The organism is Klebsiella sp. 1SOBk5mer (genome assembly GCF_046603115.1).
In the GTDB taxonomy this organism is placed as follows: domain Bacteria; phylum Pseudomonadota; class Gammaproteobacteria; order Enterobacterales; family Enterobacteriaceae; genus Klebsiella; species Klebsiella quasipneumoniae.
This window is the reverse complement of record NZ_JBKIUU010000010.1, coordinates 57,672-114,586: the sequence shown is the minus strand read 5'-3', so window position 1 is coordinate 114,586 and position 56,915 is coordinate 57,672. Positions and strand designations below refer to the sequence as shown.

50 protein-coding genes and 7 tRNA genes (2 of these 57 cut by a window edge) are annotated in these 56,915 nt (G+C 58.7%); 38 read left to right on the top strand and 19 right to left on the bottom strand.

The window, feature by feature from the left end; all coding sequences use genetic code 11:
* The 3 genes in view from sdhA to sdhC are tightly spaced (each overlapping or abutting the next) and all read right to left on the bottom strand, a layout consistent with a single transcriptional unit that may run on beyond the window.
* Positions 1-1,456 carry the 5' portion of a succinate dehydrogenase flavoprotein subunit gene (gene sdhA / locus ACLH1U_RS20510; protein WP_004179067.1) on the bottom strand. Its footprint begins 311 nt before the window's first position, so 1,456 of the gene's 1,767 nt are visible here — the first part of the coding sequence; it begins with the start codon at positions 1,454-1,456; its stop codon lies beyond the left edge, outside the window.
* Positions 1,456-1,803 carry a succinate dehydrogenase membrane anchor subunit gene (sdhD, locus tag ACLH1U_RS20505; protein ID WP_002894949.1) on the bottom strand — a complete coding sequence of 116 codons (348 nt, stop codon included), beginning with the start codon at positions 1,801-1,803 and terminating at the stop codon, positions 1,456-1,458. Before sdhD ends, sdhA begins: the two co-directional genes overlap by 1 nt.
* Complete coding sequence (sdhC, locus tag ACLH1U_RS20500) at positions 1,797-2,201, bottom strand: succinate dehydrogenase cytochrome b556 subunit (RefSeq protein ID WP_004142216.1); 405 nt, start codon at positions 2,199-2,201, stop codon at positions 1,797-1,799. The genes sdhD and sdhC overlap by 7 nt, the downstream gene beginning before the upstream one ends.
* Before the next feature lie 640 nt (positions 2,202-2,841).
* Here sdhC and gltA point away from each other — a divergent pair.
* The gene (gene gltA / locus ACLH1U_RS20495) at positions 2,842-4,125 is read left to right on the top strand and encodes a citrate synthase (protein WP_023288873.1); all 1,284 of its coding nucleotides are present in this window, start codon (positions 2,842-2,844) and stop codon (positions 4,123-4,125) included.
* An 85-nt stretch (positions 4,126-4,210) separates the two neighbouring features.
* Here gltA and nei read toward each other — a convergent pair whose 3' ends face one another.
* The 6 genes from nei to ACLH1U_RS20465 are packed head-to-tail and all read right to left on the bottom strand — an operon-like array spanning position 4,211 to position 8,774.
* Complete coding sequence (nei, locus tag ACLH1U_RS20490; RefSeq protein ID WP_411299428.1) at positions 4,211-5,002, bottom strand: endonuclease VIII; 792 nt, start codon at positions 5,000-5,002, stop codon at positions 4,211-4,213.
* 15 nt (positions 5,003-5,017) lie between these two features.
* Positions 5,018-5,662 carry a pyroglutamyl-peptidase I gene (gene pcp / locus ACLH1U_RS20485; RefSeq protein WP_048334976.1) on the bottom strand — a complete coding sequence of 215 codons (645 nt, stop codon included), beginning with the start codon at positions 5,660-5,662 and terminating at the stop codon, positions 5,018-5,020.
* 29 nt (positions 5,663-5,691) lie between these two features.
* Complete coding sequence (gene pxpA, locus ACLH1U_RS20480; RefSeq protein ID WP_105490809.1) at positions 5,692-6,444, bottom strand: 5-oxoprolinase subunit PxpA; 753 nt, start codon at positions 6,442-6,444, stop codon at positions 5,692-5,694.
* Positions 6,434-7,366 carry a 5-oxoprolinase subunit PxpC gene (gene pxpC / locus ACLH1U_RS20475; RefSeq protein ID WP_023288869.1) on the bottom strand — a complete coding sequence of 311 codons (933 nt, stop codon included), beginning with the start codon at positions 7,364-7,366 and terminating at the stop codon, positions 6,434-6,436. Before pxpC ends, pxpA begins: the two co-directional genes overlap by 11 nt.
* Positions 7,360-8,016 (bottom strand): 5-oxoprolinase subunit PxpB, encoded by a 657-nt coding sequence (gene pxpB / locus ACLH1U_RS20470; RefSeq protein WP_044521671.1) that lies wholly within the window; start codon positions 8,014-8,016, stop codon positions 7,360-7,362. Before pxpB ends, pxpC begins: the two co-directional genes overlap by 7 nt.
* Positions 8,017-8,030: 14 nt before the next feature.
* Entirely contained in the window at positions 8,031-8,774 is a 744-nt protein-coding gene (locus ACLH1U_RS20465; protein WP_004885970.1) for a type 2 GTP cyclohydrolase I, read from the bottom strand.
* Positions 8,775-9,041: 267 nt separating this feature from the next.
* On the opposite strand from ACLH1U_RS20465, the gene ACLH1U_RS20460 reads away from it, so the two are divergent.
* A complete protein-coding gene (locus ACLH1U_RS20460) occupies positions 9,042-10,520 on the top strand; it encodes an MFS transporter (RefSeq protein ID WP_032455154.1) in 1,479 nt (492 codons plus the stop codon).
* On the opposite strand, the gene phrB is transcribed toward ACLH1U_RS20460, so the two are convergent.
* Together phrB and ACLH1U_RS20450 are read right to left on the bottom strand one after the other, a co-directional pair.
* Positions 10,492-11,934, bottom strand: coding sequence for a deoxyribodipyrimidine photo-lyase (gene phrB / locus ACLH1U_RS20455; RefSeq protein WP_105490811.1), 1,443 nt, complete (start codon positions 11,932-11,934; stop codon positions 10,492-10,494). The two genes, ACLH1U_RS20460 and phrB, sit on opposite strands and share 29 nt — an antisense overlap.
* 182 nt (positions 11,935-12,116) lie before the next feature.
* Positions 12,117-12,326, bottom strand: coding sequence for a DUF2517 family protein (locus ACLH1U_RS20450; protein ID WP_004142243.1), 210 nt, complete (start codon positions 12,324-12,326; stop codon positions 12,117-12,119).
* Positions 12,327-12,633: 307 nt separating this feature from the next.
* On the opposite strand from ACLH1U_RS20450, the gene kdpF reads away from it, so the two are divergent.
* Genes kdpF through kdpE form a run of 6 tightly spaced genes read left to right on the top strand, consistent with a single transcriptional unit; the run spans position 12,634 to position 20,419 of the window.
* On the top strand, positions 12,634-12,723 hold the full coding sequence (gene kdpF, locus ACLH1U_RS20445) for a K(+)-transporting ATPase subunit F (RefSeq protein WP_020323459.1): 90 nt from the start codon (positions 12,634-12,636) through the stop codon (positions 12,721-12,723).
* Positions 12,723-14,402, top strand: a complete 1,680-nt coding sequence (kdpA, locus tag ACLH1U_RS20440; RefSeq protein WP_102003780.1) for a potassium-transporting ATPase subunit KdpA — start codon at positions 12,723-12,725, stop codon at positions 14,400-14,402. The genes kdpF and kdpA overlap by 1 nt, the downstream gene beginning before the upstream one ends.
* 20 nt (positions 14,403-14,422) lie before the next feature.
* Entirely contained in the window at positions 14,423-16,471 is a 2,049-nt protein-coding gene (gene kdpB, locus ACLH1U_RS20435; protein ID WP_072421300.1) for a potassium-transporting ATPase subunit KdpB, read from the top strand.
* Positions 16,472-16,481: 10 nt separating this feature from the next.
* Positions 16,482-17,057: a potassium-transporting ATPase subunit KdpC gene (gene kdpC / locus ACLH1U_RS20430; protein WP_050532980.1), complete on the top strand. Its 576-nt coding sequence runs from the start codon at positions 16,482-16,484 to the stop codon at positions 17,055-17,057.
* The gene (gene kdpD, locus ACLH1U_RS20425) at positions 17,058-19,745 is read left to right on the top strand and encodes a two-component system sensor histidine kinase KdpD (protein WP_032455149.1); all 2,688 of its coding nucleotides are present in this window, start codon (positions 17,058-17,060) and stop codon (positions 19,743-19,745) included. It begins immediately after the preceding gene.
* A complete protein-coding gene (gene kdpE, locus ACLH1U_RS20420) occupies positions 19,742-20,419 on the top strand; it encodes a two-component system response regulator KdpE (protein WP_065804705.1) in 678 nt (225 codons plus the stop codon). Before kdpD ends, kdpE begins: the two co-directional genes overlap by 4 nt.
* Here kdpE and ACLH1U_RS20415 read toward each other — a convergent pair.
* From ACLH1U_RS20415 to seqA, 3 genes are read right to left on the bottom strand one after another with little or no spacing between them, the layout of a single operon-like run.
* On the bottom strand, positions 20,401-20,838 hold the full coding sequence (locus tag ACLH1U_RS20415; RefSeq protein ID WP_048334415.1) for a hypothetical protein: 438 nt from the start codon (positions 20,836-20,838) through the stop codon (positions 20,401-20,403). The two genes, kdpE and ACLH1U_RS20415, sit on opposite strands and share 19 nt — an antisense overlap.
* Before the next feature lie 54 nt (positions 20,839-20,892).
* On the bottom strand, positions 20,893-22,533 hold the full coding sequence (gene pgm / locus ACLH1U_RS20410) for a phosphoglucomutase (alpha-D-glucose-1,6-bisphosphate-dependent) (RefSeq protein ID WP_023288859.1): 1,641 nt from the start codon (positions 22,531-22,533) through the stop codon (positions 20,893-20,895).
* A gap of 32 nt (positions 22,534-22,565) precedes the next feature.
* Entirely contained in the window at positions 22,566-23,114 is a 549-nt protein-coding gene (gene seqA / locus ACLH1U_RS20405; RefSeq protein ID WP_101861818.1) for a replication initiation negative regulator SeqA, read from the bottom strand.
* A gap of 183 nt (positions 23,115-23,297) precedes the next feature.
* Here seqA and ybfF point away from each other — a divergent pair, with 183 nt between their 5' ends.
* The 8 genes from ybfF to ACLH1U_RS20365 all read left to right on the top strand — a co-directional run bounded on the left by ybfF (position 23,298) and on the right by ACLH1U_RS20365 (position 30,955).
* The gene (gene ybfF, locus ACLH1U_RS20400; RefSeq protein ID WP_102002183.1) at positions 23,298-24,071 is read left to right on the top strand and encodes an esterase; all 774 of its coding nucleotides are present in this window, start codon (positions 23,298-23,300) and stop codon (positions 24,069-24,071) included.
* A 133-nt stretch (positions 24,072-24,204) separates the two neighbouring features.
* Positions 24,205-24,498 carry a LexA regulated protein gene (gene ybfE, locus ACLH1U_RS20395; RefSeq protein WP_002894767.1) on the top strand — a complete coding sequence of 98 codons (294 nt, stop codon included), beginning with the start codon at positions 24,205-24,207 and terminating at the stop codon, positions 24,496-24,498.
* Positions 24,499-24,649: 151 nt separating this feature from the next.
* Positions 24,650-25,180: a flavodoxin FldA gene (gene fldA / locus ACLH1U_RS20390; protein WP_002894765.1), complete on the top strand. Its 531-nt coding sequence runs from the start codon at positions 24,650-24,652 to the stop codon at positions 25,178-25,180.
* 291 nt (positions 25,181-25,471) lie between these two features.
* The gene (fur, locus tag ACLH1U_RS20385; RefSeq protein ID WP_004885952.1) at positions 25,472-25,924 is read left to right on the top strand and encodes a ferric iron uptake transcriptional regulator; all 453 of its coding nucleotides are present in this window, start codon (positions 25,472-25,474) and stop codon (positions 25,922-25,924) included.
* A gap of 127 nt (positions 25,925-26,051) precedes the next feature.
* Positions 26,052-26,978 carry a tricarballylate utilization LysR family transcriptional regulator TcuR gene (gene tcuR, locus ACLH1U_RS20380; protein WP_023288855.1) on the top strand — a complete coding sequence of 309 codons (927 nt, stop codon included), beginning with the start codon at positions 26,052-26,054 and terminating at the stop codon, positions 26,976-26,978.
* A 97-nt stretch (positions 26,979-27,075) separates the two neighbouring features.
* Positions 27,076-28,479: an FAD-dependent tricarballylate dehydrogenase TcuA gene (gene tcuA / locus ACLH1U_RS20375; RefSeq protein ID WP_101861817.1), complete on the top strand. Its 1,404-nt coding sequence runs from the start codon at positions 27,076-27,078 to the stop codon at positions 28,477-28,479.
* Positions 28,466-29,605 (top strand): tricarballylate utilization 4Fe-4S protein TcuB, encoded by a 1,140-nt coding sequence (gene tcuB / locus ACLH1U_RS20370; RefSeq protein WP_023288853.1) that lies wholly within the window; start codon positions 28,466-28,468, stop codon positions 29,603-29,605. The genes tcuA and tcuB overlap by 14 nt, the downstream gene beginning before the upstream one ends.
* Positions 29,606-29,659: 54 nt before the next feature.
* Positions 29,660-30,955 carry an MFS transporter gene (locus ACLH1U_RS20365; RefSeq protein ID WP_023288852.1) on the top strand — a complete coding sequence of 432 codons (1,296 nt, stop codon included), beginning with the start codon at positions 29,660-29,662 and terminating at the stop codon, positions 30,953-30,955.
* 51 nt (positions 30,956-31,006) lie between these two features.
* Here ACLH1U_RS20365 and chiQ read toward each other — a convergent pair whose 3' ends face one another.
* From chiQ to nagE, 4 genes are all read right to left on the bottom strand, one after another.
* Complete coding sequence (gene chiQ / locus ACLH1U_RS20360) at positions 31,007-31,339, bottom strand: ChiQ/YbfN family lipoprotein (RefSeq protein WP_023288851.1); 333 nt, start codon at positions 31,337-31,339, stop codon at positions 31,007-31,009.
* A 47-nt stretch (positions 31,340-31,386) separates the two neighbouring features.
* A complete protein-coding gene (gene chiP, locus ACLH1U_RS20355; protein WP_023288850.1) occupies positions 31,387-32,790 on the bottom strand; it encodes a chitoporin ChiP in 1,404 nt (467 codons plus the stop codon).
* A 438-nt stretch (positions 32,791-33,228) separates the two neighbouring features.
* Positions 33,229-34,896: a glutamine--tRNA ligase gene (gene glnS, locus ACLH1U_RS20350; RefSeq protein ID WP_004885933.1), complete on the bottom strand. Its 1,668-nt coding sequence runs from the start codon at positions 34,894-34,896 to the stop codon at positions 33,229-33,231.
* 178 nt (positions 34,897-35,074) lie between these two features.
* Complete coding sequence (nagE, locus tag ACLH1U_RS20345; RefSeq protein WP_275256890.1) at positions 35,075-37,030, bottom strand: PTS N-acetyl glucosamine transporter subunit IIABC; 1,956 nt, start codon at positions 37,028-37,030, stop codon at positions 35,075-35,077.
* A gap of 316 nt (positions 37,031-37,346) precedes the next feature.
* Here nagE and nagB point away from each other — a divergent pair, with 316 nt between their 5' ends.
* From nagB to ACLH1U_RS20285, 12 genes are all read left to right on the top strand, one after another.
* Entirely contained in the window at positions 37,347-38,147 is an 801-nt protein-coding gene (gene nagB / locus ACLH1U_RS20340; protein WP_012542446.1) for a glucosamine-6-phosphate deaminase, read from the top strand.
* Positions 38,148-38,261: 114 nt separating this feature from the next.
* Entirely contained in the window at positions 38,262-39,410 is a 1,149-nt protein-coding gene (gene nagA, locus ACLH1U_RS20335; protein WP_032455137.1) for an N-acetylglucosamine-6-phosphate deacetylase, read from the top strand.
* An 8-nt stretch (positions 39,411-39,418) separates the two neighbouring features.
* The gene (locus ACLH1U_RS20330; protein WP_032455136.1) at positions 39,419-40,639 is read left to right on the top strand and encodes a DNA-binding transcriptional regulator NagC; all 1,221 of its coding nucleotides are present in this window, start codon (positions 39,419-39,421) and stop codon (positions 40,637-40,639) included.
* A 120-nt stretch (positions 40,640-40,759) separates the two neighbouring features.
* Positions 40,760-41,512, top strand: a complete 753-nt coding sequence (locus ACLH1U_RS20325) for an HAD-IIA family hydrolase (protein ID WP_023288846.1) — start codon at positions 40,760-40,762, stop codon at positions 41,510-41,512.
* 278 nt (positions 41,513-41,790) lie between these two features.
* Complete coding sequence (gene asnB / locus ACLH1U_RS20320) at positions 41,791-43,455, top strand: asparagine synthase B (RefSeq protein ID WP_411299427.1); 1,665 nt, start codon at positions 41,791-41,793, stop codon at positions 43,453-43,455.
* Positions 43,456-43,692: 237 nt separating this feature from the next.
* A tRNA-Met gene (locus ACLH1U_RS20315) sits at positions 43,693-43,769 on the top strand.
* A gap of 9 nt (positions 43,770-43,778) precedes the next feature.
* A tRNA-Leu gene (locus tag ACLH1U_RS20310) sits at positions 43,779-43,863 on the top strand.
* A 23-nt stretch (positions 43,864-43,886) separates the two neighbouring features.
* Positions 43,887-43,961: transfer RNA gene (locus ACLH1U_RS20305), tRNA-Gln, on the top strand.
* A 36-nt stretch (positions 43,962-43,997) separates the two neighbouring features.
* A tRNA-Gln gene (locus ACLH1U_RS20300) sits at positions 43,998-44,072 on the top strand.
* Between the two features lie 23 nt (positions 44,073-44,095).
* Positions 44,096-44,172, top strand: a tRNA-Met gene (locus tag ACLH1U_RS20295).
* 47 nt (positions 44,173-44,219) lie between these two features.
* Positions 44,220-44,294 (top strand) — tRNA-Gln (locus ACLH1U_RS20290).
* Positions 44,295-44,370: 76 nt separating this feature from the next.
* Positions 44,371-44,445: transfer RNA gene (locus tag ACLH1U_RS20285), tRNA-Gln, on the top strand.
* A gap of 118 nt (positions 44,446-44,563) precedes the next feature.
* Here ACLH1U_RS20285 and ubiF read toward each other — a convergent pair.
* On the bottom strand, positions 44,564-45,739 hold the full coding sequence (gene ubiF, locus ACLH1U_RS20280; protein ID WP_101861814.1) for a 3-demethoxyubiquinol 3-hydroxylase: 1,176 nt from the start codon (positions 45,737-45,739) through the stop codon (positions 44,564-44,566).
* Between the two features lie 179 nt (positions 45,740-45,918).
* On the opposite strand from ubiF, the gene miaB reads away from it, so the two are divergent.
* The 10 genes from miaB to ACLH1U_RS20230 all read left to right on the top strand — a co-directional run.
* A complete protein-coding gene (gene miaB / locus ACLH1U_RS20275; protein WP_411299426.1) occupies positions 45,919-47,343 on the top strand; it encodes a tRNA (N6-isopentenyl adenosine(37)-C2)-methylthiotransferase MiaB in 1,425 nt (474 codons plus the stop codon).
* Positions 47,344-47,496: 153 nt separating this feature from the next.
* Positions 47,497-48,543, top strand: a complete 1,047-nt coding sequence (locus ACLH1U_RS20270; protein WP_004176871.1) for a PhoH family protein — start codon at positions 47,497-47,499, stop codon at positions 48,541-48,543.
* Complete coding sequence (gene ybeY, locus ACLH1U_RS20265) at positions 48,540-49,013, top strand: rRNA maturation RNase YbeY (RefSeq protein WP_023288844.1); 474 nt, start codon at positions 48,540-48,542, stop codon at positions 49,011-49,013. The genes ACLH1U_RS20270 and ybeY overlap by 4 nt, the downstream gene beginning before the upstream one ends.
* 146 nt (positions 49,014-49,159) lie before the next feature.
* Entirely contained in the window at positions 49,160-50,038 is an 879-nt protein-coding gene (gene corC, locus ACLH1U_RS20260; RefSeq protein ID WP_004197606.1) for a CNNM family magnesium/cobalt transport protein CorC, read from the top strand.
* A gap of 128 nt (positions 50,039-50,166) precedes the next feature.
* The gene (lnt, locus tag ACLH1U_RS20255) at positions 50,167-51,705 is read left to right on the top strand and encodes an apolipoprotein N-acyltransferase (protein ID WP_065804702.1); all 1,539 of its coding nucleotides are present in this window, start codon (positions 50,167-50,169) and stop codon (positions 51,703-51,705) included.
* Positions 51,706-52,060: 355 nt separating this feature from the next.
* A complete protein-coding gene (locus tag ACLH1U_RS20250) occupies positions 52,061-52,972 on the top strand; it encodes an amino acid ABC transporter substrate-binding protein (protein WP_023288842.1) in 912 nt (303 codons plus the stop codon).
* Positions 52,973-53,136: 164 nt separating this feature from the next.
* Complete coding sequence (locus ACLH1U_RS20245; protein ID WP_032455129.1) at positions 53,137-53,877, top strand: amino acid ABC transporter permease; 741 nt, start codon at positions 53,137-53,139, stop codon at positions 53,875-53,877.
* Positions 53,877-54,551: a glutamate/aspartate ABC transporter permease GltK gene (gltK, locus tag ACLH1U_RS20240; protein ID WP_002894707.1), complete on the top strand. Its 675-nt coding sequence runs from the start codon at positions 53,877-53,879 to the stop codon at positions 54,549-54,551. The genes ACLH1U_RS20245 and gltK overlap by 1 nt, the downstream gene beginning before the upstream one ends.
* Positions 54,551-55,276: an amino acid ABC transporter ATP-binding protein gene (locus ACLH1U_RS20235; protein ID WP_032455128.1), complete on the top strand. Its 726-nt coding sequence runs from the start codon at positions 54,551-54,553 to the stop codon at positions 55,274-55,276. Before gltK ends, ACLH1U_RS20235 begins: the two co-directional genes overlap by 1 nt.
* Before the next feature lie 300 nt (positions 55,277-55,576).
* Positions 55,577-56,915, top strand: partial view of a ShlB/FhaC/HecB family hemolysin secretion/activation protein gene (locus ACLH1U_RS20230; protein WP_105490815.1) — the 5' portion only. Its footprint extends 332 nt past the window's final position; only the first 1,339 of its 1,671 coding nucleotides appear in the window; it begins with the start codon at positions 55,577-55,579; the stop codon falls past the right edge of the window.

Here is a 56,915-nt window from a genome sequence, read left to right as displayed (position 1 = left end):
GTTCCAGACCTTTGTGCATCGCATCGCCTTCGCGGAACACCGAGAAGTTATGCTGCATACATTCCTGCAGCGCTTTGCGGATCGCCACCGGATCTTCACCGGAACGGGTGTTGTTCCAGCGGTTGAGGCGGTCCAGCGAGCCTTCGATATCGGATTCGCTGGCGTCGCGCAGCGTGCCCTGCTCGGCGATAGACTCCTGCAGATGCAGACCCGCCGCGCGGCCGAAGACCACCAGGTCGAGCAGCGAGTTGCCGCCCAGACGGTTGGCGCCGTGGACCGATACGCAGGCGATTTCGCCCACCGCGAACAGACCCGGGATCACCACGTCTTCGCCCTTCTCATTGACGGTCAGCGCCTGGCCGGTCACTTTGGTCGGAATACCGCCCATCATGTAGTGGCAGGTTGGGATAACCGGGATCGGCTCTTTCACCGGATCGACGTGAGCAAAGGTGCGGGACAGCTCAAGGATACCCGGCAGACGAGATTCCAGAACCTCTTTACCCAGGTGATCCAGTTTCAGTTTCGCGTGCGGGCCCCACGGACCGTCGCAGCCGCGGCCTTCGCGGATCTCGATCATGATGGAACGCGCCACCACGTCACGACCCGCCAGGTCTTTCGCGTTCGGCGCATAACGCTCCATAAAGCGCTCGCCGTGTTTATTCAGCAGATAACCGCCTTCGCCGCGGCAACCTTCGGTGACCAGAACCCCGGCCCCGGCGATACCGGTCGGGTGGAACTGCCACATTTCCATATCCTGCACCGGCACGCCGGCGCGGATGGCCATCCCGACGCCGTCACCGGTGTTGATGTGGGCGTTGGTGGTGGACTGATAGATACGGCCTGCGCCGCCGGTCGCCAGCACGGTGGCGCGGGCTTTAAAGTAGACCACTTCGCCGGTCTCGATGCACAGGGCGGTACAACCCACCACCGCGCCGTCCTGGTTTTTCACCAGATCGAGGGCATACCATTCGGAGAAGATAGTGGTGTGGTTTTTGAGGTTCTGCTGGTACAGGGTGTGCAGCAGGGCGTGGCCGGTACGGTCAGCCGCCGCCGCGGTACGCGCCGCCTGCTCGCCGCCGAAGTTCTTCGACTGGCCGCCGAACGGGCGCTGATAAATACGGCCGTCGTCAAGACGGGAGAACGGCAAGCCCATATGCTCCAGCTCGAGAATCGCTTCCGGGCCGGTCTTACACATATATTCGATGGCGTCCTGGTCGCCGATATAGTCCGACCCTTTTACGGTGTCGTACATATGCCATTCCCAGTTATCTTCATGGGAGTTACCGAGCGCGACGGTGATACCACCCTGCGCGGATACGGTGTGCGAACGGGTCGGGAAAACTTTGGAGAGCAGCGCACAGGTCTGTCCGCTCTGGGAAATTTGCAGCGCCGCGCGCATACCTGCGCCGCCGGCACCGATGACAACAGCATCAAACTCTCTGACTGGCAATTTCATTACACACCCCACACCACAACAAATCCATAAAGAACGTAAGCCACCAGCGCCACAACGATAGCCAGTTGCAGAACCAGGCGCAGAGCCAGTGGTTTAACGTAGTCCGTTAACACCTGCCACATCCCGATCCAGGCATGGATAAGAATGGAAACGAGAGCCAGCAGAGTGAAGACTTTAGTGAAGCCGGAGGCAAAGAATCCGGTCCACACTTCCCATGAGATTTCACCGGTGGTAGCGAAGAAGCCAACCATGTAGATGATGTAGAGGGTCAGAACGATGGCGGTAGCACGGACCAGAATAAAGTCATGTACGCCGTTGCGTCCCAGTGCTGAGGCGTTGCTTACCATACGAGGACTCCTGCGAGAAGTGAAAGCACGACAGTAATAACAAAAGAAATCTTGGCGGAACGTTTCCCTGCTTCGAGGGTTTCGTCCAGGTAGCCAAAGTCCATCATCAGATGGCGGATACCAACAACGACGTGATAGGCCAGCGCGGTGAGAATGCCCCACATGATGAACTTCACAAAGAAGCTATCCATGATCGAGGCCGCCGTCAGAAAACCTTCAGGGGAGGAGAGGCTGGTGCCCAGCAGCCAAAGCAGAATTCCGACCGCCACGAAGGTGATGACACCGGAAACGCGATGGAGAATGGACGCTATCGCCGTGATTGGGAACCGTATCGTTTGTAGATCCAGATTGACAGGTCTTTGTTTTTTCACATTTCTTACCATGAATAACGCCCACATGCTGTTCTTATTGTTTCCTTCCTCCGGTCTGCTTGCGGGTCAGACAGCGTCCTTTCTATAACCAGAAGTCATGTTAAAACGTCTTTTCAGGCATTAAAACATCACTAAACAACGCTGGGTGGCTCGGGATTGCAGGGTGTTCCGGAGACCTGGCCGCAGTATAGGCCGTTCACAAAATCATTACAATTAACCTACATATAGTTTGTTGGGTTTTCTCCGGAACAGTGATCAAGGTCACGATAACAACATTTTTTTAATTTTTAATCACCTGATTTGACAAATATTAAACATTCTTGTTACAACCATTACCAGTTAAATGCAATAATGCTCAAAAGTTATGAGGTCATGCTTTCACCTGAGAATAAGTTATGTAACAGTGTGTCAGTATTGACCGATGTAATCAGGACAGTTATTAGTGGTATACAGGTTTTAATATTCGGACTGCTAAAACGCTGATTTGCTGTTGTTTCACCGCAGCCCTGAAGAACGTGCCATCAAGCGCCGTTGCTCTGTACCCTGCCCTTTTCGCTGACGCAGAGCTGTGTGCAACATAACAAACTGGTAACGTATACGGGCGCGGGCCGAAAGCAAATCCACCACCCGGCAGTCTTAAGCAATAAAGGCGCTAAGGAGACCATAAATGTCTGATGCTAAAGCAAAAATCACCCTGGGTGGTGACACTGCTATTGAACTGGATGTGCTAAAAGGCACGCTCGGTCAGGATGTTATTGATATTCGTAGTCTTGGTTCAAAAGGCGTATTTACTTTTGACCCAGGTTTCACATCTACCGCTTCCTGTGAATCTAAAATTACGTTTATCGATGGTGACGAGGGGATCCTGCTGCACCGTGGCTTCCCGATCGACCAGTTAGCGACCGAATCAAACTATCTTGAAGTTTGTTACATTCTGCTAAACGGTGAAAAACCGACCCAGGCCGAATATGACGAATTCAAAACCACCGTCACCCGCCACACCATGATCCATGAGCAGATTACTCGTCTGTTCCATGCGTTCCGTCGCGATTCTCACCCGATGGCCGTTATGTGCGGGATCACCGGCGCCCTGGCGGCGTTCTATCACGACTCCCTCGACGTGAATAACCCGCGTCACCGTGAAATTGCCGCCTATCGCCTGCTGTCCAAAATGCCGACCATGGCAGCCATGTGTTACAAGTATTCTATCGGCCAGCCGTTTGTTTATCCGCGCAATGACCTCTCCTACGCCGGCAACTTCCTGCGCATGATGTTCGCCACGCCGTGCGAAGAGTACGAAGTCAATCCGGTGCTGGAGCGCGCAATGGACCGTATTCTGATCCTGCACGCCGATCACGAACAGAACGCCTCGACCTCGACGGTACGTACTGCGGGCTCTTCCGGCGCTAACCCGTTCGCCTGTATCGCAGCCGGCATCGCCTCCCTGTGGGGACCGGCGCACGGCGGCGCCAACGAAGCGGCGCTGAAAATGCTGGAAGAGATCAGCTCCGTTGAGCACATTCCGGAATTTGTTCGTCGTGCGAAAGACAAGAATGACTCTTTCCGCCTGATGGGCTTCGGCCATCGTGTGTACAAAAACTACGACCCGCGCGCCACCGTGATGCGTGAAACCTGCCATGAAGTGCTGAAAGAGCTGGGCACCAAAGACGACCTGCTGCAGGTGGCCATGGAGCTGGAGCATATCGCGCTGAACGACCCGTACTTCATCGAGAAGAAACTCTACCCGAACGTCGACTTCTACTCCGGTATTATCCTGAAAGCGATGGGTATTCCGTCCTCCATGTTTACCGTTATCTTCGCCATGGCGCGTACCGTGGGCTGGATTGCGCACTGGAACGAAATGCACAGCGATGGCATGAAAATCGCCCGTCCGCGTCAGCTCTATACCGGCTACGAAAAACGCGATTTCCAGTCCGACATCAAGCGTTAATCTCGCTGTCCGGATGATAAAAACGCGTCTGATGGCGCGTTTTTTTATGCCTGACGATGAGGTCTGGCGCTGCCTGGCCGCCGGCTTAATGCTGGCAGTGCGGGCACCAGTAAAACGGCCGCGAGGAGAGCATCGTCTTCTCAATCACGCCCCCGCAGCGCTCGCACTGTTCGCCATCGCGATGGAACACCTTAAAGCGGAACAGCGCGCCGTGGTGCTTGTTGTCATCGGGCTGGCCGCGGGTGCGATAGGAAAGCCGCGGGATATCAAGCAGCGCGTGCGCCAGCGCATCCAGTTGTATTCCATTCAGCTCCGAGGCCTTATGCTGCCCGGTCAGCCCCACCTGCCAGAGGATTTCCACCCGCAGATAGTTTCCCAGCCCGGCAAGAAAAGCCTGATCCAACAGCAGGCCGGAAAACTGACGATGGCGGAATTTGGCCGACAGCAGCCGCGCTTTCACCTGCTCCGCGGTTAACGTCATATCCAGTACGTCCGGACCGATGCGCAGCAAGAACGGATGGTTGGCCACCTGCTCCGCTGTGAGCATCTCAATGTCCGACGCGCTGTAGAGCAAAATCGCCTTGCTGGCGGTCTGGAGCCTGACGCGCAGCACCCGGTTAGAGACGGGCTGTTCGCCAGCGTCAACCACGCCCCAGACGCCGTACAGCTGATTATGGCTGTACAGGGTCAGGCCGCCGGAGAAGCGGGTCAGCAGGGCTTTGCCCCGGGTGTCGATATGGGTAACCCGCTGACCAATCAGCGGGGTTTGGTAGGGTTGCAACCGGGGAAAGGCGAACCAGACGTCGGTTAAGGGTTCGTCTTTGATTGCCGCCTCCAGTGTATCCGCCGCGCGGCGGATCTCCGGACCTTCCGGCATACTGTCATCCTTTTGTCAGTGGGTGGCACCGCCGCCCAGTTTACTGTCCACCGGCTGGCGCAGGGCCACGGCAATGGCCGTCTCCAGCGCCTCCCGCACGGTGGCGATCGCCATACTCGGCTCGCCGGGATGGGCCGCCGCCTGCGCCGGTAGCCATGGAATATGGATAAAACCGCCTCTCACCTCAGCCTGACCCTGCAGCCTGTGCAACAGGCCGTACATGACGTGGTTGCAGACGAAGGTGCCGGCGGTCTGCGACACCGAGGCCGGGATCCCGCGATCGCGCAGCGCGCTGACGATCGCTTTGATCGGCAAGGTGCTGAACCACGCCGCCGGCCCGCCGTCGACGATCGGCGTGTCGATGGGTTGCTGGCCTTTGTTATCGGGGATGCGCGCATCATCGACGTTGATCGCCACACGTTCGACGCTGATATCGACCCGACCGCCGGCCTGCCCCACCGCGATAACCAGCTTCGGCTGCAGGTCTTCTATCGCCGCGTCGAGCGCCGACAGCGCCTCGCCAAACACGCAGGGAAGCTGCCGGGCGGTCACCGGCTGGCCAGCAATCATAGTGCCGTCAAGCTGCTGCACCACTTCCCAGGAAGGGTTCACCGTCTCGCCGTCAAAGGGTTCGAAACCGGTGAGTAATACTCCCGCCACCATCCCCTCCTTCGCGGTCATGCCGATTGTCATATCTCAGCCTCAGGCTGAGCGCTGACCAGAATATGGCGCCCGGCGAACGCCGCCCGCAAACGGCGGGCAAAATCGAGGGCATGCGGACCATCACCGTGCAGACATACCGTCTGCGCCACCACATTCGCCCATTCGCCGCTGACGCTGCGCACCCGGTGGTGTTGCACCATCTCGAGGGTTTGCGCCAGGGCCTGCTCTTCGCTGTCAATCAGCGCCCCGGGCTGGCTGCGCGGCACCAGGCTGCCGTCGGCCAGATAACCGCGATCGGCAAACACCTCCTGACGCGTCGTCAGGCCATAGCGCAGTCCGGCGCGGATCAATTCGCTGCCCGCCAGACCCACCAGCACCAGCTGCGGGTTAACATCGCGGACCGCGCGGGCGATCGCGTCGGCCAGCGGCGGCGATTTGGCCGCCTGGTTGTAGAGCATGCCGTGCGGCTTCACGTGCTGCAGCTCGCCGCCCTGCGCCTGAACGATCGCCGCCAGAGCGCCAATCTGATACAGCGTCTGGGCATAGACCGTTTCCGGCGGCAGATCCATCGCCGTGCGGCCAAAATTTTCCCGGTCGGGATATCCCGGATGGGCGCCCACCGCCACGCCGTACTTCAGCGCCTCGCGCACGCTCTGCACCATCAGCCCGGCGTCGCCGGCGTGAAAACCACAGGCGATATTCGCCGATGACACCAGCTGGAGCAGCGCGCTATCGTTCGCCCCGCCTTCCCCGAGATCGGCATTAAGATCAATCATCATCGTGGAGTCTCCAGGCCAGTTGTTCCAGATAACGCTGGCGATCGGCCCGCGCCTTCAGCGCCTCCTCCAGCGAGCAGGCCACGAAATGGATCGGCTGCCCCAGCGGGATCTGCGCCAGCTGGTACATATCGGCATCGATAATGCAGGCGATCCGCGGATAGCCGCCGGTGGTTTGCGCGTCGTTCATCAGCACAATGGGCTGCCCGTTGTGCGGCACCTGCACCACGCCCGGCAGCAGGCCGTGCGACAGCATTTCACGATCGGTGGTGCGTTTCAGCGGCTGCCCCTGCAGGCGGTACCCCATGCGGTTACTCTGCGGACTGAGCTTCCAGGGGGCGCGCCAGAATGACGCCTGCGAGGCCTCATCAAATTCATGATACTCCGGCCCGGGTAGCGCACGAATGCGGTTGCCCAGCGGCAGCTGCTTGACGCCGCGCGGGGTGGTGAAGCGGCGGGCGGCTTTCCCGAGCTTCAGCTTGTCGCCGTCCTGCAGGCGGCGTCCTTCCAGACCGCCAATCCCCGCCTTGAGATCCGTGCAGCGCGAGCCAAGGACCTCGGGGACCGCAATCCCGCCCGCCACCGCCAGATAGCTACGGATGCCATGCTGCGGCGTTTTCAGCACCAGCCGCTGCCCGGCCCGGTAGGCGGTGCGCCAGCCCACCCAGACCGCTTTACCGTCCAGCGTCGCTTCGCAGGCGGCGCCGGTCAGCGCAAACCAGCCGCTGCGGGCAAATTCGATCTCCACCTGGCCGAGGGTAATCTCCAGCCCGGCGGCATTCGCCTCGTTGCCAACCAGCAGATTGGCAATCACCAGCGAGGGATAATCCAGGGCGCCGCAGCGGCTGATGCCAGACTGGCGCAGGCCTTCTCGTCCACCGTCCTGTACCGAGGTGTACAGGCCGGCGCGGATCAAGGTCAACATACCCCCTCCTTTTGCGGCACAAAGCGAATTTTATCGCCCACGCGCAGTAGCGCAGGCTCCTTCCGCGCCGGGTCGAACAGCGTCAGCGCGGTGCGCCCCAGCAGCTGCCAGCCGCCGGGCGTCGCCAGCGGATAGATACCGGTTTGCGCGCCGCCGATACCCACCGACCCGGCCGGGACGAGCACGCGCGGTTCGGCGCGACGCGGCGTCGCCAGCGCCGCAGGCAGCCCGCCCAGGTAGGGAAATCCCGGCTGAAAACCAATAAACCAGACCAGATATTCCACCGAGGCGTGCAGCTCCACGACCTGTTTTTCACTCAGGCCGCTGTGCTGCGCCACCACCCCGAGGTCCGGTCCGGCCTCGCCGCCGTAGACGACCGGAACAGACAGCGAGCGCGACTCCGGCTCGATCGCGAGGCTCTCCTCCCACCAGCGCTGCAGACGGTCTATCGCCTCCCACGCCACCTCCTGCGGGCGGCGGAGCACCACAGTGATATTGTTCATGCCGGGAATGGCGTCAATCACCTCTTCATGGTTCGCCAGACGCTGGGCTAATCCCCAGATCCGTTGCTGGCTTTCAAGGGTAACCGGCGGCTCCAGCTCCAGTACGACAGCCGTTTCTCCTAACAGATAACAACGCGCTCGCTGCACTTTTCTCTCTCCCGTCAGGCAGGGTTAGGAATATCAATAAAGGTGACATCCAGGTCGGTGGTTTCCGTCAGCCATTCGCTGAGGGCGCGAATGCCGCCCCGCTCGGTGGCGTGGTGGCCGGCGGCATAAAAATGCAGGCCCTGCTCGCGGGCAGAGTGGATGGTTTGTTCCGACACCTCGCCGGTGATAAACGCGTCCACGCCAAAGCGCGCCGCGGCGTCGATAAAGCTCTGGCCGCCCCCGGTACACCAGGCGACGCGGCTGACGGTGTCCGGCCCGGTATCGCCGCACCACAGCGGCTTGCGTCCCAGCCGCGCTTCAATCCACGAGGCCAGCTCGAGGCCGGACACCGGCATCGACAGTTCGCCCCAGGGCACCAGCGGTTCGATTTCGCCCAGCACGTTAATCCCCAGCAGATGCGCCAGCTGCGCGTTATTGCCCAGCTCGGGATGGGCATCCAGCGGCAGATGCCAGCCGTAGAGATTGATATCGTTGGCCAGCAGGGTTTTCAGGCGCCGGCGCTTCATGCCGCGGATCACTGGCGATTCGTTTTTCCAGAAATAGCCGTGATGGACGATTACCGCATCCGCCTGCAGGCGGACGGCCTCATCCAGCAGCGCCTGGCTGGCCGTCACTCCGGTGACGATCTTGTGCACCGTGTCGCGCCCTTCCACCTGCAGACCGTTAGGGGCGAAGTCACTGATGGCTGCGCTATTGAGCTTGTCGTTTATCAGTTGTTCCAGTTCGCTATTTTTCATCGCCACTCCAGCAGATAATCAGGGTATACAAAGGCATAACATAACCAGATCCATTCGGGTCGTCGATAGTCAGCCTCCGACACTGACGATGACTTTTTACCGAATAGCGCAATTTGTCTATTCATCCCGCCGCGCATTCGTGTATATTTATGCACTAATAAAGCATATTAAATAATCAGAAAGCCCCTCAAGCCATGAATATGACTAATTAAACGCTATTCATGCAGAACGATCGACTTTCGCTTTACGCCAGGAAACACACTTCTCATGAAGACAACATCATCGCAACCGCGGGCGATTTACTACGTCGTGGCGCTGCAAATCTGGGAATACTTTAGCTTCTACGGCATGCGCGCCCTGCTGATCCTCTATCTCACCAATCAGCTTAAATATGACGATAACCACGCTTACGCCCTGTTCAGCGCCTACTGTTCGCTGGTCTATGTGACGCCGATCCTCGGCGGCTATCTGGCCGATAAGCTGTTAGGCAACCGGATGGCGGTCATGCTCGGCGCGCTGCTGATGGCCATTGGCCATCTGGTGCTCGGGGCCAGCGAAACCGCCCCGGTCTTCCTCTACCTGTCGCTGGCGATCATCGTCTGCGGCTACGGGTTGTTTAAATCCAACGTCAGCTGTCTGCTGGGCGAGCTGTACGAACCCGCCGATCCGCGTCGCGATGGCGGTTTCTCGCTGATGTATGCCGCGGGCAATATCGGCTCGATCATCGCGCCGATCGCCTGCGGCTACGTCCAGGAGGAGTATAGCTGGGCGATGGGCTTTGCCCTGGCGGCCATCGGCATGGTGGCGGGACTGGTGATTTTCCTCTGCGGCAACCGTCACTTCCAGCATACCGCCGGCGTGAACCGCCAGGCGCTGTGCGCCCGTCGCTTCCTGCTGCCGAACTGGGGCTGGCTGCTGGTGCTGCTGGTCACTGCTCCGCTGCTGATTGCCGTGCTGTTCTGGCAGGAGTGGTCGGTATATGCCCTGATCGTGGCCACGGCCATTGGCCTCGCGGTACTGGCGCGGATCTACCTGCGCGCCGAGACCGATAAACAGCGCAAGGATCTGCGCCTGATCGTCGTCCTGACCGCTTTCAGCCTGCTGTTCTGGGCCTTCGCCCAACAGGGCGGCAGCTCCATCAGCCTGTATATTGACCGCTTCGTTAACCGCCATATCATGAGCTACGAAGTCCCTACCGCTATGTTCCAGTCGATCAATGCCTTCGCGGTGATGCTCTGCGGCATGGTGCTGGCGTGGCTGGTGAAAGAGAGCGTCGGCGGTAATCGCACCGTGCGCATCTGGGGAAAATTTGCCCTCGGTCTGGGCCTGATGAGCGCCGGGTTCTGCATCCTAACCCTCAGCGCCCGCTGGTCGGCGGCCTATGGTCAGTCGTCCATGCCGCTGATGGTGCTGGGGCTGGCGGTGATGGGTTTTGCCGAACTGTTTATCGACCCGGTCGCGATGTCGCAAATCACCCGCATTGAGATCCCGGGGGTCACCGGGGTGTTGACCGGCATCTATATGCTGCTCTCCGGGGCCATCGCCAACTATCTGGCCGGCGTTATCGCCGACCAGACCTCGCAGGCGTCATTCGACGCCGCCGGGGCGGTGAACTACTCCATTGACGCCTACATCAACGTCTTCAGCCAGATCACCTGGGGCGCGCTGGCCTGCGTCGGCGTGGTGCTGGTCATCTGGCTGTATCACTCGCTGAAGGTCAGGACCCGCCGTCTGGCGGTGGAGTAATCCCCTTTCTGGCGGCCTCCCAGGCCGCCAGCGTCTCCTGCCGCGCCTGCTTGTGATCGACTATCGGGCGCGGATAATCCAGCGTAACCCCCTGTTTATCCGCCCACGCCCACGGCTGATGCAGCGCCTTCTCCGGCACCTTTGCCAGCTCCGGCAGCCAGCGACGCATAAACACCCCCTGCTTATCAAACTTCTCGCCCTGGGTGGTGGGATTAAATATGCGGAAATAGGGCGCGGCGTCGGTGCCCGTCGAAGCCGCCCACTGCCAGCCGCCGTTGTTCGCCGCCAGGTCGCCATCAATCAGCTGGCTCATGAAATAGCGCTCCCCTGCCCGCCAGTCGAGGCGCAGATCTTTAGTCAGGAAGCTGGCGACGATCATGCGCAACCGGTTATGCATCCAGCCGGTGGCGTTAAGCTGGCGCATGGCGGCATCGACAATCGGATAGCCGGTCTCCCCGCGCTGCCAGGCCTGCAGGGCGCCATCCTCTTCGCGCCAGGCGACCTTATCGGTCCAGGCGACAAACGGCCGTCCTTTACAGAGTTTCGGATAGTAGACCATCAGATGGCGGTAAAACTCCCGCCAAATCAGCTCATTAAGCCAGGTGGCGCCTGCCCCGCCGTCCAGCGCGGCGGGGTGTTCCGTCAGCAGCCGATGCAGGCACTGGCGCGGCGACAGCACCCCGGTGGCCAGGCAGGGCGACAGGCGACTGGTCCCTTCCACGGCCGGGAAGTCGCGCTGCCCCTCATAATCCGCCGCCGGTTGCTGACAAAACGCGCGCAGCCGCGCCAGCGCCGTTTTTTCATCCGCGGCAAACAGCAGCCCATCGAACGGCGTTTGCGGATAGTTGAGCTCCGGCGGCGGCGGCGCCTGGCGGGCGGGTGTCTGGCGCGGCTTTGGCGCGGCCACGCACGCCGGCAGCCCTTCCCGCAGCCGGCGAATAAACGCATTCTTAAACGGAGTGAAGACTTTATACATTTCGCCGCCGCCGGTCAGTACGCTGCCGGGCGGCAACAGGACGCTGTCGTCAAATCCCTGGCAAATCACTTCGCTCAAGGTGTTCTCAACGGCGGCATCGCGCTGGCGTTCATTGAATTCGTACTGATAGTTGTAGAACAGGTGACTGACCTGGTGCTGCTGGCAAAAATGGGCCAGTCGCTCGACGCTGGCGCTAAAATCGTCCGCCTCTTCTACCCACAACGGTATGCCACGCTCCGCCAGCGCGGCGTGCAGACTGTGCAAATGGCTGGCGATAAAAGCGGCCTGCCGCGGCGCCATATGATGCTCGCGCCACTGCCCTGGGGTGGCAATATAGAGCGCCAGCACCTGCGCCTGCGGATCGCGGCAGGCGGCGGCCAGCGCCAGGTTATCGTGAATGCGTAAATCCGTGCGTAACCAGACCAGATGGGTGGCCATATCACTCCTCATTATCCGTCAGCAAAACTCATCTCATGATCTAAGCCGGAAAAAATAGCGCGCTCCGGCAAAATAAGCACCTGCCAATTCCGCTGCGGCGCTTGCAACGAGTGTAGACAAGCGACGAAAAAAAACCGCCGGGGGCAACCGGCGGTTATTGGCTTTCATTGCAGCAGGGCGAATCAGTAGAAGTCGTGAGCGGCTTTTTCCGCCTGCGCCATCCACACCGGCTGCTCGCTGGTTTTCGACCACACCCGGTGCAGCCAGCTGTAATAGCGGGCGCGATCTTTCCAGAACAGCATCACCGGCAGCGCCGCGACGCCAGCCACGACGGCGAAAGCCCGACGCAGCAAAATAATATGAGCAGGATAAGCTTTGTACAACGCCATCATTTCTCTCCCCTTTGTCAGGCCGGCAAGTCGCGCCGGTAAAAAATTACCATGTTTGTTTGAGCAAAATAGTACCGCGTTGGTTGTAATTTTACTACTCATCCGACCACTAAAAAGCACGTATTTATACTTAATTTACATTCACCCCGTAAATTAGTTACGAAAAAGTTAAATTAATACTAACCATCAGTTAAATTGTGCCTTTGTCATTTTTATACTTTTTTTACACCGCGCCCGCAGATTTTTGCGAAATCTTTGCGCCGTAATTTCTATTCTCCTGGTAAATCAAAAACACACCCGGAGGTGGATTGTGACTGCAGGCGTACTCACTGGCGTTGGGCTGGTGTTCCTGTTACTGGCTTATCTGGTTTATGCCTTGATACATGCGGAGGCATTCTGATGGCTGCCCAGGGATTTTTATTATTAGCCAGCTACCTGCTGGTATTGTTGGCGCTGGCGCGCCCGCTGGGGATGTGTCTGGCGAGAATGGTGAACGACATCCCGCTTCCCGGCCTGGCCGGCGTCGAGCGCGTTCTGTGGCGCGTGGCCGGGATCCGCGCCGAAGAGATGGGCTGGCTGCAGTATTTGCTGGCGATCCTGCTGTTTAACGCCCTCGGCGGCCTGGCGCTGTTTGCCCTGCTGATGCTCCAGGGCGTGCTGCCCTTTAACCCGCAGCACCTGCCGGGGCTGCCGTGGGATCTGGCGCTCAACACCGCGGTCAGCTTTGTCAGTAATACCAACTGGCAGGCTTACGCCGGCGAAAGCACCATGAGCTATCTCAGCCAGATGGTGGGGCTGACGGTGCAGAATTTCCTCTCCGCCGCCACCGGCATCGCCGTGGTCTTCGCCCTGACCCGCGCCTTCGCCCGACAGAAAATGTCCACCCTCGGCAATGCCTGGGTCGACCTGACGCGCATTATCCTGTGGCTGCTGCTGCCGCTCTCTCTGCTGGCGGCCCTGTTCTTTATTCAGCAAGGCGTGCCGCAGAACCTGCAGGCTTACCAGCCCTTTACCACCCTCGAAGGGGCGCACCAGCTGCTGCCGATGGGGCCTGTCGCCTCACAGGAAGCGATTAAGCTGCTGGGCACCAACGGCGGCGGTTTCTTTAACGCTAACTCCGCCCATCCGTTTGAAAACCCGACGGCGCTGACCAATCTCGTGCAGATGCTGGCCATCTTCCTGATCCCGGCGGCGCTGTGCTTCGCCTTCGGCGAGGTGGTGAGCGATCGCCGCCAGGGGCGCGCTATTCTGTGGGCGATGACGCTGATCTTTATCCTCTGCGTCGCCGTGGTGATGTGGGCGGAAACCCGCGGCAACCCGCACCTGCTGACGCTGGGCGCCGACAGCAGCCTGAATATGGAAGGTAAAGAGAGCCGCTTCGGTATTCTCGCCAGCAGTCTGTTCGCGGTGATCACCACCGCCGCCTCCTGCGGCGCGGTCAACGCCATGCATGACTCCTTCACCGCGCTGGGCGGGATGGTGCCGATGTGGCTGATGCAGATTGGCGAAGTGGTGTTCGGCGGCGTCGGCTCGGGTCTCTATGGCATGCTGCTGTTCGTTATGCTGGCGGTGTTTATCGCCGGGCTGATGGTCGGCCGCACCCCGGAGTACCTCGGGAAGAAAATCGATGTCCGGGAAATGAAAATGATCGCCCTGGCCATTCTGGTCACCCCGACGCTGGTGCTGCTTGGCACGGCGCTGGCGATGATGACCGAGGCCGGCCGCGCCGGGATGTTCAACCCCGGCGCGCACGGCTTTAGCGAAGTGCTGTACGCCGTCACCTCGGCGGCCAATAACAACGGCAGCGCCTTCGCCGGCCTGGGCGCGGCGACGCCCTTCTGGAACCTGCTGCTGGCGTTCTGCATGCTGGCTGGACGCTTCGCCGTCATCATTCCGGTGATGGCTATCGCCGGCTCGCTGGTGGCGAAGAAAATTCAACCGGCCAGCCCCGGTACCCTGGCCACCCACGACGCCCTGTTTATCGGTCTGCTGATCGGCACCGTGCTGCTGGTGGGCGCCCTGACCTTTATTCCTGCGCTGGCGCTTGGCCCGCTGGCCGAACACTTTTCCTTACTTTGAGCGATGCGGAGCCCCCTGTTATGAGTCGCAAACAATTAGCCCTGCTGGAGCCGACGCTGGTGCGCCAGGCGCTGCTGGATGCCGTGAAAAAACTCAGCCCGATGGTGCAGTGGCGCAATCCGGTGATGTTTATCGTCTGGGTGGGCAGCCTGTTAACCACCCTGCTGGCCATCGCCATGGCTAGCGGCGCCCTGACCGGCAGCGCCACGTTTACCGCCGCCATCAGTATCTGGTTATGGTTTACCGTGCTATTCGCCAACTTTGCCGAAGCGATGGCGGAAGGCCGCAGCAAAGCCCAGGCCAATAGCCTGAAAGGGGTGAAAAAAACGGCCTTCGCCCGTAAGCTGCGCGCCCCGCAGCATGACGCGACGGTCGACCATGTGCCGGCAGAAGACCTGCGCAAAGGCGACGTGGTGCTGGTGGAAGCCGGGGATATTATCCCCTGCGATGGCGAAGTCATCGAAGGCGGCGCCTCGGTGGACGAAAGCGCCATTACCGGCGAGTCCGCGCCGGTGATCCGCGAATCCGGCGGCGATTTCGCCTCGGTGACCGGCGGGACGCGCATCCTCTCCGACTGGCTGGTGATCCGCTGCAGCGTCAACCCGGGAGAAACCTTCCTCGACCGGATGATCGCCATGGTGGAAGGCGCCCAGCGCCGTAAAACGCCGAACGAAATCGCCCTGACGATCCTGCTGATCGCCCTGACGCTGGTGTTCCTGCTGGCCACCGCCACCATCTGGCCATTCTCGGCCTGGAGCGGCAATGCGGTGAGCGTCACCGTGCTGGTCGCTTTGCTGGTGTGCCTGATCCCGACCACCATCGGCGGTCTGCTGTCGGCGATCGGCGTCGCCGGGATGAGCCGTATGCTGGGCGCCAACGTGATCGCCACCAGCGGCCGCGCGGTGGAGGCCGCTGGCGATGTCGATGTCCTGCTGCTGGATAAAACCGGGACCATTACGCTCGGCAACCGCCAGGCCTCCGCTTTCCTGCCGGCGCGCGGTGTGGAAGAGCGAACCCTCGCCGACGCCGCCCAGCTCTCCTCGCTGGCTGACGAAACCCCTGAGGGACGCAGCATCGTGGTGCTGGCGAAGCAGCGCTTCAACCTGCGCGAACGCGATCTGCAGTCGCTGCACGCCACCTTTGTCCCCTTTACCGCGCAAACGCGGATGAGCGGCATCAATATCGATCAGCGCATGATCCGTAAAGGCTCGGTGGACGCGATTCGCCGTCACGTGGAGGCCAACGGCGGCCACTTCCCTGCCGATGTCGAGAAGCAGGTGGAAGAGGTCGCCCGCCAGGGGGCCACGCCGCTGGTGGTTGCCGAAGGTGAAAAGGTGCTGGGGATTATTTCGCTCAAAGATATCGTCAAAGGCGGCATCAAAGAGCGTTTCGCCCAGCTGCGCAAAATGGGCATTAAAACGGTGATGATCACCGGCGATAACCGCCTTACCGCCGCGGCGATCGCCGCCGAGGCCGGCGTCGACGATTTCCTCGCCGAAGCGACGCCGGAAGCCAAGCTGGCGCTGATCCGCCAGTATCAGTCGGAAGGTCGGCTGGTGGCGATGACCGGCGACGGCACCAACGACGCGCCCGCGCTGGCCCAGGCCGACGTGGCGGTGGCCATGAACTCAGGCACCCAGGCGGCGAAAGAGGCGGGCAACATGGTCGACCTGGATTCCAACCCCACCAAACTGATTGAGGTGGTCCATATCGGCAAACAGATGCTGATGACGCGCGGCTCGCTGACCACCTTCAGTATTGCCAACGACGTGGCGAAATATTTCGCCATTATTCCGGCGGCGTTTGCCGCGGTCTATCCCCAGCTGGCGATGCTGAACGTGATGGGCCTGCATTCGCCATCGTCGGCGATCCTCAGCGCCGTTATCTTCAACGCGCTGATCATCGTCTTCCTGATCCCGTTGGCCCTGAAAGGGGTGAGCTATCGCCCGCTCTCCGCCTCGGCGATGCTGCGCCGCAACCTGTGGATCTACGGCCTCGGCGGTCTGCTGGTGCCTTTTATCGGTATTAAAGCCATTGACCTGCTGCTGACCCTGAGCGGTCTGGTGTGAGGAACAAACTATGTCATTGATTCGTCCAGCACTTGTGCTATTTATTCTGTTAACCCTGCTCACCGGCGGCGTTTATCCTCTGCTGACCACCAGCCTGGGACAGTGGTGGTTTAACTCACAGGCCAATGGCTCGCTGATCCGCCTGAACGGCGAGGTGCGCGGCTCGGCGCTGATTGGCCAGAACTTTACCGCCGCAGGCTATTTCCAGGGCCGCCCGTCAGCCACCGCGGAGACAGCGGATAACCCGATGGCCTCTGGCGGCAGCAACCTCGCCGCCAGCAACCCGGCGCTGGATAAGGCGGTGAGCGAGCGGGTGCAGGCCCTGCGCGCCGCGAACCCGGATGCCGACCCACGGGTGCCAGTCGAACTCGTCACCACCTCGGCGAGCGGTCTCGATAACAACCTGACCCCGGCCGCCGCGCTGTGGCAGGCGCCCCGGGTGGCCAAAGCGCGCCAGCTGAGCGTCGACCAGGTGACCACGCTGGTTAACCAGGCCACACAAACGCCGCTGCTGAGCTTCCTTGGCCAGCCGGTGGTCAATATACTGCAACTCAATATGGCGCTGGATGCCCTGAAGGATAAGTAAATGAGTGACGAGCCGCTGCGTCCGGACCCTGACCGCCTGCTGCAGCACACCGCCGCCCCGCATCGCGGCAAACTGAAAGTGTTCTTCGGCGCCTGCGCCGGGGTGGGGAAAACCTGGGCGATGCTGGCGGAAGCGCAGCGGCTGCGGGCCCAGGGGCTGGATATTCTGATTGGCGTGGCGGAGACCCACGGCCGGAAAGAGACCGCCGCGATGCTGCAGGGCCTTAGCACCCTGCCGCCGCGGCGGCTCGCTCACCGCGGGCGCTACGTGTATGAGTTCGACCTCGACGCCGCCCTCGCCCGCCGCCCGGCGCTGATTCTGGTGGATGAACTGGCGCACAGTAATGCCCCCGGCTCCCGTCATCCGAAGCGCTGGCAGGATGTGGACGAACTGCTGGAGGCCGGGATTGACGTCTTCACCACAGTTAACGTTCAGCATCTGGAAAGCCTGAACGACGTCGTCAGCGGGATCACCGGCGTGCAGGTGCGGGAGACCGTCCCCGATCCCTTTTTTGACGCCGCGGACGACGTGGTGCTGGTGGACCTCCCCCCTGACGATCTGCGCCAGCGGCTCAATGAGGGCAAAGTCTACATCGGCGGCCAGGCCGAGCGCGCTATCGAGAACTTTTTCCGCAAAGGGAACCTGATTGCGCTGCGCGAACTGGCTCTGCGCCGTACCGCCGATCGCGTCGATGAGCAGATGCGCGCCTGGCGCGACCGCCAGGGCCAGGAGAAAGTCTGGCACACCCGCGACGCCATTCTGCTCTGTATCGGGCACAACACCGGTAGCGAAAAGCTGGTGCGTACCGCCGCCCGCCTCGCCGCCCGTCTGGGCAGCGTCTGGCATGCGGTATATGTCGAAACGCCTTCCCTGCACCGCCTGCCGGAATCCCGGCGGCGGGCCATCCTCGCCGCGCTGCGTCTGGCCCAGGAGCTGGGCGCCGAAACCGCCACCCTCTCCGACCCGTCTGAAGAGAAAGCGGTCCTCCATTACGCGCGCGAACATAACCTCGGAAAAATTGTCATCGGCCGCCAGAGCAAGCGCCGCTGGTGGGATCGCAGCGGCTTCGCCGACCGTCTGGCTCGTCACGCGCCGGACCTCGATCTGGTGGTCATCGCCCTGGATGAAAAGCCCTTCCCCCTTCCGGCGCGCGCCAGCGACACTCGTCCGGCGCTGGAGAAATGGCGGCTGCAACTGCAGGGCTGCGCGTTGGCGGTGGCCCTGTGCGCCATCATTACCCTGGTGGCCATGCAGTGGCTGATGGCCTTCGAAGCCGCCAATCTGGTCATGCTCTATCTGCTGGGGGTGGTGATCATCGCCCTGCTCTATGGCCGCTGGCCGTCGGTGCTGGCGACGGTGATCAACGTTATCAGCTTCGATCTCTTTTTTGTCGCCCCGCGCGGCACGCTGGCGGTGTCAGATGTCCAGTATCTGCTCACCTTCGGCGTGATGCTCACCGTTGGCCTGCTTATCGGTAACCTCACCGCCGGCGTGCGCTACCAGGCGCGGGTGGCGCGCTATCGCGAGCGGCGTACCCGCCACCTGTATGAAATGTCCAAAGCGCTGGCGGTGGGTCGTAGCCAGCAGGATATCGCCACCACCAGCGAGCGGTTTATCGCCTCCACCTTTCAGGCTCGCAGCCAGCTGCTGCTCCCGGACGCCCAGGGGAAACTGCTGCCCTTAACCCACCAGCCCGGGCTGACGCCGTGGGATGACGCCATCGCCCGCTGGAGCTTTGATAAGGGGCAACCCGCCGGCGCCGGCACCGATACCCTGCCCGGCGTGCCGTATCAGATCCTGCCCCTGAAGAGCGCCGCCCGCACCTGGGGACTGCTGGTGGTGGAGCCGGCGAATCTGCGCCAGCTGATGATCCCGGAGCAGCAGCGTCTGCTGGAGACCTTCACCCTGCTGGTGGCCAGCGCCCTGGAGCGTCTCACCCTGACCGCCAGCGAAGAGCAGGCCCGGTTGACCAGCGAGCGCGAAAGCCTGCGTAACTCGCTGCTCGCCGCCCTGTCCCACGATCTGCGTACCCCGCTCACCGTGCTGTTTGGCCAGGCGGAAATCCTGACCCTCGATCTGGCCAGCGAGGGCTCGAAGCATGCCCCGCAGGCCAATGAAATCCGCCAGCATGTGCTCAATACCACCCGGCTGGTGAACAACCTGCTGGATATGGCGCGGATCCAGTCCGGCGGCTTTAATCTGCACAAAGAGTGGCTGACGCTGGAGGAAGTGGTCGGCAGCGCGCTGCGTATGCTCGAGCCGAGCCTCGGCGGCCAGCACGTTCAACTGGATTTACCCGACCCGCTGCAGCTGGTGCATGTCGACGGGCCGCTGTTCGAGCGGGTGCTGATCAATCTGCTGGAGAATGCCCATAAGTATGCCGGCGCCCGGGCGGACATCGGTATTCGCGCCGAAGCAGACGCCCGGCAGCTGTCGCTGGAGGTATGGGATAATGGTCCGGGGATCCCGGCGGGTCAGGAACAGGCTATCTTTGATAAATTCGCCCGCGGCAACAAAGAGTCGGCGATCCCCGGCGTCGGGCTGGGCCTTGCCATCTGTCAGGCCATCGTCGACGTCCACGGCGGGACCATCTCCGCCAGCAACCGGCCGGAAGGCGGCGCCTCATTCCGTGTTACACTGCCGGGAGAAACGCCCCCTGAACTGGAAGAGCTATCTGAGGAATTGTGATTAACGTTCTGATTATCGAAGACGAACACGCTATCCGTCGCTTTCTGCGCACCGCGCTGGAAGCCGACGGCATGCGCGTATTTGAAGCGGAAACCCTGCAGCGCGGGCTGATCGAAGCCGCCACCCGTAAGCCCGACCTCGCGATCCTCGATCTCGGCCTGCCGGATGGCGACGGCATTGATTTTATTCGCGACCTGCGCCAGTGGAGTCAGATGCCGATTATCGTCCTGTCAGCGCGTAGCGAAGAGCACGACAAAATTGCCGCCCTGGATGCCGGCGCCGATGACTACTTAAGTAAACCCTTTGGCATCGGCGAGCTGCAGGCCCGCCTGCGCGTCGCGTTGCGTCGTCACGGCTCGGCGCAGGCCGACGAGCCGGTGGTGCGCTTCGCCGACCTGGAGGTCAATATCCCCGCCCGCCGCATCCTGCGCGGCAGCGAAGAGATCCACCTGACGCCCATCGAGTTTCGCCTGCTGGCGGCGCTATTGAATAATCCCGGTAAAGTGCTTACCCAGCGCCAGCTGCTGAATCAGGTGTGGGGCCCTAACGCCGTGGAGCACAGCCATTATCTGCGGATCTATATGGGTCACCTGCGGCAAAAGCTGGAGGCCGATCCGGCGCGCCCGCAGCATCTGCTGACCGAAACCGGGATTGGCTATCGCTTTATGCCCTGAGCCCCGCCTCTGCAGTACCAGAGGCTGGCGATTTTCAGCCCTTCAGAGAGCAGCAGGAAGCCTGCCAGGATCGCGAAATGCCGGACGCCGGCGGCCTGAATCAGCCACAGACCCACAGAAAGCGAGGGCTGCATAAACACCAGCCTGAGCGGCGCCTGCCCCCAGGCCAGCCACAGCCCATAGCGGCTCTGACGGAAAAAGAGGATCATCGACAGCGGGATGCTGATAATCAGCAGCACATTCAGCGGATAGAGCCAGACCGCCGCAGCGCCCCAGGCGTGCAGCAGCTGGAGATAAGCCAGCAGGTCGTCGTAAAAAGGGAGTCGGCGGTGGGCAATATTCCACCATAAGAATTGCAGGACGAAAAAGAGATCCATCCACGCCCAGAACAAAAACAGGGACTTCCGCTGTATTTTCATCGCTATCCTTGCGAAAAAAATCAGGCCCGCGAGGGGCCTGATGATCGTGCGCCTTTAGGCGTTCTTCAGCACTTCACTGACAATCTCTACCGCTTCTTTTTCGATCAGTTTGCGATGTTCTTCGCCGAGGAAGCTTTCGCAGTAGATCTTGTAGGCGTCTTCGGTGCCTGACGGACGCGCCGCGAACCAGCCGTTGTCGGTCATCACTTTCAGGCCGCCAATCGCCGCCCCGTTGCCCGGCGCTGCGGTCAGACGGGCGGTGATCGGATCCCCCGCCAGGGTGTCAGCGCTGACCATTTCCGGCGACAGCTTAGACAGCGCCGCTTTCTGCGCGGAGGTCGCGGAAGCCTGCAGACGGTTGTAGCTCGGCGCGCCAAAGCGCTCCGCCAGCTCGTTATAGTGCTCCTGCGGGTTTTTCCCGGTCACTGCGGTGATTTCGGCCGCCAGCAGGCACATGATAATGCCGTCTTTATCGGTGGACCACGGCGTGCCGTCGAAGCGCAGGAAGGAGGCCCCGGCGCTCTCTTCGCCGCCGAAACCGAAGCTGCCGTCGAACAGGCCGTCGACGAACCACTTAAAGCCCACCGGCACTTCCACCAGCTTGCGGCCCAGATCGTTCACCACGCGGTCAATCATCGCCGAGGAGACCAGGGTTTTACCGACCGCCACCTCTTTGCCCCACTGCGGACGATGCTGGAACAGGTAGTTAATCGCCACCGCCAGATAGTGGTTCGGGTTCATCAGCCCGGCTGGGGTGACAATCCCGTGACGGTCGTAATCCGGGTCGTTGGCAAACGCCAGATCGAACTTATCGCGCAGCGCCAGCAGGCCCGCCATCGCACATTCCGAGGAGCAGTCCATGCGGATGGCGCCGTCTTTATCGAGGTGCATAAAGCGGAAGGTCTGGTCTACCTGGTCGTTCACAATGGTCAGATTGAGCTTGTAGTGCTCGCCAATGCGTTTCCAGTATTCGATACCGGAACCGCCCAGCGGATCGACGCCCAGCGTCAGGCCCGCTTTCTGGATCGCCGCCATGTCGACGATATCTGCCAGGCCTTCAATAAACGGCTGCACCAGATCCTGCTCTTTGACGTGGCCGGAAGCCAGCGCCGCGTCCAGAGGAAGGCGTTTCACGCCCTGCAGGCCAGCGGCCAGTAGTTCGTTGGCGCGGTTTTCCACCACTTTGGTGACGTTGGTATCAGCCGGACCGCCGTTTGGCGGGTTGTACTTGATACCGCCATCTTCCGGCGGGTTGTGTGACGGGGTGATCACAATGCCGTCCGCCAGCGGACCGCCTTTTTTGTTATGCACCAGAATCGCGTTGGAGACCGCCGGCGTCGGGGTGAAGCCGTTGTTTTCCTGCACGATCACGTCAACGCCGTTGGCGGTTAACACTTCCAGCACCGAAATAAACGCCGGCTCGGACAGGGCGTGGGTATCTTTACCGACATAGCACGGACCGGTGATCCCGTTCTTCGCACGATCTTCCGCAATCGCCTGGGCGATGGCCAGGATATGCGGTTCGTTGAAGTTGTGACGCGCCGCGCTGCCGCGATGGCCGGAGGTGCCGAATTTGACCGCATGCTCCGCATTACCGACTTCAGGCTTCAGCACGTAGTACTGAGCAGTCAGTTGGGCGACGTTAATCAAATCACTCTGTTGCGCAGGCTGCCCCGCACGTTTATCGATTGCCATTGCCTGATCCTTCTGGTGCAAATGTTAAAAAGCTAGATCGTGCCGCAAACCTTTTCAATCAGCTCCGCAGGGAACTGCATCGACTGCATGATGTGCTCAATCATGCTGCATTTACGGCCGGTATTGGTATTGGTGATCACCCACCACGGTGTACCAGGAACCTGTTTCGGTTTGGTCTGATTACCGCTTTTCAGCAGCGTACGCGCATCTTCCGCGAAGTAGACGCGCGTGCGGCCATGCAGAGACTCCGTCGCCTCGGCAAATGCTTTACTGTCCAGGGAGTAGAGAGTGGTCAACACCAGCATAAAACGGTTCACCGCGCGCTTCTGCTCGGCGTATTCATCAGATAACAGCATCTCGCGCATGGCGCGGACTTTATCTTTCGCCGGGTTAGCGGGTTTCACCTCAACGGCAGGCGTGGGCGCCAGCGCCGGCGCGGCTTTGCTGACCTGTGTAGCCGGTTGGGAAACGGCGGAAAATTTCAGCATGCGCCGTAAAATGTCGGATGCGCTCTCGCCGATATGCAGAGTGTGGCTGGCAATATAGCGATAGAGTTCATCATCAACTTCAATTGTTTTCATCTTAATCCAGTGCGATATCTTTTCTGAATACAAATCGTTGGGATTATAAGTACAAATCCCAACCGCGGATAGCGTCAAACCAGGATGGCGGTAAAACTCAGAAAACTTCTGGGTCTTGCAGCCGGATGGCAGAATGTCCAACATAATACCCTAACCCGACGGAGCGAAAAAAAGAACTTTGCCATGAAATTAAATAGCCGAGCGCAATCTGCACAGAATCCGCACAACCACTCCCCGATCGTGCTGGTCCACGGTCTGTTTGGCAGCCTGGACAACCTGGGCATCCTCGCCCGCGACCTGGTCGCCGACTACGATATTCTGCAGGTCGATATGCGCAACCACGGTTTGTCGCCGCGGTCGCCAGAGATGACCTACCCCGCGATGGCGCAGGATCTGCTCGATACGCTCGACGCGCACCAGATTGAGCGCGCCACCTTTATCGGCCATTCGATGGGCGGCAAAGCGGTGATGGCGCTGACCGCCCTGGCGCCGGAGCGCATCAACGGTCTGGTGGCGATCGATATCGCCCCGGTGGATTATCATGTTCGCCGTCATGATGAGATCTTCGCCGCTATCCGCGCCGTCAGCGAATCCGCCGCCAGCACCCGCCAGCAGGCGGCGCAGGTGATGCGCGAGCATCTGCAGGAAGAGGGGGTGATTCAGTTCCTGCTGAAATCTTTCGTTGACGGCGACTGGCGCTTCAACGTCCCGGTGCTGTGGGACCAGTACCCGCATATCGTCGGCTGGGAAACCATCCCGGCCTGGCCGCACCCGACGCAGTTTATTCCCGGCGGCAACTCACCCTACGTGACCGACGCCTACCGCGACGCGCTGCTGGCCCAGTTCCCGCAGGCCCGGGCCCACGTCATCGCCGGCGCCGGACACTGGGTCCATGCCGAGAAACCCGAAGCGGTGTTGCGCGCGATCCGCCGCTATCTCACGAGCATTGGCGCCTGATTGGCTAAAATATGCCCGACCGCGCCGCAGAATGCCCGCGGTCGTTGGCGCAGCCGTTCGCCTGATGTATGATGGCGCGCTATCTGCGCCGGCTAGAGCCCGGCAGCTTGTTTCCCCGAAGTCACTCAGAATCATGGCAAAAGAACAAACGGACCGTACGACATTAGATTTGTTCGCAAACGAGCGTCGCCCGGGAAGACCAAAAACCAATCCGCTGTCGCGCGATGAACAACTGCGCATCAACAAACGTAATCAGCTGAAACGCGATAAAGTGCGCGGGCTGAAGCGCGTGGAGCTAAAGCTCAACGCCGACGCGGTCGATGCGCTTAACGAACTGGCGGAAGCGCGTAATATGAGCCGCAGCGATCTCATCGAAGAGATGCTGATGACGCAATTAACCGCCCTGCGCAGCCAGGGAAAAGTCTAACTTTCCGCGAAAAATCCGCATTCATGTAGCAGAGTGTGCAGTCGGGCGTGATTGCTGTTTCCGCGTCCTTGCCTGTTCTGCTATGATTGCCGTTATCTGTGGGCATCGCGTCCCTACCACATCATTTAAGTTTCAAGAGGTTATTTTACTCATGGCAATCATCGGCATCTTTTTTGGCAGCGACACCGGCAACACCGAAAATATTGCAAAAATGATTCAAAAGCAGCTTGGTAAAGATGTTGCTGATGTTCACGACATTGCCAAAAGCAGCAAAGAAGATCTGGAAGCTCACGACATCCTGCTGCTCGGCATCCCGACCTGGTACTACGGTGAAGCCCAGTGTGACTGGGACGACTTCTTCCCGACGCTGGAAGAGATCGACTTTAACGGCAAGCTGGTGGCGCTGTTCGGCTGCGGCGACCAGGAAGACTACGCAGAGTACTTCTGCGATGCGCTGGGCACCATCCGCGACATCATTGAGCCGCGCGGCGCGACCATCGTTGGCCACTGGCCGACTGCCGGCTATCACTTCGAGGCCTCCAAAGGCCTGGCGGATGACGACCACTTCGTCGGCCTCGCCATTGATGAAGACCGTCAGCCGGAACTGACCAACGAGCGCGTTGAGAAGTGGGTGAAGCAGGTGGCTGAAGAGCTGCACCTCGAAGAAATCAAAAACGCCTGATAATTAAGCGGCGCAATCATTGAGTTGCGTCGTATTAATAGACAAAAGCAATCAAACTAATAGCTACAAGTTTTTAACTTTTAATCACATATCTGTACAATGTCCTCTGATTCTACGAGGCACGTGACGCAGTTTGTAGCTGGTGCCTCGTTTTTGACAGCAAACCAGGCCCGATGCTTGCAGTTTTCATTTACCAGTGGCAGTTCTATAATGAGACGCATTACGTCGGGTTAATTTCTGTATGACTTCCGTTGAAGGAAGTAGATCGTTTAGCAACAGGACAGATTCCGCATGACTGACAACAATACCGCATTAAAGAAGGCTGGCCTGAAAGTCACACTTCCTCGACTGAAAATCCTTGAAGTGCTGCAGGAACCGGATAACCATCATGTCAGTGCGGAAGACTTATATAAACGCCTGATCGACATGGGCGAAGAGATTGGTCTGGCGACCGTTTACCGCGTCCTCAACCAGTTTGATGACGCCGGTATCGTGACTCGTCATAATTTTGAAGGCGGTAAATCCGTTTTCGAACTGACCCAGCAGCATCACCACGATCACCTGATCTGCCTCGACTGCGGCAAAGTGATCGAATTCAGTGATGACTCTATCGAAGCGCGCCAGCGTGAAATCGCTTCCCGTCACGGCATCCGCCTGACCAACCACAGTCTGTATCTGTACGGTCACTGTGCGGAAGGTGATTGCCGCGAGGACGAACACGCCCACGACGCGGTGGAAAAGTAATTCCCTGCTTCGCCTGCTCTGAAAAGCCAACCTGCCGGTTGGCTTTTTTATGGGCGCTTCTGCCGCGCTTCCCGCTCACGTCCCGGCGGCGACCCTCGCGAGTCCCCGCTTTGTCCGGAGAGTTGATATGGAACTTCGCCAGCTACGCTATTTTACGCGCATTGTTGAAACCGGCAGCATGGGCCGCGCCGCGCTCGATCTGAATATCGGCGTCTCGGCGCTCAGCCAGCAGATCGCGCGTCTGGAAAATGAGCTGTCCATTCGCCTCCTGCAGCGAACCTCTCGCGGCGTGACGCCCACCAGCGCGGGCCTCGCTTTCTACTCACAGGCGCAGCTGGCGCTGCGTCATGCCGATGATGCCATCCTCGCCGCCCGCGAGGCGCGGCTGTCGGGCCACGTCAGCGTCGGCATGGCCCCCAGCACCGCCTCCGTTCTTGGCGTACCGTTCATCAACGCGATGCGCGAGAGCTACCCCGACGTCCGCCTGCACCTGGTGGAAAGCCTCTCCGGCAATCTGGAGCGGATGATCAACACCCGCCAGCTGGATTTAGCCATCGTCTTCCAGCAGGAGAAGATCCTGCGCTGGAGCGCCAGACCGGTGCTCGAAGAGCGCCTGTTTCTGATCGGCACCCATGCGCTGTTGGCCTCGCTGCCGGATGACCCTGTTTCCCCTGACCAGCTCACCACCCTGCCGCTGATTATGCCAAGCCAGGGCCACGGCCTGCGCGGCAGGCTGGAGGCGGTTTGCCAGCAGCACAGCCTCAGCGTTGAGGTGGTGGCGGACATTGACGGTCTGGCCCTGCTGATGCAGGCCGTGCGCAGCGGACTGGGCGCCACACTGCAGCCCGGAGCCGCTATTTCCCACCTCGACCATCAGGCGCTGAGGGTGATCGGCATCGCTAATCCGGTCCTCAGCCGCCCCAACTTTCTGGTCAGCCTGTCGGATGATGAGCTCACCCCGGCAGGCCTTGCGGCACGGGTAATACTAAGCAAAGTCATGCGCCAGCTGGTGGAGTCCGATCGCTGGCCAGGCGCCACCCTTTACGTTAACTAAACCCCTCTTTAGCGTTACGCCATAGCGCCCCGCCGCCGTTACCGCCTACATTCCCATTACAAATTTAACAAATCATTAAATTGTAAGGGAGCCGATAATGGTGGATGTACTGGTCATTGGCGGCGGCAATGCCGCGCTATGCGCCGCCTTAACCGCCCGGGAAGCCGGCGCCTCGGTGCTGCTGCTGGAGGCGGCGCCGCGGGAGTGGCGAGGCGGCAATTCGCAGCACACGCGTAACCTGCGCTGTATGCACGATGCGCCGCAGGACGTGCTGGTCGACAGCTATCCGGAAGAGGAGTACTGGCAGGATCTGCTGCGCGTCACCGAAGGGAACACCAACGAAGCGCTGGCCCGGCTGGTGATCCGCACCTCGTCACAGTGCCGGGACTGGATGCGTCAGCACGGGGTTAACTTTCAGCCGCCGCTCTCCGGCGCCCTGCACGTGGCCCGCACCAACGCCTTTTTTATGGGCGGCGGCAAAGCGCTGGTCAATGCCTATTACCGCAGCGCAGAGCGGATGGGGGTGCAGATCCGCTACAACACGCCGGTGCAGGCTCTGGAACTGCGCAACGGTGAATTTGTCGCCGCGCTGGCGGGCGAGGAACGGATTGTCGCGAGAAGCTGCGTCCTCGCCGCCGGCGGATTTGAATCCAACCGCAAGTGGCTGCGCGAGGCCTGGGGGCAAAATGACCGCGGCGAATGGCCCGCCGATAACTTTCTCATCCGCGGCACGCGCTTCAACCAGGGGGTGCTGCTCAAGTTTATGATCGACGCCGGGGCCGATATCATCGGCGATCCGTCCCAGTCCCACTGCGTCGCCATTGACGCCCGGGCGCCGCTCTATGACGGCGGGATCTGCACCCGCGTCGACTGCGTTTCGCTGGGGGTGGTGGTCAACCGCGATGCCGTGCGCTTTTATGATGAGGGGGAAGATTTCTGGCCTAAACGCTACGCCATCTGGGGCCGACTGGTCGCCCACCAGCCTGGACAGATCGGCTACTCGATCATCGACAGCAAAGCCATCGGCCACTTTATGCCCCCCGTCTTTCCCGGCGCTCAGGCCAATACCATCGCGGAACTGGCCCGCCAGCTGGGGCTGGACGGCGAACGCTTAGCGCAAACCATCGCCGACTATAATGCCGCCTGCGCGCCGGGCCAGTTCGATCACACCCGCCTGGATAACTGCGCGACCTCTGGCCTCACGCCGGCGAAAACCCACTGGGCGCGCCCCATCGATACGCCGCCTTACTACGGCTACGCCCTGCGTCCGGGGATCACCTTCACCTACCTCGGGCTCTACGTCGACGACACCGCCGCCGTCCATTTCGCCGGTCAACCCAGCCGTAATCTGTTCGTCGCCGGGGAAATGATGGCCGGCAACGTGCTGGGCAAGGGCTACACCGCCGGCGTCGGGATGTCGATCGGCACCACCTTCGGCCGCATCGCCGGCCAGCAGGCCGCCCGGGCGGCGCAGCAGGAGAAACACCATGAAGTCGCTTGAAAAGCTGATCATTGACGCGCAGATCATCACCGAACCGGAGGCGGAAGTCGAACGGGTGATGCAGGTGTGTAACGCCTGCCGCTACTGCGAAGGGTTTTGCGCCGTGTTCCCGGCGATGACCCAGCGCCTGGCCTTTGGCAAGGCGGATATCAACTATCTGGCTAACCTGTGCCATAACTGCGGCGCTTGCCTGCATGCCTGCCAGTATGCGCCGCCGCACGAGTTCGCCATTAACGTGCCGAAGGCGATGGCCGAAGTCCGGCTCGAGACCTATCAACACTACGCCCAGCCCGCCGCCTTTGGCAGCCTGTACCGCCGGGCCGGCATGACCACCGTGCTGGCGCTGGTCGGCGGCCTGATTGTCTTTCTGCTGCTGGCGATGGGGCTCAAAGGCTCGCTGCGCCATCCGCCGCTGGCGGGCGACTTCTACCAGATATTCCCCCATAACCTGCTGGCGTGGATGTTTGGTTCGGTCTTTGTGCTGGCGATTGGCTTACTGATGAGCGGGGTGATCCGCTTCTGGCGCGAGATCTCCCCGGGCCAGCCGCAACCGATTGATATTGCGAAGGCATCCCATGATGCGCTGACGCTGAAATATCTCGACGGCGGCCACGGGAAAGGCTGCAACGAAGCCGATGACGCCTTCACCCTGCTGCGCCGCCGTTTCCACCACTGCACCTTCTACGGCTTTATGCTCTGTTTCGCCGCCACCGTGGTGGCCACGGGCTATCACTATATCGCCGGCCAGGAAGCCCCCTACCCGTTCTTCAGCCTGCCGGTGCTGCTCGGCACCCTCGGCGGCATCGGCCTGCTGGTCGGTCCGGCGGGCCTGCTGTGGCTGAACCTGCGCCGCTCGCCGCTGCACGGCGACGCGCGGCAGAAACCGATGGATCGCGGATTTATTCTGCTGCTGCTGCTGACCAGCTTCACCGGCCTGGCGCTGCTGGCGGGGCGGGATACTTCGTGGATGGGCGTCCTGCTCGCCATCCACCTCGGGGTGGTGATGGCCCTGTTCTTAACCCTGCCGTATGGAAAATTTGCCCACGGATTTTATCGCTGTGCGGCGTTACTCAAGTGGGCGATTGAGAAACGCCGCGGAAAACAGGCGGGCGTCGCCGGCGACTGACCTGCCCCTCTGCACCCGATAACAACAAGATAAAGACAATGGAGAGCACCCCCTATGACCCAACAACCCACCCGCGCCGGCACCGTCGGCGCTATCCTCCGCGTGACCAGCGGTAATTTTCTCGAACAGTTCGACTTCTTCCTGTTTGGCTTTTACGCCACCTATATCGCCCGCACCTTCTTTCCGGCGGAGAGCGAGTTCGCGGCGCTGATGCTCACCTTTGCGGTATTTGGCTCGGGCTTCCTGATGCGTCCTATCGGCGCGGTGGTGCTCGGCGCTTATATCGACAGAATCGGTCGCCGCAAAGGGCTGATGGTCACCCTGGCGATCATGGGCTGCGGGACGCTACTCATCGCCCTGGTCCCTGGCTATCAGACTATCGGCGTGCTGGCGCCGATCCTCGTGTTAGTGGGCCGTCTGCTGCAGGGGTTCTCGGCGGGCGTCGAGCTTGGCGGAGTGTCGGTCTATCTCTCTGAAATCGCTACGCCGGGCAATAAAGGCTTCTATACCAGCTGGCAGTCCGCCAGCCAGCAGGTGGCTATCATCATGGCGGCGCTGATCGGCTATGCGCTGAACGCCACGCTGGAACATGAGGAGATTGCCGCCTGGGGCTGGCGCATCCCCTTTTTTATTGGCTGTATGATCATTCCGCTGATTTTCGTGCTGCGCCGCTCGCTGCAGGAGACCGAGGAATTCCTGCAGCGTAAACATCGCCCGGATACCAAAGAGATCCTGACCACCATCGCCAGAAACTGGCGCATTATTACCGCGGGGACGCTGCTGGTAGCGATGACCACCACCACTTTCTACTTTATTACCGTCTATACGCCAACCTACGGCAGAGCAGTGCTGCACCTCAGCGCCCGCGACAGCCTGCTGGTCACCATGCTGGTGGGCATCTCCAATTTTATCTGGTTACCGATTGGCGGCGCGATCTCTGATCGGATCGGTCGTCGCCCGGTGCTGATGGGGATTACCGTGCTGGCGCTGCTCACCACCTGGCCGGTGATGCACTGGCTCACCGCCGCGCCGGATTTCACCCGTATGACGCTGGTCCTGTTGTGGTTTTCCTTCTTCTTTGGCATGTATAACGGCGCGATGGTGGCGGCGCTCACCGAAGTGATGCCGGTTTATGTCCGCACCGTGGGCTTTTCGCTGGCCTTCAGCCTCGCCACCGCCATCTTCGGCGGCCTGACGCCGGCTATCTCCACTGCCCTGGTCGAGCTTACCGGCGATAAAAGCGCGCCGGGATGGTGGCTGATGTGCGCTGCGCTGTGCGGGTTCATCGCCACCGCGCTGCTGTTCGTGCGCCTGAGTCGCGGCTATCAGCCGGCGGAGAGTCAGCGCTAAAAAAACAAACGGGCGGAGATAGACTCCGCCCGTTTGCCGCTGCCGTCTGGCTTAATGGGTGGTGTTATTGCTGCGGATCTCTTTCCAGATCTGGTCGCAGCGCGCTTTCACCGCCTGATCGTTACCGGTACGGGTAGCCTGGATACACTGCTGATAATCCAGTACCCGGACGCTCTCCTGGTTAGCAAACTGCTGGTGCTGTTTATCCTCTTTCAGGACATTCAGTACGCTCTGGCAGGCTTCAATTTTGTCCGGATTGCCTTCCGCCGTATTAATACAGGCGCTATAGGCATCTTTCAGTTTGGTGTCTTCTTTCGGTGCCGGCGACGTGGTGCAGGCCACCAGTGCCGATGCCATCATGGCAATAAGCAGCATTTTTTTCATTGTCGTTCTCCCAGAGGTGCGGCAGGCTCACGCCCGCCGCGCAGGCATCAGAAAATTGTGAACGGGGCGATAACCATGAACTTCACGTCGCGCTCATCCTGGAAGATGTTGCCGTAGCCGCCGCTCCAGCTCGGAATATCGGAATGGTTGTCGTACTGGGTAAAGTGCAGTTTAAACAGCGTGCCCTTCGCCCGGCCTTCCTGCACGGTATACAGCGCATCCAGGCTGTAGGCCGACTCTTTCAGACGGTAATCAGCGTCATAGTAGGCGTCCGGGGAGGACATTTTGCCCGGCTTCGCATCCCAGGCGTACACATAAGACGCGCCAAACGCCCAGCCCGGCATATCCCAGTTTTTCATGTCATACATCGCGCCGAAGAAGACCGCTTTTTCGCCGTTGGCGTTGAAGTCGGAACGGTTATCCCACCAGATATCGAGACGACCGTTGGAGGAGGCGTAGGTCGGGGTCATACGCTGCAGGAAGTAGCCCTGCTGGCCATCGGCCTTCACCCAGGTCCCTTCCAGACGCAGATCCAGCACATCCGCCACTTTATAGCCAAAGGTTAACGCCTGCAGCCATGCGGTGCCGTCATAGATGTCGTTGACCCCGCCGTTGCTGACCTTATCGCGAGTGCCGTAGAACTGGTAGCTGGTGCTCAACGGCGCTCCGGCGACGTCAAACTTGTAGCTGGCTTTAGCAAAGTACTGATCGATATAGCCCTGAGCCTGACCAAATGCCGCCTCCAGCACCAGGTCGTTTTTGAAATCATATTTGGCGCCGACGGAGTGGAGATAATCGACTTTGGTCTTCTTATCGTTCTGGTAGAAATCATCCATCTCGATATGCCATGGCGCTTTATACTCGTTCGTCCACATGTAGGAGAAACTTAACGCGCCCGCGGTTCCATAGTCGAAGTTGGCCCCGGCTTCCGCCCCCTGATAGGTACCCGGCATAAAGCTCCAGTGCGGCGCCAGCAGGGTCTGACCGGTTGGCTGGATGTAGCCCGCGCGCGCCCACGCCGGACCGTATTTGAATTTCGCAGCGGCTTTATACAGGCTGATGCCGCTCTTATCGCCGGAGTAGTCTTCGTCATAGGCTTTGTTACGCGACGAGAAGGCGATTTCGTTCGGGTGGCCGCTGTCGCCGTTCTCCGCCATTTCAATCGCGGTAAACGCCGCAATATCAAGGCCAAACATATCGGCGGCATAGCCGGACTGGAAGTCCAGGTTGGCGTTCCAGGTGGAGTGGGAAAGGTTGGTTTTGTATTTGTCGCCGTCGGTCACATCTTTACGGTCACGCTCACGCTGCCAGTAATAGATACCGCCGGTTAAAGTAGAATCATCGATAAAGCCTGCTGCGCTGGCCTGCGGAATCACAACCCAGCCCGACATCGCGGTGACGGCGGCAATAGCCAGCGCCAGCGTACTACGTTTGCCACTAAACGTACGCATGTGCATATCCTCTTTGACGTTTTAAAAGGCGAAGACCAGGGGGTCATTCGCTAAAAAAATAAATAACACTGCAAAATGTGGGGCGGTGAAAAAGGCCGCGAAACCACTGTAGATAGACTATTTTTCGTGACGCGAATTATCAATGTTTTTCGTGAGGCAAAGCTTAAGATTATGACAAAGCGCACATAATTTATGTCGTTTTGTTACAGTCTTATCTCTGATGATTTTGTCATGGAAGTCATTGCAAAATCAGGGAAAAACGCAAAACCTGAAAGCGATTACATTGGTTTTTTGTATGAGACAGGAAATATCAGAAGCGTTATTTATTTCCGGTTTGAAACAGAATTAATTCGCTTCGCGAAAATAAAAAGAGTAATTGGCTGATTCTGAAACAAAAAAAGCGCCGCAGAGTGCGGCGCTTTGAAGGTAGGGAAACGGTTATTCGCCCGCTTTCGCCCAGGTATCGCGCAGACCGACGGTGCGGTTAAACACCAGACTGGTTGCGGTTGCATAGCGACTGTCGAGGCAGAAGTAACCTTCACGTTCAAACTGGTAAGCTTTACCGGCTTCCGCCTGCGCCAGGCTCGGCTCCGCGTAACCCTGTTTGATCACCAGCGATTCCGGATTGATCACCGCGAGGAAATCCTCCGCTGCGCCCGGGTTTGGTACGCTGAACAGGCGATCGTAGAGACGGATCTCTACCGGCAGCGCATGCGCCGCGCTCACCCAGTGGATCACGCCTTTGACCTTGCGGCCGTCAGCCGGATCTTTACTCAGGGTGTCGGCATCGTAGGTGCAGAAGATAGTGGTGATATTGCCTTCGGCATCTTTCTCCACGCGTTCCGCTTTGATGACGTAGGCGTTGCGCAGACGCACTTCTTTGCCCAGCACCAGACGCTTGTACTGCTTGTTGGCTTCTTCACGGAAGTCCGCGCGGTCGATCCAGATTTCCGCGCTGAACGGCACTTCGCGGCTGCCCATCTCCGGCTTGTTCGGATGGTTCGGCATCGCCACCATTTCGCTTTCGCCCTGCGGGTAGTTCTCGATAACCAGTTTCACCGGATCGATCACCGCCATCGCGCGCGGCGCGTTTTCGTTGAGATCTTCGCGAATGCAGGACTCCAGCGACGCCATCTCAATAGTGTTGTCCTGCTTGGTCACGCCGATGCGCTTGCAGAATTCGCGGATGGATTCGGCGGTGTAGCCGCGACGACGCAGACCGGAGATGGTCGGCATACGCGGATCGTCCCAACCTTCCACGTGCTTCTCGGTCACCAGCTGGTTCAGCTTACGCTTGGACATCACCGTGTATTCAAGATTCAGGCGCGAGAATTCGTACTGGCGCGGGTGAACCGGGATGCTGATGTTGTCCAGCACCCAGTCGTACAGACGACGGTTGTCCTGGAACTCCAGGGTACACAGCGAGTGGGTAATGCCTTCCAGCGCATCGCTGATGCAGTGGGTGAAGTCGTACATCGGGTAGATGCACCACTTGTTGCCGGTCTGATGATGCTCAGCGAACTTAATGCGGTACAGCACCGGATCGCGCATCACGATGAACGGCGACGCCATATCGATCTTCGCGCGCAGGCAGGCCTTGCCCTCTTCGAAGCCGCCGCTGCGCATTTTTTCGAACAGCGCCAGGTTTTCTTCCACGCTGCGGTCGCGATACGGGCTGTTCTTACCCGGCGCTTTCAGGGTGCCGCGATATTCACGAATTTCATCAGGAGAGAGTTCATCAACATAGGCCAGGCCTTTGTTGATCAGCTCAACCGCATACTGATGCAGCTGATCAAAGTAGTCAGACGAGTAGCAAACGTCCCCGGACCAGTGGAAACCTAACCACTGCACGTCGTTTTTAATCGACTCCACGTATTCGATATCTTCTTTCACCGGGTTGGTGTCATCGAAACGCAGGTTGCATTGGCCCTGATAATCCTGGGCGATGCCGAAGTTCAGGCAGATGGATTTCGCATGGCCAATGTGCAGATAACCGTTCGGCTCCGGCGGGAAGCGGGTGTGAACGGTGGTGTGCTTACCGGTAGCCAGATCTTCATCAATGATCTGACGGATAAAGTTAGTCGGGCGGGCTTCTGCCTCACTCATCACGGGTTCCTCAAAGCGTAAACAACGTATAACGGCACATGATCTTACAAGCAGGGCGTAGTGACAACTATTAGTTACGTAAAATAGGTATCAGAAGAGGATTATGGGGCCGATTGCTGCAAAAAAAAGCGGCGAAGGTTTCCCTTCGCCGCTGAGGCATAAACTCGACTCAGGAGCCTTACTTGCCTTTAATCTCATACAGCGGCGTCTGGCCGGCAACGACCTTACCGCTCGCCAGTATCACCAGCGCGCTGTAGTCATCGCTGTTGCTGCAGACCACCGGGCTAATCATCGAGCGCGCGTTGGCGTTGAGGAAGTCCAGATCCATTTCCAGAATCGGCTCGCCCGCCTTCACGTCCGCGCCCTCATCAACCAGACGTTTGAAGCCCTTGCCTTCCAGCGCCACGGTGTCGATACCCATGTGGACAACGATTTCCGCACCGTTGTTGGTTTCGAGGCAGAACGCGTGGTTAGTGTTGAAAATTTTCACCACGGTACCGGCGGCCGGGGCCACCACGATGTTGCTGGTCGGTTTCACCGCGATACCGTCGCCGACGGCTTTGCTGGCGAAGGCTTCGTCCGGCACCTGTTCGAGGGCCACCACGTCACCAGTAATCGGCGAAACCAGCGACTCAACGGTCTTCGCGTTCGCTACCGCCTGCGGTTTAGCCGCGGGCGCTGCGGTGGCGACGTTGCCAGCCGGCGCGGCTGCCGCTGCCGCTACCGGGCCGCGGGTCACCACTTTTTTCATCTCATCGCCGATAGACTCTGCCTTCGCGCCGACGATAACCTGGATGGTTTGCTTATTCAGTTTCACCACCCCGGACGCGCCGAGACGTTTACAGGCGGCGTCGTTGACTTTCGCCGAATCGCCCACGGTCAGGCGCAGACGGGTGATACAGGCGTCAATCGCTTTCAGGTTGTCCGTTCCGCCCACCGCGGCGATATAGCTGGTCGCCAGCTGGGTCAGGCCTTCTTCAGTGTTGCTGTTCGCTTCTTCCGTTACCACGTCAGCGGCTTTGTCTTCACGACCCGGCGTTTTCAGGTTGAACATGCGGATCACCGCGCTGAACAGCAGGAAGTAGACGAAGAAGAACACCACGCCCATCACCAGCAGCATCCAGACGTTTTTGCTGGCGGCCGGCAGGCTGTACATCAGCACGTAGTCAATAGCGCCTGCGGAGAAGGAGAAGCCCGCATGAATGCCCAGCGCCGTTGCGATGAACAGGCTGATACCGGTCAGTACCGCGTGCAGGAGGTACAGCAGCGGAGCCAGGAACATGAACAGGAATTCCAGCGGCTCGGTTACCCCGGTCAGGAACGCGGTGATGGCAACGGACAGCAGCATACCGCCCACCATCGGACGACGCGCTTTCGGAGCGGCCAGATACATCGCCAGCGCCGCGCCCGGCAGACCAAACATCATGATCGGGAAGAAGCCGGACATGAACATCCCCGCGGTGCCGTCGCCGGCGTAGAAGCGGTTGATGTCGCCGTGGAACACGGCGCCTGCGGCGTTCGTGAACTCACCAATCTGGAACCAGGCGATGGTGTTCAGCACCTGATGCAGACCGGTCGGGATCAGCAGACGGTTGATAAAGCCGAAGATACCGGAACCCAGCGCCCCTGCGGAAACGATCCACTCGCCGCCCGCATGGATAGCGTGCTGCACCGGCGGCCAGACGTAGCCGAAGAGCGCCGCGAGGATCAAACAGAAGAAGCCGGTGGCGATCGGTACGAAGCGTTTGCCGCCGAAGAAGCTCAGGAAGTCCGGCAGCTTGATGCCGGCCCAGCGATTGTACACCGCCCCTGCTACCAGACCGGTAATGATACCGGCCAGTACGCCCATGTTGATTTCCGGATTGATGGTGACCATCGCTTTGGTCATCACGAAATAACCTACTGCCCCGGCCAGCGCCGCAGAACCGGCGTTATCCTTGGACCAGCTTGACGCCACACCGATAGCAAAGATCAGCGCCAGGTTGTCGAAGATAGCCCCACCCGCTTGCGCGATGAAGGGTACATTCAACAGGTCTGGTTGCCCGAAACGCAGCAGCAATGCCGCGACCGGCAGCACTGCGATAGGGAGCTGTAACGCCCTACCCAGTCGCTGAAAGAAACCTAAAATATTCATCTTATTCCCCCTATGAGACCCCGATGAGGCTCATTTTCAAAGCCACTTTTTTATTGTGTAACAAGGTCGGTTTTATCACTTACCGGCAAAGTGTGTGAAAAATTAATTCGTATCGCAAATTAAACGGGTATTTTTTGTGATAATTATCACCAAATATCGTATTCACCCCTCCCTTAGACTGGCTAACATCGAAAACTTATTTTATCATTCAAAAAATCAACACGGATTGACCCCGGTCGGCGCAGTTGCTGCAATACTCTCCTCAGAGTGCTGGCGCCAATCCGCCAGATTCTACTTTTAACTATAGAGGTGAAGAATGAGACTGATCCCCCTGGTAACCGCTGAGCAGGTCGGTAAATGGGCTGCCCGCCATATCGTGAACCGCATTAATGCATTCAAACCAACCGCGGACCGTCCGTTCGTGCTGGGTCTGCCGACCGGCGGCACCCCGCTCACCGCCTACAAGGCGCTGGTTGAAATGCATAAAGCAGGCCAGGTTAGCTTCAAACACGTTGTCACCTTCAACATGGATGAATACGTTGGCCTGCCAAAAGAGCATCCGGAAAGCTATCATAGCTTCATGCACCGTAATTTCTTTGACCACGTTGATATTCCGGCAGAAAATATCAACCTGCTGAATGGTAACGCGCCGGACATCGATGCGGAATGCCGTCGCTATGAAGAAAAAATTCGTTCCTACGGTAAAATCCACCTGTTTATGGGCGGCGTGGGCAACGATGGCCACATCGCGTTCAACGAACCGGCCTCTTCTCTGGCGTCCCGCACCCGTATTAAGACCCTGACCCATGACACCCGTGTGGCGAACTCCCGCTTCTTTGACGGCGACGTGGATCTGGTGCCGAAATATGCGCTGACCGTCGGCGTGGGCACCCTGCTGGATGCAGAAGAAGTCATGATTCTGGTGCTGGGCCATCAGAAAGCGCTGGCGCTGCAGGCGGCAGTTGAAGGTAACGTCAACCACATGTGGACCATTACCTGTCTGCAGCTGCATCCGAAGGCGGTGATCGTCTGCGACGAACCGTCCACCATGGAGCTGAAAGTGAAGACGCTGAAATATTTCAACGAATTAGAAGCTGAAAATATTAAAGGTCTGTAATGTAGTCGCGTCCCGCGACTTTGCGCGGGACCATCTTTTTCTTTGTATGCATCATCAGGCCGGCGGCAAATGAACGTTCCCGGGCCTGATGAGGCGTATATACCGGGGGTCGTAATGTATGCATTAACCCAGGGCCGGGTTTATACCGGTCATGAAATTCTCGATGACCATGCGGTTGTTATCGCTAATGGCCTTATCGAACGTCTTTGTCCGCTGGCAGATTTGCCGTCTGACATCGAGCAGCGCTCAGTCAACGGCGCAATCCTCGCCCCCGGTTTTATCGACGTCCAGCTCAACGGCTGCGGCGGCGTGCAGTTTAACGACAGCCCTGACGCGGTCACTGTCGAAACGCTGGAGATCATGCAGAAGGCCAACGAACGCTCAGGCTGCACCAGCTTCCTGCCGACGCTGATTACCTCCAGCGACGATCTGATGAAGCAAGGCGTCCGCGTGATGCGCGAATACCTGCAAAAGCACCCGAACCAGGCGCTGGGTCTGCATCTTGAAGGACCGTGGCTGAATATCGTTAAGAAAGGCACCCACAATCCCGACTACGTGCGTAAACCGGACGCGGCGCTGGTCGATTTCCTGTGCGACAACGCCGATGTGATCACCAAAGTGACCCTCGCCCCTGAGCGCGTCGAGCCGGAAGTGATCCGCAAACTGGTCGCCGCCGGGATCGTCGTCTCCGCGGGCCACTCCAACGCCACGCTGAAAGAGGCGAAAGTGGGCTTCCGCGCGGGCATTACCTTCGCCACCCACCTGTATAATGCGATGCCGTACATTACCGGCCGCGAACCGGGTCTGGCCGGGGCGATTTTTGACGAGCCGGATGTCTACTGCGGTATTATTGTCGACGGGATGCACGTCGATTACGCCAACGTGCGCAACGCCAAGCGCCTGAAAGGCGACAAACTGTGCCTGGTCACCGACGCCACCGCGCCGGCGGGGGCGAATATTGACCAGTTCATTTTTGCCGGGAAAACAATATACTACCGCAACGGGCTGTGCGTAGATGAAAACGGCACCCTCAGCGGATCTTCCCTGACCATGATTGAAGGGGTGCGTAATCTGGTTGAGCATTGCGGTGTGGCGCTGGACGAAGTATTGCGGATGGCGACGCTCTATCCCGCGCGCGCCATTGGTGTGGACAAGCAGCTCGGCAGCATTGCGCCGGGTATGGTCGCTAACCTGACCGCCTTTACACGCGATTATAAAATCACCAAGACCATCGTTAATGGTAACGAGGTCGTCACTGAGTAAGTAAAAGTATGACAGCAGGCGGACAAGCTCAAATTGGTAACGTTGACCTCGTAAAACAACTGAACAGCGCGGCCGTGTACCGCCTGATTGACCAGCATGGGCCTATCTCGCGCATTCAGATCGCGGAACAAAGCCAGCTTGCCCCTGCCAGCGTGACCAAAATCACGCGTCAGCTTATTGAGCGCGGCCTGATCAAAGAAGTCGATCAGCAGGCCTCCACCGGGGGGCGCCGCGCCATCTCCATCATTGCGGAGACGCGTAACTTCAACGCCATTGGCGTGCGCCTTGGCCGCTATGACGCCACCCTGACCCTCTATGATTTAAGCAGCAAGACCCTGGAGGAGGAGCATTTCCCGCTGCCCGAGCGCACCCAGGAAACGCTGGAACACGCCCTGCTGAATATCATCGCCACTTTTATCGAAAACTGTCAGCGCAAAATCCGCGAGCTGATCGCCATCTCGGTGATCCTGCCGGGGCTGGTGGATCCGGAAAGCGGCGTGATCCGCTATATGCCGCACATTGCGGTGGAAAACTGGGGCCTGGTCGGGGCGCTGGAAAAACGCTTCAACGTTACCTGCTTTGTCGGGCACGATATCCGCAGTCTGGCGCTGGCCGAGCACTATTTTGGCGCAAGCCAGGACTGCGAAGACTCCATTCTGGTGCGCGTGCACCGCGGCACCGGGGCGGGGATCATCTCCAACGGACGCATTTTTATTGGCCGTAACGGCAACGTGGGCGAAATTGGCCATATTCAGGTCGATCCGCTGGGCGAACGCTGCCACTGCGGCAACTTCGGCTGCCTGGAGACCGTCGCGGCGAACGCCGCCATCGAACATCGCGTTCGCCATCTGCTGGACCAGGGCTACCAGAGCCGCCTGACCCTCGATGACTGCACGATCAAAACCATCTGCAAAGCGGCCAACAAGGGCGATGCCCTGGCCTGCGAGGTGATCGAGTACGTAGGGCGTCACCTCGGAAAAACGATCGCCATCGCCATCAACCTGTTCAATCCGCAAAAAATCGTCGTCGCCGGCGAAATTGTGGAAGCCGAGAAAGTGCTGCTCCCGGCCATTGAGGGCTGCATTAACGCCCAGGCGCTGAAGGCGTTTCGTAAGAACCTGCCGGTGGTGCGCTCCACCCTCGATCATCGCTCAGCGATTGGCGCCTTCGCGCTGGTCAAACGCGCCATGCTCAATGGCACGCTGCTGCAGCGCTTGCTTGAGAGCTAATCGCCCCCCCTTTACAGATAAGCGCGTCGCTCTGTCACTGGCGGGCATCGCCCGTCAGAGGTGTGAAACCGCATCGATGACGCGTATAGTTTCGTCTTTGTTAATGATTCTGGACCCACCATGACCATTCAAAACATAATTTGTGATATTGACGGCGTGCTGATGCACGATAACGTCGCCGTTCCCGGCGCTGCCGAGTTTATCAAGCGCATCCTCGATAAAGGCATGCCGCTGGTGATGCTGACCAACTACCCGTCGCAAACCGGCCAGGATCTGGCGAACCGTTTCGCCACCGCCGGGATTGAGGTGCCGGATAGCGCCTTTTACACCTCGGCGATGGCGACGGCCGATTTTCTGCGCCGCCAGGAAGGCAAGAAAGCCTATGTGGTGGGTGAAGGGGCGCTGATCCACGAGCTGTATAAAGCCGGCTTTACCATTACCGATGTCAACCCGGATTTTGTCATCGTCGGGGAAACCCGCTCCTTTAACTGGGAGATGATGCATAAGGCGGCCTTCTTTGTCGCCAATGGCGCCCGCTTCATTGCCACCAACCCGGATACTCACGGTCGCGGCTTCTACCCGGCCTGCGGCGCCCTGTGCGCCGGGATCGAGAAGATCTCCGGCCGTAAGCCGTTTTACGTCGGTAAACCCAGCCCGTGGATCATCCGCTCAGCGCTGAACAAAATGCAGGCCCACTCCGAACAGACGGTGATCGTCGGCGACAATCTGCGCACCGACATTCTGGCCGGCTTCCAGGCGGGGCTGGAGACCATTCTGGTGCTCTCCGGCGTCTCGACCCTCGACGACATCGACAGCATGCCGTTCCGCCCGTCGTGGATCTACCCTTCCGTCGCGGAAATCGATATTTTCTAATGCCAGCCACGTCTCAGGACGTGGTTGTTCATTTCTGACGCCTGCTAAAAGCACCCCATCTAATAAAAACGGCTTGTAATTGCGTATTCTTCAATAAAGCCGTTCAAAAGATACTCTTTTTTTACTATTCAACAATCGCAGTTGCGTTTTTTCTTTTTCCGGCCGTAAAACCCTTGCGCCGGCTCCCCCTTTACGGCATTTTCTTAAGCACGCACTCAGGCTTCGCCACGAGACGAAGCCAGCACAACATCAAACACGACAGGGTAATGGAGAAGGCTATGTGTTCTATTTTTGGCGTACTGGATATTAAAACTGACGCAGGCGAGCTGCGTAAAAAGGCGCTGGAGCTTTCCCGCCTGATGCGCCATCGCGGTCCGGACTGGTCTGGCGTGTATGCCAGCGACAAAGCGATTCTGGCGCACGAGCGCCTGTCGATTGTCGACGTCAACGCCGGCGCCCAGCCGCTGTACAACGCCGAAAAAACCCATGCGCTGGCCGTTAACGGCGAAATCTACAACCATCAGGCGCTGCGCGCGGAATATGGCGATCGCTATCAGTTCCAGACCGGCTCCGACTGCGAAGTGATCCTCGCGCTGTATCAGGAAAAAGGCCCGGCGTTCCTCGACGACCTGCAGGGGATGTTCGCCTTCGCCCTGTACGACAGCGAAAAAGACGCGTACTTAATTGGTCGCGACCATATCGGCATTATTCCGCTGTATATGGGCCATGACGAACACGGCAACTTCTACGTCGCCTCAGAAATGAAAGCCCTGGTGCCGGTGTGCCGCACCATTAAAGAGTTCCCGGCGGGCAGCTACCTGTGGAGCAAAGACGGTGAAATTCGCCAGTACTATCAGCGCGACTGGTTCGATTACGACGCGGTAAAAGACAACGTTACCGATAAGAACGAGCTGCGCCAGGCGCTGGAAGAGTCGGTGAAAAGCCACCTGATGTCCGACGTGCCCTACGGCGTGCTGCTCTCCGGCGGCCTTGATTCTTCGGTCATCTCCGCCATCACCAAGAAATTCGCCGCCCGTCGCGTCGAAGATCAGGAGCGTAGCGAAGCCTGGTGGCCGCAGCTGCACTCCTTCGCGGTCGGTCTGGAAGGCTCTCCCGACCTGAAAGCGGCGCAGGAAGTGGCTAACCACCTCGGCACCGTGCACCATGAAATTCACTTTACCGTTCAGGAAGGGCTGGATGCGATCCGCGACGTTATCTATCACATCGAAACCTACGATGTGACCACCATTCGCGCTTCGACGCCGATGTACCTGATGTCGCGTAAAATAAAAGCCATGGGCATCAAAATGGTGCTTTCCGGCGAAGGCTCGGACGAAGTATTCGGCGGCTACCTCTACTTCCATAAGGCGCCGAACGCTAAAGAACTGCACGAAGAGACGGTGCGTAAGCTGCAGGCGCTGCATATGTTTGACTGCGCCCGCGCCAACAAAGCGATGTCCGCCTGGGGCGTGGAAGCCCGCGTGCCGTTCCTCGATAAGAAGTTCCTCGACGTGGCGATGCGCATCAACCCGCAGGATAAGATGTGCGGCAACGGCAAAATGGAAAAACATATCCTGCGCGAATGCTTTGAATCCTATCTGCCGGCCAGCGTGGCGTGGCGTCAGAAGGAGCAATTCTCTGACGGCGTCGGCTACAGCTGGATCGATACGCTGAAAGAAGTGGCTGCGAAACAGATCAGCGACCAGCAGCTGGAAACCGCAAGCTTCCGCTTCCCGTACAACACGCCGACCTCCAAAGAAGGCTATCTGTACCGCGAGATCTTCGAAGAGCTGTTCCCGCTGCCAAGCGCGGCGGAGTGTGTCCCTGGCGGTCCGTCGGTGGCCTGCTCTTCTGCCAAAGCCATTGAATGGGATGAAGTGTTCAAAACCATGAACGATCCGTCAGGCCGCGCGGTGGGCGTCCACCAGTCGGCCTATAAATAAGCCCTGACAGGCGATGAAACGCGAAACGGACCCTCCGGGGTCCGTTTTCTTTTTGCGGGATTTATACCGCTGAAAAACGATAAATAACCAATAATTGCCGATTATTGCAGCGAGCTGTTCGCAACCTAACCAAACAGTCACATTACAACGATTTTCCTTGAAAAAGAGGTTGACGCTCGCAGGCCCAATACGCATAATGCGCCCCGCAACGCCGATAAGGTTACGCGAAAAAAAGATGGCTACGTAGCTCAGCTGGTTAGAGCACATCACTCATAATGATGGGGTCACAGGTTCGAATCCCGTCGTAGCCACCATCTTTTTTTGCGGGAGTGGCGAAATTGGTAGACGCACCAGATTTAGGTTCTGGCGCCGCAAGGTGTGCGAGTTCAAGTCTCGCCTCCCGCACCATTCACCAGTCAGCGTTGTACGGATGGGGTATCGCCAAGCGGTAAGGCACCGGTTTTTGATACCGGCATTCCCTGGTTCGAATCCAGGTACCCCAGCCATATTTCTTCGATATTTGCGGTTCACCGCGACGGTATTGGGGTATCGCCAAGCGGTAAGGCACCGGTTTTTGATACCGGCATTCCCTGGTTCGAATCCAGGTACCCCAGCCATCGAAGAAACAGTAAGACAATTTGGCTACGTAGCTCAGCTGGTTAGAGCACATCACTCATAATGATGGGGTCACAGGTTCGAATCCCGTCGTAGCCACCATATTCGGGACGTATCGATACACATCGATAAATCCGCAAAAAATTTGTTGGGGTATCGCCAAGCGGTAAGGCACCGGATTCTGATTCCGGCATTCCGAGGTTCGAATCCTCGTACCCCAGCCAAATTTAAAAGTCGTTCAGCAATGAACGCACTGTTGCGCTAAAACCGGGATAGTGACGGTTAAATGCAACAGACAATTGGGGTATCGCCAAGCGGTAAGGCACCGGATTCTGATTCCGGCATTCCGAGGTTCGAATCCTCGTACCCCAGCCACTTCAATGCAAAAAAGCCCACCTCGGTGGGCTTTTTTGTTATTGGCGTTTTGCCATCCTGGCGCATCACTGACTGCCGGGCAGGCGCTTTCCACGACGCCCCTGCCCGCGACGCCGGTTTACAAGCCTAACGCATACTTCAGCGCCTGACGCTTCAGCACCCCGGCGCGTTCGGCCGCCATCAGGCCAATATTGCGCAGCATCCGCACCGGCGCCAGGTCATTGCTGAATCCGGCGTAAAACAGATCCATCCCCGACTGCATAATAAAATTATCCGCCCGCCGCCGCCCCTGGTAGCGCTTGAGCACCGGCAGGCTGGCCCACTCTTCGCCGCGGCCGCGCGCTTGCGCCAGGACCTCCAGCAGGGCGTCGACATCACGATAGCCAAGGTTAACCCCCTGCCCCGCCAGCGGATGAATGGTGTGCGCCGCATCGCCCACCAGCGCCAGACCAGGCTGAACATACTGCAGCGCATGACGCCGGGTGAGCGGGAAGGCGCCGGCCGCCTGCGGCGTCACCCGCCCGAGACGCGCCGGGAAATGGCGGGCGATCTCCTGCTGGAGCTGGGGCATGGACATGCCCTGCAGCTGACGGATCCGCGCCGGGGCGTCATACCACACCAGCGAGGCCCAGTTGTCGAACAGCGGCAGGAAAGCGCGCGGTCCGCTGGGGGTAAACTGCTGCCAGGTGCTGTCGCCGGGATCGTCGGCGCATTGGACGCTAATGAGCATACAGGATTGCTGATATTGCCAGGCATGCACGCCGATGCCGGCCATCTCCCGCACCTGAGAGCTGGCGCCGTCGGCGCCGATAACCAGCCGGGCGTGGATCGTCTCCCCGTCGCGTAAACGCAACGCCGTCTCCGCCTCGCCGCGCTGCATCGTCTCCAGTTCGCCGCCAACGCGCAGGGTAACCCCTTCGTGCGCCGTCAGCGCTTGCCACAGGCCCCACTGCAGGACCTTGTTCTCGACCATATAGCCCAGCTCCGGCAGCTTAAGCTCGGCGGCGTCAAAGGCGACGTGGGCGCTCTCCCACTCCCAGGTCTCCAGTCGACGGTAAGCGTGGACGCGCATCGCCCGCACGGCATCCCAGACGCCAAGGCTTTTCAGCAGGCCGACCGAGGCCGCGCTGATCGCCGAGATCCGCACATCCGGGGCGGATGCCGGATCGAAAGCCGGAGGCGCCGTTTTCTCAAGCACCGTCACGGTAAATCCCTGTTGCGCCAGCCCCAACGCCAGGGCGCCGCCGACCATGCCGCCGCCCACGATGGCGACATCTGTTGCGTGAATTGTCATGGCTATTATCCTTAAAGCAGAATCCGTTAAGTTTACCGGATTTTTCGCCCTCTTGCGGTGATAACGCTCGCACTGGTCAGGGGGCGACCAAAGCATTACAATACGCGCCCTGGAATGCGAAATTCACCCTGTATATATCCCCGCGTTTTGGATATCTATTACTGAGCATGAGCAAGTCAATGACAAAAAAACTCCATATTAAAACCTGGGGCTGTCAGATGAACGAGTATGATTCATCAAAGATGGCCGATCTGCTGGATGCGACACATGGGTATCAACTGACCGAAGTGGCGGAAGAAGCAGATGTGCTGTTGCTCAATACCTGCTCAATTCGTGAGAAGGCCCAGGAAAAAGTTTTCCATCAGCTTGGCCGCTGGAAGCTGCTGAAAGAGAAGAACCCGGACCTGATTATTGGCGTTGGCGGCTGCGTGGCTTCCCAGGAAGGCGACCATATTCGTCAGCGCGCGCACTATGTCGATATTATTTTCGGGCCGCAAACCCTGCACCGCCTGCCGGAGATGATTAACGCCGTGCGCGGCAACCGCAGCCCGGTGGTTGATATCAGCTTCCCGGAAATTGAAAAATTCGATCGCCTGCCAGAACCGCGCGCCGAAGGCCCGACCGCCTTTGTCTCGATTATGGAAGGCTGCAACAAATACTGCACCTACTGCGTGGTGCCCTACACCCGCGGAGAAGAAGTCAGCCGCCCGTGCGACGATATCCTGTTTGAAATCGCCCAACTGGCGGCGCAGGGCGTGCGTGAAGTCAACCTGCTGGGCCAGAATGTGAACGCCTGGCGCGGCGAGAACTACGACGGCACTACCGGCAGCTTTGCCGATCTGCTGCGCCTGGTGGCCGCTATCGACGGCATCGACCGCATTCGCTTCACCACCAGCCACCCGATCGAATTTACCGACGATATCATCGACGTCTATCGCGATACGCCGGAGCTGGTGAGCTTCCTGCACCTGCCGGTGCAGAGCGGCTCCGACCGCGTGCTGAACCTGATGGGACGCACCCATACCGCGCTGGAGTATAAAGCGATTATTCGCAAGCTGCGTGAAGCGCGTCCGGATATTCAGATAAGCTCCGACTTTATCGTCGGCTTCCCCGGCGAAACTACGGAAGATTTCGAAAAGACAATGAAGCTTATCGCCGACGTCAATTTCGATATGAGCTACAGCTTTATCTTCTCCGCCCGCCCGGGCACCCCGGCGGCCGATATGGTTGACGACGTGCCGGATGCCGATAAGAAACAGCGTCTGTATATTCTGCAGGAGCGCATCAACCAGCAGGCGATGGCCTGGAGCCGTCGCATGCTCGGCACGGTACAGCGCATCCTGGTGGAAGGCACGTCGCGCAAGAACATCATGGAGCTCTCCGGACGTACGGAGAACAACCGGGTGGTCAACTTCGAAGGCACCCCGGACCTTGTCGGCAAGTTTGTGGATGTCGAAATTGTCGATGTTTACACCAACTCGCTGCGCGGCAAAATCGTGTGTACCGAAGCGGAGATGGGTCTGCGTATCGCTGAATCACCTGAATCAGTGATTGCCCGCACCCGTAAAGAGAACGATCTTGGCGTGGGTATCTATCAGCCGTGATCCCTTCAGGCCTGTCGGTTCCGGCAGGCCTTGTAATTCCTCTCTCCGTCCCTATATCTACAGCAATGCTTGCGCCATTTTCCTGTGACGTAAATAATTTCCTGATTAGCCGGCCACGCGCCGCGTCCGGCCACCTGCGTAAAGAGGAACAGTTTGAACATAGACACTCGTGAAATTACCCTGGAGCCAGCGGATAACGCACGCCTGTTAGCCCTGTGCGGCCCGTTTGACGACAACATCAAACAGCTGGAACGTCGGTTAGGCATTGAGATCAACCGCCGTGACAATCACTTTAAACTGACCGGACGCGCCCTATGCGTGCACGCCGCCGCCGATATTCTGCGCAGCCTGTATGTCGACACGGCGCCGATGCGCGGTCAGATTCAGGATATTGAACCAGAGCAGATCCATCTGGCGATCAAAGAGGCGCGCGTGCTGGAGCAGAGCGCCGAGAGCGTGCCGGAGTACGGAAAAGCCGTCAATATCAAGACCAAGCGCGGGGTGATCAAACCGCGTACGCCGAACCAGGCGCAGTACATCGCCAATATCCTCGATCACGACATCACCTTCGGCGTGGGTCCGGCAGGTACCGGGAAAACCTATCTGGCGGTGGCGGCGGCGGTCGATGCGCTGGAGCGCCAGGAGATCCGCCGCATTCTGCTGACCCGTCCGGCCGTCGAGGCGGGCGAAAAGCTCGGCTTCCTGCCCGGCGATCTGAGCCAGAAGGTCGACCCGTATCTGCGCCCGCTGTACGACGCGCTGTTCGAGATGCTCGGCTTTGAGAAGGTGGAAAAGCTGATTGAGCGTAACGTCATCGAAGTGGCTCCGTTGGCCTATATGCGCGGACGGACGCTGAATGACGCCTTTATCATTCTTGATGAAAGCCAGAACACCACCATCGAGCAGATGAAGATGTTCCTGACCCGCATCGGCTTTAACTCCAAGGCGGTGATCACCGGCGACATCACGCAGATTGACCTGCCGCGCAGCACCAAATCCGGTCTGCGCCACGCCATCGAAGTGCTGGCGGAAGTGGATGAGATCAGCTTTAACTTCTTCCATAGCGAAGACGTAGTCCGCCATCCGGTGGTCGCCCGCATCGTGAACGCCTATGAGGCATGGGAAGCCGCAGACCAGAAACGTAAAGCAGAACTGGCCGCCGAGCGCAAACGCGAAGCCCAGGAACAGGAGCAAAAATGAGTCAGGTGATCCTCGATTTACAGCTGGCCTGCGAAGAGACCAGCGGCCTGCCGGACGAAGCCCTTTTTCAACGCTGGGTCGACGCCGTCATTCCGCCGTTTCAGGAGGAGTCAGAGTTAACGATTCGTCTGGTCGACGTTGCAGAAAGCCATGAGCTGAACCTGACCTATCGCGGCAAGGATAAACCGACCAACGTCCTCTCTTTCCCGTTTGAAGCGCCGCCGGGGATTGAAATGCCGCTGCTCGGCGATCTGATCATTTGCCGTCAGGTGGTGGAGCAGGAAGCCAGCGAGCAAGGGAAGCCGCTGGAGGCGCACTGGGCGCATATGGTGGTTCACGGCAGCCTGCATCTGCTGGGCTACGATCACATCGAAGATGACGAAGCGGAAGAGATGGAAGCCCTCGAAACAGAGATAATGCTTGCTCTGGGCTATGAGGACCCGTACATTTCCGAGAAGATTGCTGAATAGCCCCCTGCCGGATGGCGGCGCTTGCGTCTCATCCGGCCGCTGTTCATGCATTTTACCCGCCTGAACCTCAGGCAACCCATGCCGTCCGGCGCTGAGTGTACGCGCGACGAGCGACATTAAATCAACATGAGAACCCAAACGACGCCATGAGCGACGACAATTCACACAGTAGTGACACAGTAAACAGCAAAAAGGGATTTTTCTCCCTGTTACTCAGCCAGCTCTTTCACGGGGAACCGAAAAACCGCGATGAACTGCTGGCGCTGATCCGTGATTCCGGGCAGAACGACCTTATCGATGAAGATACCCGTGACATGCTCGAAGGGGTAATGGATATCGCCGACCAGCGGGTCCGCGACATTATGATCCCCCGTTCACAAATGATTACCCTGAAACGCAATCAGACGCTGGACGAGTGCCTTGATGTCATCATCGAATCCGCCCACTCGCGCTTCCCGGTCATCAGTGAAGATAAAGATCACATCGAAGGGATTCTGATGGCCAAGGATCTGCTGCCGTTTATGCGCAGCGACGCCGAAGCTTTCAGCATGGAAAAAGTGTTACGGCCGGCGGTTGTCGTTCCGGAAAGCAAGCGGGTCGACCGCATGCTGAAAGAGTTTCGCTCACAGCGCTACCATATGGCGATCGTTATTGACGAATTCGGCGGCGTCTCCGGTCTGGTGACCATCGAGGATATCCTTGAGCTCATCGTCGGGGAAATTGAAGACGAATACGACGAAGAAGAAGATATCGATTTCCGCCAGCTGAGCCGCCATACCTGGACGGTGCGCGCTCTGGCCTCCATCGAAGACTTCAATGACGCCTTCGATACGCACTTCAGCGATGAAGAAGTGGATACCATTGGCGGACTGGTAATGCAGGCCTTTGGCCACCTGCCGGCTCGCGGCGAATCTATCGACATTGATGGTTACCAATTCAAGGTAGCAATGGCAGATAGTCGTCGTATCATTCAGGTGCATGTTAAGCTGCCGGATGACGCTCCCCAGCCGAAGCTGGAAGAGTAAGCGGCGGCGCTGAAGGTCACGGCCAGCCGGGAGACAGACCGTGGGCGATCCCCGGTTGTCCCCTCCCCCGGCTGGCAAACAGCATAGCCTGTGGCAACAGGCGTTAATTAACGGGACGATTAGCCTAAATGGTATTTGCCTCTCTTCTTGAACGTCAGCGCGTACGTCTGCTGCTGGCGCTGCTATTCGGAGCCAGCGGAACGCTGGCTTTTTCACCTTATGACTTCTGGCCCGCGGCGATTATTTCGCTGGTCGGTCTGCAGGCGTTAACCCTCAACCGCCGCCCGCTGCAAAGCGCCGGCATCGGCTATTTCTGGGGTCTCGGCCTGTTCGGCACGGGTATCAACTGGGTCTATGTCAGCATCGCGCAGTTTGGCGGTATGCCGGGCCCGGTTAACGTCTTCCTCGTCGTGCTGCTGGCGGCCTATCTCTCGCTCTACACCGGCCTGTTTGCCGGCCTGCTCGCCCGTCTGTGGCCCAAAACGAGCTGGCTGCGGGTGGCGATCGCCGCTCCCGTCGTCTGGCAGATCACCGAGTTCCTGCGCGGCTGGGTGCTGACCGGTTTTCCGTGGCTGCAGTTCGGCTACAGCCAGATTGACGGCCCGCTGAAAGGCCTGGCGCCGGTGATGGGCGTCGAGGCGATCAACTTCCTGCTGATGATGGTTAGCGGCCTGCTGGCCCTGGCCCTCGTACAGCGCAACGGGAAGCCGCTGGTCATTGCCGCGCTGCTGTTCGCCCTGCCGTTCCCGCTGCGCTATATCCAGTGGTATCAGCTGCTGCCGGCGCGTGCGACGCAGGTCTCGCTGGTGCAAGGCGATATCCCGCAGGCCATGAAGTGGGACGAGAAGCAGCTGGTTAACACTCTGAAAACCTATCTGGCGCTGACCCAGCCGCATATCGGCCACTCGCAGCTGATTATCTGGCCCGAATCGGCGATCCCGGATCTCGAGATCAACCAGCAGCAGTTCCTCAGCATGATGGACGATCTGCTGCGCGCAAAAGACAGCTCACTGATCACCGGCATCGTCGACGCGCGTCTCAATAAGCAGAACCGCTACGACACCTACAACACCATCATTACCCTCGGCAAAGATAACCCGTACCGCTACGACTCGACCAACCGCTACAACAAGAACCATCTGGTGCCGTTCGGCGAGTTTGTACCGCTGGAGTCGATTCTGCGTCCGCTGGCGCCATTCTTCGACCTGCCGATGTCCTCCTTCAGCCGCGGTCCCTACGTGCAGCCGCAGCTGATGGCGCATAACCTCAAGCTGACCGCGGCCATCTGCTACGAGATCATCCTCGGGGAACAGGTGCGGGATAACTTCCGTCCGGACACCGACTTCCTGCTGACCATCTCCAACGACGCCTGGTTCGGCAAGTCCATCGGCCCGTGGCAACACTTCCAGATGGCGCGGATGCGCGCCCTGGAGCTGGCCCGCCCGCTGCTGCGCAGCACCAACAACGGCATTACCGCCGTCATCGGCCCGCGCGGCGAGATTCAGAAGATGATCCCGCAGTTTACCCGCGAGGTGTTGACCACCACCGTGACGCCCACCAGCGGCTTGACCCCTTACGCCCGCACTGGCAACTGGCCGCTGTGGGCGCTGACGGCGCTGCTCGGCTTCGGCGCGCTGCTGATGAGCCTGCGTCAGCGTCGCCGATAAATGCTCTGCCGGCGACGCCCGTCGTCGGCTTTTTTTCTTCCCGTCATTTGCCACCCTGGCACAGTCATTGCTTTATTTAATCGGGTAGCGCCGTCCTCTGGCCCAGTGCAACCGGGTTGCACCATAAACGATCGGCGGTCGCGCTATTTTGGTGCAATGGAAGATATTTGCCTCCGATTGGTGCGGAGCGCTTCGCAAAAATAAACAATAAAACAGCAAAATCTTTACATTAAGCCAAACTAAATGCTAACAAACACATACAAATGCGGCACGTGGATGCGTGCCCCCAATAACAACACACACAATCACAATGGGTATCAATAGCGTCGGTGACGCTGCGGATAAGGAGTTGGATATGCAATTACGTAAACTGGCCACGGCAATGCTGGTAATGGGAATGACCGCTGGTCTGGCGCAGGCGGAAGATGCTGCCCCGGCGGCTGGCCAGAGCACTCTGGATAAAATCGCGAAAAACGGCGTTATCGTTGTCGGCCATCGCGAATCTTCCGTCCCTTTCTCTTACTACGATAACCAACAGAAGGTTGTGGGTTACTCTCAGGACTACTCCAACGCCATCGTCGATGCCATCAAGAAAAAACTGAACAAACCCGATCTGCAGGTCAAACTGATCCCGGTTACCTCGCAGAATCGTATCCCGCTGCTGCAGAATGGCACCTTTGATTTCGAGTGCGGCTCAACCACCAACAACCTCGAGCGCCAGAAACAGGCGGCCTTCTCCGATACTATCTTCGTCGTCGGCACTCGTCTGCTGGTGAAGAAAGGCGGCCCGATCAAAGATTTCCCGGACCTGAAGGATAAGGCGGTCGTCGTCACCTCCGGGACCACCTCAGAGATCCTGCTGCATAAGCTGAACGATGAGAAAAAAATGAATATGCGCATCATCAGCGCCAAAGATCATGGCGACTCTTTCCGCACCCTGGAGAGCGGACGCGCGGTGGCCTTTATGATGGATGACGCTCTGCTGGCCGGCGAACGCGCCAAGGCGAAGAAACCGGATAACTGGGAAATCGTCGGCACCGCGCAGTCGAAAGAAGCCTATGGCTGCATGCTGCGTAAGGACGATCCGGCCTTCAAGGCGCTGGTCGATGAAACCGTTGCCCAGGCCCAGACCTCTGGCGAAGCGGCGAAGTGGTTCGATAAATGGTTCAAAAACCCGATTCCGCCAAAAAATCTTAACCTGAACTTCGAGCTGTCGGACGACATGAAAGCGCTGTTCAAATCACCTAATGACAAAGCACTGAACTAATTATAACAACCAGGGGCGGGATATCCTGCCCTCCCGATGATTGTCACAGCACGGACAGACTATACGGCGGCTGGTCGTTCCCCAGCCGCCGCGAATACCGAAACAAGCTGGACAACCGTCTTCGAGGGTAGCAATGGCTACCCTTTTTTTTCCAGGAGTCATGTATGTCAATAGACTGGAACTGGGGGATATTCCTGCAACAGGCCCCCTTCGGCAACACTACCTACCTGGGCTGGCTGTGGAGCGGTTTTCAGATCACCGTCGCCCTCTCCATCTCGGCCTGGATCATCGCTTTTCTCGTCGGCTCGCTGTTCGGTATTTTACGCACGGTGCCCAATCGTCTGCTCTCAGGGATTGGCACCTGCTATGTCGAACTGTTTCGCAACGTGCCGCTGATCGTGCAGTTCTTTACCTGGTACCTGGTGGTGCCGGAATTCCTGCCGGAAAATATCGGCATGTGGTTTAAATCGGAGCTGGACCCAAACATTCAGTTCTTTGTCTCCTCGATGCTGTGCCTGGGGCTGTTTACCGCCGCTCGCGTCTGCGAGCAGGTACGCGCCGCTATCCAGTCGCTGCCGCGCGGGCAAAAGAACGCCGGTCTGGCGATGGGGTTGACCCTGCCGCAAACCTACCGCTACGTGCTGCTGCCGAACGCCTATCGCGTTATCGTGCCGCCGATGACCTCGGAGATGATGAACCTGGTGAAAAACTCGGCCATCGCCTCCACCATCGGTCTGGCCGATATGGCCGCGCAGGCGGGCAAACTGCTGGACTACTCCGCTCATGCCTGGGAGTCTTTTACCGCCATCACCCTGGCCTATGTTTTCATCAACGCGGTGATTATGCTGATTATGTATGTGGTCGAGCGTAAGGTTCGCCTGCCTGGCAATATGGGAGGCAAATAATGTACGATTTTGACTGGAGTTCGATCGTTCCCTCCATGCCCTACCTGCTGGCGGGGCTGGTGATCACCCTGAAGATCACAGTGATCGCCATCGTGGTCGGTATCGTCTGGGGCACCCTGCTGGCGGTAATGCGCCTGTCCAGCTTTCTGCCGCTGGCCTGGTTTGCTAAATCCTACGTTAACGTGTTCCGTTCTATCCCGCTGGTGATGGTTCTGCTGTGGTTCTACCTGATTGTCCCGGGCTTCCTGCAGAACGTGCTGGGACTGTCGCCGAAAACGGATATTCGCCTGATCTCGGCGATGGTGGCGTTTTCGATGTTCGAAGCCGCCTACTACTCGGAGATTATCCGCGCCGGCATCCAGAGCATCTCCCGCGGCCAGTCGAGCGCCGCGCTGGCGCTGGGAATGACCCACTGGCAGTCGATGCGGCTGGTGATCCTGCCGCAGGCCTTCCGCGCCATGGTGCCGCTGCTGTTAACCCAGGGGATCGTCCTCTTCCAGGATACCTCGCTGGTGTATGTATTGAGCCTCGCCGACTTCTTCCGTACCGCCTCGACGATTGGCGAGCGTGACGGGACCCAGGTCGAAATGATCCTGTTCGCGGGCGGCGTCTATTTTGTGATTAGCCTCAGCGCCTCGCTGTTGGTCAGCTGGTTGAAGAAAAGGACTGTGTAATGATTACCCTGAAAAATGTTTCAAAATGGTATGGTCACTTTCAGGTGCTGACCGATTGCTCCACGGAAGTGAAAAAAGGCGAAGTCGTGGTGGTCTGCGGGCCGTCAGGCTCCGGTAAATCCACACTGATTAAAACCGTGAACGGCCTTGAGCCGGTGCAGCAGGGGCAGATTATCGTCGATGGCACCGTGGTTAACGATAAAAAGACCAATCTTGCCAAACTGCGCTCGCACGTCGGAATGGTGTTTCAGCATTTTGAACTGTTCCCGCACCTGTCGATTATCGACAACCTGACGCTGGCGCAGATTAAGGTGCTCAATCGTGACAAAGCGTCATCGCGCAAGAAGGGTCTCAAGCTGCTGGAGCGCGTGGGCCTGGCGGCGCATGCGGAAAAATATCCGGCGCAGCTCTCCGGCGGCCAGCAGCAGCGCGTGGCCATCGCCCGTGCGCTGTGCATGGACCCGATCGCCATGCTGTTTGATGAACCTACCTCCGCGCTCGACCCGGAGATGATCAACGAGGTACTGGACGTCATGGTGGAACTGGCCAACGAAGGGATGACCATGATGGTGGTTACCCACGAAATGGGCTTCGCCCGCAAGGTGGCCAACCGGGTGATCTTTATGGATGAAGGAAAGATTGTCGAAGACGCCGATAAAGAAGCGTTCTTCGCTAACCCACAATCCGATCGCGCCAAAGACTTCCTCGCCAAAATTCTGCACTAACTTCTGCGGCGCGCACGATATCACCGTGCGCGCCTGTCAGCCCCTCCCCTTTTCAATCGCTTCATCTCAAAGCGACAGCTTCACAACGTGAAGTAAAAATTTCACAAAGAATTCAGGGGCCGTAGAATAGATTAACCGCCACGTCATCGTTAGCATACGGCATCTTGTAATAATCCCCGTGAGTTTAAATTTCTTGAAAATAATATTTCAATTGACTTGCTATACGTCGCGCAGGCTATTTCATGCCGCGCACAACCATTAATTATAATCTTACTCAATGAAACAAACGGATATTGCTTCATGCGGACTAACACTAACAGACTGGCCATTATTTTGTGTTTAAATTTGCTCACCTGCTTTACCGCCTGGGCGGGTATTGAGGCCGCAACGGTAAACCAGGTTGAACAGGATAAAGCCCGTGAAAGCGCATTAATGCCCCATCAGCAGCAATACCAATCTTCTCGTACCCATACGAAAAAGCAAACCTTGATATTTCCCGAAGAAGCGACCTGTCGGTATATCACGAAAGTTGATATTACCTCCGAGGACAACGCAAAAACCACCGCCCTCCTCGGGAAGATCGCAGCCCAGGCGCCCGGCCATTGCCTCGGAATAGAAGGGATTCGCCTGCTGACGAACGCCTTACAAAATGAACTGATAACGCAAGGGTATATTACTTCCCTGATCGATATCCCTTCTCAGTCACTAGAAGGGGGCATTCTCAAAATAACGCTGACTTATGGCAAAACGGGGCATATTGATTTTGCGCCGAATAGTGCCGTGACGAACCTGTGGACCTCCATGCCCACCCATACCGGTAAAATCCTGCGCCTCAGCGATCTTGAACAAGGGATGGCTAACCTGCAGCGGCTGCCTGGCGCCAGCGCCCATATGAAGCTGCGGCCCGGGGAACACATTGGCGAAAGTGATATTGAAATCGCCCGGGTAATGGATAAACCGTGGCAGGTTGGCGCCTGGCTTGATGACGCAGGCAGCCGCGCCAGCGGTCGCTATCAGGGCGGCGGCGCGCTATACCTTTACGATTTATCTTCATTGAACGATATTCTTTCCATCTCGGCAGGCGGCGACGTTGAATTCAACCAGCACAACGACGGCAACCATAACGGCAATCTTTACTACTCCGTGCCTTTTGGTTACTGGTCATTGAGCCTGTACGGCTCCTACAGCCAGTACCGCCAGCTGTTTAAAGGAAGATGGTCAAACATCGACTATAAAAGTAAAAACCGTTATTACAGCGCGACCCTTAGCCGCCTGCTTTCGCATACCCGACAACAAAAAACGACCGCCGATCTGCGCATAGCAAAGAGCAGTTCGCACTACTTTTTTGGCGGCGATGAGCTGCATGTAATGCGTAAACAAAATCCTGTCTGGGAATTTACCCTGCGCCACCAGCGCTATTTTAACAATAAAATTGTCGACGCCAGCGTAGGTATTCAGCGCAGCCTGCCGTGGCTCAGCTCCGTGCCTACGCCGGAGGAAAAAGCCGGTTTATATAGCCGCCATTCGCGCATCGTTCACGCCGATATTCAGGCCTTAATGCAGTTTGCCGCAACCGGCGATAAGTTTAGCTGGATGCCGCGTTTCCATGCCCAGTTCAGCCCGGATAGATTATCTTCGG

What these genes read in the sequence shown, in the direction of transcription:
- ybeY (WP_023288844.1), top strand. Translation starts at nt 48,540, where the DNA reads ATGAGTCAGGTGATCCTCGATTTACAGCTGGCCTGCGAAGAGACCAGC.
- ACLH1U_RS20415 (WP_048334415.1), bottom strand. Translation starts at nt 20,838, where the DNA reads ATGAAAATACAGCGGAAGTCCCTGTTTTTGTTCTGGGCGTGGATGGAT.
- pxpC (WP_023288869.1), bottom strand. Translation starts at nt 7,366, where the DNA reads ATGTTGACCTTGATCCGCGCCGGCCTGTACACCTCGGTACAGGACGGT.
- kdpB (WP_072421300.1), top strand. Translation starts at nt 14,423, where the DNA reads ATGAGTCGCAAACAATTAGCCCTGCTGGAGCCGACGCTGGTGCGCCAG.
- pgm (WP_023288859.1), bottom strand. Translation starts at nt 22,533, where the DNA reads ATGGCAATCGATAAACGTGCGGGGCAGCCTGCGCAACAGAGTGATTTG.
- tcuA (WP_101861817.1), top strand. Translation starts at nt 27,076, where the DNA reads ATGGTGGATGTACTGGTCATTGGCGGCGGCAATGCCGCGCTATGCGCC.
- corC (WP_004197606.1), top strand. Translation starts at nt 49,160, where the DNA reads ATGAGCGACGACAATTCACACAGTAGTGACACAGTAAACAGCAAAAAG.
- lnt (WP_065804702.1), top strand. Translation starts at nt 50,167, where the DNA reads ATGGTATTTGCCTCTCTTCTTGAACGTCAGCGCGTACGTCTGCTGCTG.
- ACLH1U_RS20235 (WP_032455128.1), top strand. Translation starts at nt 54,551, where the DNA reads ATGATTACCCTGAAAAATGTTTCAAAATGGTATGGTCACTTTCAGGTG.
- ybfF (WP_102002183.1), top strand. Translation starts at nt 23,298, where the DNA reads ATGAAATTAAATAGCCGAGCGCAATCTGCACAGAATCCGCACAACCAC.
- ACLH1U_RS20450 (WP_004142243.1), bottom strand. Translation starts at nt 12,326, where the DNA reads ATGATGGCGTTGTACAAAGCTTATCCTGCTCATATTATTTTGCTGCGT.
- kdpC (WP_050532980.1), top strand. Translation starts at nt 16,482, where the DNA reads ATGTCATTGATTCGTCCAGCACTTGTGCTATTTATTCTGTTAACCCTG.
- sdhD (WP_002894949.1), bottom strand. Translation starts at nt 1,803, where the DNA reads ATGGTAAGCAACGCCTCAGCACTGGGACGCAACGGCGTACATGACTTT.
- nagE (WP_275256890.1), bottom strand. Translation starts at nt 37,030, where the DNA reads ATGAATATTTTAGGTTTCTTTCAGCGACTGGGTAGGGCGTTACAGCTC.
- kdpD (WP_032455149.1), top strand. Translation starts at nt 17,058, where the DNA reads ATGAGTGACGAGCCGCTGCGTCCGGACCCTGACCGCCTGCTGCAGCAC.
- fldA (WP_002894765.1), top strand. Translation starts at nt 24,650, where the DNA reads ATGGCAATCATCGGCATCTTTTTTGGCAGCGACACCGGCAACACCGAA.
- glnS (WP_004885933.1), bottom strand. Translation starts at nt 34,896, where the DNA reads ATGAGTGAGGCAGAAGCCCGCCCGACTAACTTTATCCGTCAGATCATT.
- ACLH1U_RS20365 (WP_023288852.1), top strand. Translation starts at nt 29,660, where the DNA reads ATGACCCAACAACCCACCCGCGCCGGCACCGTCGGCGCTATCCTCCGC.
- nagB (WP_012542446.1), top strand. Translation starts at nt 37,347, where the DNA reads ATGAGACTGATCCCCCTGGTAACCGCTGAGCAGGTCGGTAAATGGGCT.
- ACLH1U_RS20245 (WP_032455129.1), top strand. Translation starts at nt 53,137, where the DNA reads ATGTCAATAGACTGGAACTGGGGGATATTCCTGCAACAGGCCCCCTTC.
- chiP (WP_023288850.1), bottom strand. Translation starts at nt 32,790, where the DNA reads ATGCGTACGTTTAGTGGCAAACGTAGTACGCTGGCGCTGGCTATTGCC.
- ACLH1U_RS20330 (WP_032455136.1), top strand. Translation starts at nt 39,419, where the DNA reads ATGACAGCAGGCGGACAAGCTCAAATTGGTAACGTTGACCTCGTAAAA.
- pxpA (WP_105490809.1), bottom strand. Translation starts at nt 6,444, where the DNA reads ATGATGATTGATCTTAATGCCGATCTCGGGGAAGGCGGGGCGAACGAT.
- fur (WP_004885952.1), top strand. Translation starts at nt 25,472, where the DNA reads ATGACTGACAACAATACCGCATTAAAGAAGGCTGGCCTGAAAGTCACA.
- ACLH1U_RS20465 (WP_004885970.1), bottom strand. Translation starts at nt 8,774, where the DNA reads ATGAAAAATAGCGAACTGGAACAACTGATAAACGACAAGCTCAATAGC.
- nagA (WP_032455137.1), top strand. Translation starts at nt 38,262, where the DNA reads ATGTATGCATTAACCCAGGGCCGGGTTTATACCGGTCATGAAATTCTC.
- ACLH1U_RS20460 (WP_032455154.1), top strand. Translation starts at nt 9,042, where the DNA reads ATGAAGACAACATCATCGCAACCGCGGGCGATTTACTACGTCGTGGCG.
- tcuR (WP_023288855.1), top strand. Translation starts at nt 26,052, where the DNA reads ATGGAACTTCGCCAGCTACGCTATTTTACGCGCATTGTTGAAACCGGC.
- asnB (WP_411299427.1), top strand. Translation starts at nt 41,791, where the DNA reads ATGTGTTCTATTTTTGGCGTACTGGATATTAAAACTGACGCAGGCGAG.
- tcuB (WP_023288853.1), top strand. Translation starts at nt 28,466, where the DNA reads ATGAAGTCGCTTGAAAAGCTGATCATTGACGCGCAGATCATCACCGAA.
- gltK (WP_002894707.1), top strand. Translation starts at nt 53,877, where the DNA reads ATGTACGATTTTGACTGGAGTTCGATCGTTCCCTCCATGCCCTACCTG.
- miaB (WP_411299426.1), top strand. Translation starts at nt 45,919, where the DNA reads ATGACAAAAAAACTCCATATTAAAACCTGGGGCTGTCAGATGAACGAG.
- phrB (WP_105490811.1), bottom strand. Translation starts at nt 11,934, where the DNA reads ATGGCCACCCATCTGGTCTGGTTACGCACGGATTTACGCATTCACGAT.
- chiQ (WP_023288851.1), bottom strand. Translation starts at nt 31,339, where the DNA reads ATGAAAAAAATGCTGCTTATTGCCATGATGGCATCGGCACTGGTGGCC.
- ACLH1U_RS20325 (WP_023288846.1), top strand. Translation starts at nt 40,760, where the DNA reads ATGACCATTCAAAACATAATTTGTGATATTGACGGCGTGCTGATGCAC.
- gltA (WP_023288873.1), top strand. Translation starts at nt 2,842, where the DNA reads ATGTCTGATGCTAAAGCAAAAATCACCCTGGGTGGTGACACTGCTATT.
- ACLH1U_RS20250 (WP_023288842.1), top strand. Translation starts at nt 52,061, where the DNA reads ATGCAATTACGTAAACTGGCCACGGCAATGCTGGTAATGGGAATGACC.
- nei (WP_411299428.1), bottom strand. Translation starts at nt 5,002, where the DNA reads ATGCCGGAAGGTCCGGAGATCCGCCGCGCGGCGGATACACTGGAGGCG.
- ubiF (WP_101861814.1), bottom strand. Translation starts at nt 45,739, where the DNA reads ATGACAATTCACGCAACAGATGTCGCCATCGTGGGCGGCGGCATGGTC.
- kdpA (WP_102003780.1), top strand. Translation starts at nt 12,723, where the DNA reads ATGGCTGCCCAGGGATTTTTATTATTAGCCAGCTACCTGCTGGTATTG.
- ybfE (WP_002894767.1), top strand. Translation starts at nt 24,205, where the DNA reads ATGGCAAAAGAACAAACGGACCGTACGACATTAGATTTGTTCGCAAAC.
- sdhC (WP_004142216.1), bottom strand. Translation starts at nt 2,201, where the DNA reads ATGTGGGCGTTATTCATGGTAAGAAATGTGAAAAAACAAAGACCTGTC.
- seqA (WP_101861818.1), bottom strand. Translation starts at nt 23,114, where the DNA reads ATGAAAACAATTGAAGTTGATGATGAACTCTATCGCTATATTGCCAGC.